Raw genomic sequence first — 57,671 nt, 5'->3', positions numbered from 1 at the left:
CACCTCCAGGATGGTCGTACCGAGCCGGGCGGCCGTCCGGGGCCGGTAGGACGGGAGCAGCAGGCCAGGACCGGCAGGCCCGGGCCAAAAGGACGGCGGCCACCGCGTGATCACCCGCGGGTGTGCGGACTCCCGCAGACCGCGCGGTGACCCCGGGCCGGGGCGGAAGGGCTCAGGCCCCCGTCACTGCCCCACCCTGCCGTCGACGCACTCGCGCAACAGGTCGGCGTGCCCGCAGTGCCGGGCGTACTCCTCGATCCGGTGCACCAGCAGCTCCCTGATGGCGATCCCGTCCTTCCCCACGCGCTCGCCCAGGTCCGGATGCGCCGCGAGCGCCGCGTCGGTCGCGGCCTGCTCGCGTTCCAGATCGCGGTACGCGGCATCGACCACGGCCTGGTCGGCGACGGCGTCGTCGAAGTCCGCGTCCCGCCTGCCGTACAGCTTCGGCAGCGGTTCGCCGTCGCTGATCCAGTTGCGCCAGTCCCGTTCCACCTCGGCGAGGTGCCGGACGAGGCCGAGCAGCGACATCGTCGACGGCGGGACCGAACGACGGGCCAGTTGCCGCGGGTCCAGGTCCTGGCACTTCATCCGCAGGGTCATGCGGTAGCTCGTCAGGTAGTCCTGAAGGGTGGCGAGCTCACCCTCCGGACCGGGGCCTTCGCTGTCGCGGGGGTCGTCGTCCGGGTCGACCCACATGTCGGGGTAGACGGTTGCCCGGGTCCATCGTGGCGCTTGGTCGCTCATGCCCCGCATGGTGGTCCGTGACGGCCCGCTTCCGCCACCGAGTTTGTGCCGCCGGACGCCGGACGCCGGCACTCAGCCGAGGTGCTCGGCGACGCTTTCGAACTGGACGGCCATGCCCGAGAGGGAGGCGGAGTCGACGTGGTCCATGACGCGCCTGCGCGGCACTGGCCAGGAGCGACGGATAGGCGGCTTCCAGCCGTTCCAGGCCGCCGGACGTCAACGTCGCCACGCTCCCCCGCGCGTCCACCTCATGCCGTCGCTTGGCCACCCAGCCGCGGGCCGTGAGGGAGTCGACGACCCGTGAGATACGGCTGGCCGACAGGCGGGTGAGCTCGGCCAGGTCGATCATCCGCGGTTCGCGGTCCCTGGCCGCCGACAGGAACATCAGCACCGAGTACTCGGACAGCGTCAGCCCGGTCGACTTCAGAAGGTCGTCATCCAGAGCCTTCGGAAACGCGGTCATCACGCGCTGCAGGGCACGTCAGAGGCGCTCTTCGTCTGCGTCCAGGGGAGCATCCGCCGTCATGGCGCCAGCTTGACCCGCCGGTATACCGCCTACAGCCTCCCGTCACCAGGGCAGCGCGCCGTTGCGGTCGAAGTAGCCGCCGGTCGGGCCGTCGGAGCCGACGAGCGCCATGCGGACGATGACCTCGGCGCCCTCCTCGACCGTCTGGAACCCGGTGTTGCCGTTCAGGTCGGTCTTGGTGAAGCCCGGCTCCACCGAGTTGATCCGGAAGTCCGGCAGCGCCTTCGCGTACTGGACGGTGATCATGTTCACGGCCAGCTTCGACGCCGGGTAGTCCAGGCCCGGGAACATGTGGGCGGGCTGGTCGGGGTCCGTGACGTGGTGCAGCGAGGCCAGGCCGCTGCTGACGTTGACCACGACCGGGGCTGGAGACTTCCGGAGCAGCGGCACGAACGCGTGGAGGACCCGCACGACGCCGAAGACGTTGGTGTCGAAGGTCGTCCTCATCGCGTCGGCGGTGGTCTCCACGGTGGGCACGACGCTGTTGTCCGGCCGGCGCAACTCGATGCCGGCGTTGTTGATCAGCACGTCCAGGCCGCCGCCGGCCTCGATCGTCCGCGCGGCGGCGGCGACCGACTCGTCGTCCGTCACGTCGAGCCGGACGAAGGACGCCCCCAGCCGCTCGGCGGCCAGTCGGCCCCGCTCGGCGTCGCGGGCGCCGATCCACACGGTGTGGCCCTCCCCGATCAGGCGCCGCGCCGTCTCGTACCCCAGCCCCTTGTTGGCTCCGGTGATCAGTGTCGTCGTCATGGTGTCGCTCCCGTCTCGGTGTTCGTTCTCCGACGCCTCCAGATTGCGGCGGAGCGGGGCGGGCAGGGAGTCGTCTCGTTTTCCTGGGACTCGCGGTACCGGGTTGCTCGCCGCTTGCGCCGCGGTCCGCGGGCTGTGACGAGGTCCACAGGCCACCGGACGCCGTACCGGACCCTGGAGTCCGGTACGGTCGGATGCATCCGGACCCAAAGGTCCACATAACCCCTCCCCCGAAGGAGCACCTGGGATGACACGCGCCCGCATCAGCGAAGCCCTCCGGGCACTGGTCTTCGAGCCCGAGCCCGGCGTCGCACTGGACGAGGTCCTCGACCGGTACTACGCGCCCGACTACACCCACCGCAGCGACGGCGACGTCCTGACCCGCGAGGAGTTCGCGGCCATGGTCGCCGGCATCCGCCCCCGGATCACCGGCGGCACGGTGACCGTCATCGACGAGGTCGGCGACGGCACGACGTACGCCGAACGGCACGTCTTCCACCTCACCCTGGCCGACGGCTCCACCCAGCACCGCGAGATCGCGATCTTCGGCACCCACGCCGAGGACGGCCGCTTCTCGCACCTGAGCGAGACCGGCTTCGACCTCCCCGCCGACGCCCGCTGACGCCCCCGACCACGCACTCCAGGAGCACACCATGCCCCGCCTGACCGACCCGGACCCGGCGTCCTTCCCCCACGACGTCCGTCAGTACCTGACGGCGCTGCCGCCGGACCCCATGGTCAAGATGATGTCCCACTCGGCCGGCACCGTGAAACCGTTCGTGGAGCTCGCCCGGGCCCAGTTCACCTCCCTGCGCCTCCCGGCCCGTTCACGCGAACTCGTGATCCTCACGGTCGCCGAGTACACCGACTGCGCCTTCGTCGCGGCCCAGCACGAACCCATGGCGCAGGCCGCAGGAGTCGACGAGCCGACCCGCCGGCTCATCCGGGCCCGGGACCTGGACAACCCCGCCATCCCCCTCCCCGACCGCGCCCTGCTCCGCCTCACCGCCGAAGTCGTGCGGCAGCCCCGCGTCAGCGACGAGGTGTTCGACCTGGCGCGGTCCTTCCTCAGTGAGCGCGAGTTGGTCGAGGTCGTTCAAGTGGCGGGCTACTACTGGTCGTTCGGCCGGATCGCCACCGTTCTGGACGTCGAGGTGACCAAGGTCTACGGCGACGAGGTCCTGGGCGCCCCGACGGACGCCGACAGCGCCTGAGACGTCGATTCCCCGTGCACGCCCGGGGATACTTGCGGCGTGCTGCTGACATCGATCGCCGAGATGGCCGACGAGCCGCTCCTGCTGGAGCCGGCCGACCGCCGGGTCGAGTGGGAGACCAACACCTGGTGCCTGTCCGCGGAGGTGGACGACCGGCGGTCGGTCTCGGTGGCCGAGGTGGTCGACGCCTTCGAGCGGACCGCCGAAGGCATCCGGCGACGCGTCCACGCCACGGGTTTCGCCGGGGCGGTCACGTTCTACGTGTGGCACGACGAACAGGCCGGGCAACTCCGCTGCTCCACCGGGTCGGTGGCCGCGGACGAGCTGCCGTTCGGCGGTGCCTACGCGCCCTCCAGCGACCTCGAATCCATCGTCAAGGACTTCCTCGACGACCCGGAACCCGGCCTGGTCGCCTGGCCGGACCCTGACGTCGTGGGCGACCGGTCCGAACCGCCGTCGTGCGAGGGGGAGGCGGCGCCTCTTCCCGTATGGGTGAGCAGTGTCGGAACGGTCGCGCGATGATCCTCGCACGCCGCCCCAACGTTTCGACCTGACCTCGGGAAAGGCCGGGTGCGGTACGATCACGCATGGCGTCATGGAAGTCAGCGCCTGTGCAACACCGTGCGGATTCCGGTCTGTCGTGCCTTCGCCGTCAATTCGGCCGCGCGTGTGTGCACCGACCCGCCGGGTGCGCCCGCTCCCAGGATCTCCAGAGCGCATTCTTCCGACCGTGCGCTACCGGCCGGCGTCGATCCGCACTGCCGGCGCGAGCCTCGCCCATCGGTCGTCGACCGGTGCGCAGGCCCTTTTTGGAGACGACGTGAAAATCCTCCCCGAGATTTCCCGCACCCTGAGTGAGTACCTCCTCATTCCGGGCCTGACCACGGAAGACTGCACGCCGGACAACGTGGACCTCGGGGCGCCCCTGGTGCGTCACCGGGTCGGCGAGGAGCCGGGGATCCGGGTCGCCACCCCCATGGTGAGCGCCATCATGCAGGCGGTGTCGTCACCGACGCTGGCGGTGGCGCTGGCGCAGGTCGGCGGGTTGTCGTTCATCCACCAGAACCAGCAGGTCGAGGACCAGGCCGCGGACGTGCGCACGGTGAAGTGGCACAAGGCCGGCTTCCGGACCAGCGACGTCACCGTGGCGTCGCAGACGCCTCTCGGCGAGGTGGCACGGCAGTTGGCCGACACCGAACAGGGCGTGGCCGTGGTGACGGAGAACGGGGAACCGGACGGCGAGTTCCTGGGGATCATCAGCCTCGACGACTTCCACCTGGAACGTCACGGAACCTCCGAGGCCGCCGGCAACCGGATGCGGGGCCGTGACGATCTGGTCACCGCGCCGGCCTCGGTTTCGCTGTCCGAGGCGAACGAGCTGATCTGGCATCACCACCTGGACGTGCTGCCGCTGCTCGAGGACGGCCGGGTCGTCTCCTTGGTGCTCAAGAGGGACTACCAGGCCCACAAGACGTACCACCGCGCGAGCGTGGACGGCGAGAAGCGTCTGCGGGTGGGCGCCGGCATCAATTCCCGTGACTTCAAGGACCGTATTCCCGCCCTGCTGGAAGCCGGCGCGGATGTCCTGTGCCTGGACTCCTCCGACGGCTATTCCGTGTACCAGGCGAGGACCCTCGAATTCGCGCGGGAGACGTACGGTGACGAGGTTTTCGTCGGTGCGGGGAACGTCGTCGACGGCCGGGCCTTCCGTTACCTGGCCGATGCGGGCGCGGCATTCGTGAAGGTCGGGATCGGCGGCGGGGCCATCTGCACCACCCGCGCGCAGAAGGGCATCGGCCGCGGGCAGGCCTCCGCACTGCTCGACGTGGTCGAGGCGCGCGACGCCTACGCCCAGGAGACCGGGGTGTACGTGCCGCTGTGCTGCGACGGGGGCCTGCTCAACGACTCGCACATGGCGATGGCGCTGGCGATGGGGGCGGACTTCATCATGCTCGGCCGCTACTTCGCCCGGCTCGACGAGAGCCCGTCGCCGAAGCTGCAGATCGGCGGTCAGTGGTACAAGGAGTACTGGGGTGAGGGCTCGCGGCGCGCGCAGAACGCGGCCCGCTACGGCCAGCGCGGCCAGATGGTCTTCGAAGAGGGCGTCGACGGCTACGTGCCCTATGCCGGCAGCCTGTACGACAACGTGGAACGGACCCGGGCCAAGCTCACCTCGACGATGATCAGCTGCGGGTCGACGAACCTGCGGGACTTCCACCGCGACGCGGTGCTCGTCCCGGTGTCCGCGGAGTCCTTCAAGCAGACCGGCGCCGAGGTGCAGTTGCGCCGGCCCGCCGTCCACTCCGGGGAGTGATCCGGCCGGCCCGTGCCCCGGCCCTCCCCCGGGCCGGGGCACGGGCCGCTCTCACGCGGGCAGGGTGAAGAGCCGGTACGCGGACACCGTCGTGAAGCCGAGGCGCCGGTAGAGGGGCTCACCGGCCGGGCTGGCCATGAGGGCGGCGGAATGCATCCCGCGGTCGCGCCCCACGCGGAGGGCCGCGGCCGTGAGGGCGCCGCCGATTCCACGACGGCGGTGGGTCCCGGCGACGTGGACGAGGAAGATCCCCGCGTGGCCGTGGGCCGTGATCACCACGGTCGTGCCGACGACACGACCGCCGAGCACCGCGGCGATCCGGACGATGTCCGCGTTGTCGGGGCGCTGCGCCTCGATGCGCACCATGTCGGCCTCGAGGCCCGGCGGGACGCCCATGGAGGCGCTGTAGGTGCGGACGAACTCCGTGAGTCGGGCGGGCTCCTCGACCGTCTCGATCCGCAGGCCGTCCGGCCGTTCCCCGGCTTCGACGAGCCGGTCGAGCGACCGGACCATCACCGGGACCGAGCCGATTTCAGCGAGTCCGTGGCGGGCGAGCGCGGCCGCCGTTCCCTCGGGGTCGGGGCTGTCGGGGCCCACCCACCACCACCAGGGGACGTCGGCGAGCCGGGTCCGGACCGTGGCGGCCGCCCGCCCGGCCTCGTCCGGGGAGTGGGTCCGGACCACGCCGTTGAACTGGGGGGTCGCGAGTCCGCTGCGGTAGTAGTCGAGGTCCCCCTCGCCGCGTTCCGCCTCGCCCCATCCGAGCAGGTACTGGCGGAAGTTGGCGGTCACCCGAGTGAGGTCCACACCGTCCCCGGGCACGGGCGTCTCCGCCGGAATTCGTCTGTCTGTCATCCTCGTTGCTTTCACCGTCAGGGTGCCGTGTCTTCCCGTCGCAGACCCTCGACCCGACGCGTCCCTTGGGTGCCGATGCCGACGTCCTCCGGCCGGACCCGGCGCCTGCGGGCCCGCAGGAACTCACCCGTCGCATTCGAAGCGTCCATACCGAGGACCGTAACCCCGTTCGGCGCGCACGTGCCTGGCCCCCTTGGTACCAGGCATGACGGGCCGAACGGCCCGCACGAGGCGTTCACTCCGGGGCAGCGGTGCCGTCACCGTCCGTAGCAGGATCACGTCCGCAGCAGGTCGGGCGCGTGTCGGTGGGTCTCGGTAGCCTGAGTTGTGGTGCGGCCGTGAGCCGGCAGGCGTCTCGCGGGCGCCCGGGGCGTCCCGGGACAGCCGGGATCGTCACCTTGCGTGACAGGACAATGAGAATGGGCAATCCCTCCGAGGCTCCATACGGACGCCGCCCCTCAGGATCGTCCGGCGACGAGGACGTCGCCGGATTCGTCCTCGATGACGACGGCGTCGTCTCCGCGTGGAGCGCCGCCGCCGAACGGCTCTTCGGCTGCCGCGCCGCGGACGTCGTCGGACGCCCGGCAGCCGAGTTGTGGCCGGAGGCGTTCGCCGGGCCCTCGGGGCCTGCCGACGGAGCACCCGGGCGGGCGTCCTCCTCGGGCCGTCGCGCCGTGCTCACGCGCCGCCGTGACGGCGGCCCCCCCGACGTCGTCCTCCACATGTCCCCCTTGCTCGAACCGGGAGGGCGCGACGGCGGGGGCACCGCGGTCGTCGCGGTCCCGGCAATCTCTTCGGCCCTCGCGGAGGGAGAGGCGATCCTGGAGGCCCTCTTCACCCAGGCGCCCATCGGCATCGCCGTGTACGACCGGAACCTGCGCTTCGTTCGGGTCAACGCCGCCCTGGAACGCATCCACGGGTTCCCCGCGGAGAAGGCCCTGGGCCGGCCCGTCAGCGAGGTCCTCCCCGGACTCGACGCCGCGGCGATCGAGCGCAGGCTCAAGGGGGTCCTGGAGAGCGGCCGGCCGGTCGTCAACGCCGTCCACCAAGGGCGCACCTCCGCCGACCCGCACCGGGACCACGTCTGGCACGTCTCCTCCGTCGTCCTGACGGCACCGGACGGCGACGTCCTCGGGGTCACCGATCTGATCATCGACATCACGGACCGCCACCGGACCCGGGAGCGTCTGGCGCTCCTCGACGAGGCCGCGATGCGCATCGGCACGACGCTGGACGTGCGGCGCACGGCGGAGGAACTCGTGGACGTGCTCGTTCCGAGGCTCGCCGACGTGGCGACGATCGACCTCCTCGACGACGTCATGGAGGGTGCGGAACCGGAGCCGATGGGCTCCGGGCCCGTCGCGCTGCGTTCCCTCGCCCGCACGGCCGTCGACCCGGACGTCATCAGCGGGCTCCGGAAACCCGGGGAACTGCAGGACTATCCCCCCGACTCGCCGCACGTGCAGAGCCTCGCCGACGGCCGGCCGCGGCTGATCCCCGTCGTCGACCCCGGCGCCCCCTGGCTGCGGGACACCGCCGACCAGCGGGTCGAGGCGATGCTCAGGTACGGGATCGACTCCTTGATCCTCGCGCCGCTGCGCGCGCGGGACGCGACCCTGGGCCTGGTGCACCTGTACCGGGGGCGCGGCACGGAAGCCTTCGAACCCGACGACCTCGTCCTCGCCCAGGACATCGTCGCGCGCGCCGCCGTCTGCCTGGACAACGCCCGCCGCTACACCAACGAGCACACCGCCGCCCTCACCCTCCACGCGAGCATGCTGCCGCGCAGCGTCCCGGACCAGAGCGCGGTCGAGGTGGCGCAGCACTACCGGCCGTCGCGGGTGCACGCAGGCGTGAGCGGCGACTGGTTCGACGTGATCCCGCTGTCCGGTGCCAGGGTCGCCCTGGTCGTGGGCGCGGTGCCGGGCACGGGGTTCCAGGCGGCCGCGTGCATGGGGCACATCTGCTCCGCGATCCGCACGCTGGCCCAAGTGGACCTCACACCGGACGAGTTGCTCGGCCAGATCGACGACATGGTGCCGCGACTCCTGGAGCGCGAACACGCCACCGGGTCCGCGCCCGTGGTGGAGGGACTCAAGGGCTCGACCTGCCTGTACGCCGTCTACGACCCCGTCTCACGGCGGTGCGTGATGGCCAGTGCCGGACATCCCCCGCCGGCCGTCGTCGGCCGGAGCGGGGACGTGGTGATCCCCGATGTGCCGGTCAACAACCCCCTCGGCCAGGGGGACCCGGTGTTCGAGCCGCTGGACCTGGAACTCGCCGAAGGCAGCACCCTGGTGTTCTCCAGCCACAGCCTCCAGCGCGCCGCGGACACGTCCGAGACGCTCGCCGCCCGCCTCAGCACCGTCGTCGCCGACCGGGCCCGCCCGATCGAGGAGACGTGCCGTGCCATCTCCGACCTGGTCGCCGCCCAGCTCACGATGGAGGACGGCCTGGCCCTGCTGCTGGCCCGGACCCGCCCCCTCGACCCGGGGAAGCTGGCCACGTGGACCGTGCCCCCCGTCCCGGCGGCCGTCGGCGACATGCGGTCGCTGGTGCTGCGGCAGCTCGACCTGTGGGGGCTGGAACACCTGGCCTTCGCCACCGAACTCATCGTCAGCGAACTCATCACCAACGCCATCCGGCACGGGCACGACCCGATCCGGCTGCGCCTGATCCTCGACCGGACGCTCATCTGCGAGGTCAGCGACGCGGCGAGCACGTCGCCCCACATCCGCCGGGCGGCCACCACCGACGAGGGCGGACGCGGGCTCTTCCTGGTGGCGCAGTGCTCCCATCGCTGGGGCACCCGGTACGCGCTGGTCGGCAAGACCATCTGGGCCGAGCAGACCCTGGAGCCCGTTCCGGCCGCCTGAACACCGGGGCCACAGCGCCCCGCGGTGCGGCCGGTCAGCCGGCGCCGACGTGCGACGCGGGCGGCAGCTCGGTGGCGAAGCGCAGGAACTGCAGCAGCGGCGCACCCGCGGTGAGCAGGCTCGCCGGCCGGTGCGGGAGCCCGTCCGGTCCCTCCTCGCAGCAGGCCGCGTAGACCTCGCGCACGAGGTGGGCGGCCCTGTCGACCCGCTCCGCCAGGTTCCCGTCCCCACCCACGGCCACCGGCGCGTCCCGCAAGCGGGCGTGCAACGCGCCGCGTTCCCGTTCCAGCAGCGCCGCGAGGTGCGCCGTCGCCCCCTCCGCGAGCAGCCGCCGGGCGGAGCCGAAGGCCGTCCCCGTCGCCGCGATCCACGCGTAGAGCGCGTCCGCGCTGCGCAACGGGGTGCCCGTGGCCGCGCTCGTCAACCCGGCGGGGACGGACAGCTCGTGCAGCCGGTGCCACCGGCGTCTTCGGCGCCTTGTCCGCGGCGTACGACGAACACCTGCCGGCCCCGCTCCACCAGGGCCGGCAGCGCGACCCAGCGCGCTTCCCGGGCGGACGGCGCGAGACGCCGCACCCCCGAGAGCACGTGGCCTCCTTCGGTCGCCCGGACCCAGGGCACCGTCCGCGGGTCGCCCTCGGCGGGATCGGCCTCCGGGAGCGGCGCGGCCCAGTGGAAACCGCGCACGAAGTCGGCCCACGCCGTGCCCGGTTGGGCGTGCCCCCGTGCCTCGTAGGTCGCGAAGACCTCGTCCAGGGCGGTAGCGGGCCCCGGGAGGTGCGCCGTCCCGGCGCGGCCCCCAGGGTCCGCGCCCCCTCTGGGCGCCGGCGAGCACGAGTTGTCCCCGCGACTGCAGGGGGGAGAGTCCTTCCGCATCACGTTCCCGGGAGGCCGCGTGGAAGCGCGCGGCCTCCCGGGGGCGGCTGTTCCCTGGGGGAACCCCACTGTGCACGCCCCCGGCCCCCGGTGGCAGTGCCCCGGCGGTCCCGGGAGCGGGGGGACCAGTCGCCTCGTCATGACGGTGCCGGGTGGTCCCGGCACTCCCAGGAACACCAGTGCCTTCACCCCCGGACGGCGGGACAGCAGGCTGGGCACGGCCTACGGCTTCGTCGCGGGCTCCTGACGTGGGCAACGGCCGTCCGGCATGCCCCCCGAGGCGAACGAAGGGTTTCCATGAAGATCGGGTTTGCGCTTCCGTACCTGCACAACGTGGCCCACCAGGTCGACCGGGCGGCCGAGTTCGCCCGGGAGGCGGAGAAGGCCGGTGCGGCGAGCCTGTGGGCGGGCGACCGGCACTTCGCCGCCGTGAACCCCACGATCGGGGCCACCGGCCCCGGCACCACGGTCCCGGTGGAGTACCGGACCGCGGCCGACCCCTTCGTTCTGCTCGGTGTCGCGGCGGCCGCGACCGCGCAGGTGCAGTTGGGCACCAACGTCCTCATCGCGCCGGTCTACGCACCCGCACAGCTCGCCCGCAGTCTGACCACGATCGACCGGATCAGCGGCGGGCGGCTCATCCCCGGCTTCGGCGTCGGCTGGTCGCCCGAGGAATTCACGGCGGCGAACGTGGACTTCACCAGGCGCGGCGCCCGGACCGACGAGATGCTGGACGCACTCGAGCTGCTCTGGACCCGGGACCCGGTAGAGTACCACGGCCGCCACCTGGAGCTTCCGCTGCAGTACGCGCCGTTGAAGCCCGCGCAGAAGCCCCGCCCTCCCTTCTACCTCGGTGCGCCGAGCGGGGCCCCCGCCGCGCTCAAGCGCATCGGTGAACGTGCGGACGGCTGGCTGCCGGCATGCGTCGTGCCCGTCTTCGTGGACTCCGACACGGTGCTGGCGCAGCGCGCCCTGATCAACGAGTTCGCCGGTGCGGCGGGACGTGACCCTTCGCTGCTGGACACGGTCATGCGGGTCAACGTCGTGGAGGGGACCCCGCTGACCCGGGTCGCCGACGCCATCAAGTCGCTCGCCGACCGGACGGGCATCCAGCACTTCATGGTGGAGTCCATGTCCCTCCCCCACGTCGACGCCTCGCTCGAACTCGTCACGGATCTGCTGGCGCTGGTCCGGCGCGGCTGATCCCACGCCCGTCCCGTCACCCTGCGCGATTCACCCGTTCGGCGGCCTCTCGGTCGCGGCTTCGGGGCGGGCGGCGTCTCATGAGCGTGACCGCATACGCGTTCGAGTGGGAGGTCGCCGATGTACGACATGCGCGCCGAACCCATAGCGACGGAAACCGGATCCGCCCAGTTGTGGCACGTACTCCGGCTTGACGGAAGCACCCTGTGCGGCCGTGCGCTCGCCGGCAGGCCCATTCCGGCACCCGACGACGACTACCGCGACGAGTACTGCACCCCCTGCATGACGGCGGTCGCCACAGCGGCGTCCCGCAGCGGCAGGGTCCGCCCCATGGTCTGAATCCCCCCACACCCCCCGGCCGACAGGATTGGACCTGTCGGCCGGCCCACCTTCCCTTTGATTGCGTACGCACGCATGACGCTTCGGTTAGACAACGTTGTCAGGCGCTCCCGGTGCACGGCGCTCCCCGGAAGAGATTCACATGCCCGAGACAGATGACGCCCTCTGCGTCGAAGACAGCGTGTACAGGATGCCGGTCACGGCCGGACCGGTCTCGCGGGACCGCGTCGCGGCCCCGGTGGGCCTCTCGACGGAGGTGTCCAAGCGAGCGCTCATGCCAGAAGGCACCAAGGTGGCCCTTGCCGTCAGGGGAAGTCCGGGCACTCCTCGGCGAAGCCTTGCGAGACGGGCTGCCATGCGCCGTGGTCCTCACGCACGCTCAGTCGATCCGCCTCCTCCGCGGTCTTGATCAGCTGAGCGGTGGTCAGGGGGACGGCCGCCGCGAAGACCCGCCCGAGGTGGTGGCAGTGCAGCAGCGGGCGGAGTTCCTCCGAGTACGGCTCATCGGCGACCGCGAAGAGATCGGGCAGGGTCCAGCCCAGCGGACCCGCTACGGCAGACAGCTGCTGCCGGCGGTGCGGACTCGGTTCCCAGCGCGACACCATCCGGTACAGCGTGCTGAGGGACAGGCCCATGAACGGCAGTTCGCGGATGCCGAAGCCGCGATTGCGGATCAGCGCGCCGAGCACGGCGGCGAACCTGGTCTCGGCGGGACGGCGGCCCGGCCACGCCGGCTGAACGAAGGGTCCTGGAGCGGTGACGCGGGGCAGTGAGCGGACGAATGCCTCCAGCGCGGCGAGCTGGGAGTGGTCGCAGTAACTGACGCGGTATGCGAACTGCCTCATGACCCTGGCGTCGCGCTCCGGGGGCAGGAGTTCCGCCGGCACCGGCCGGCCTGCGACAACGAGAAGGTCGGCGGCCGGTAGGTCGAGTTCGGCGGCAAGTTCGGCGAGTCGCTGCGGGACGGTGTCGGTTCCGCCCGCGGCGAGGCTGCCCAGGATGATGGCCCGTTCCATGTGAGGAAGGTAGCGGGTGGGCTGCCAGGACAGTCGGGGCCGCGGGAGTTCACGGTGGGGACTCGCCTTCGGTGATCGCCTGGGGCGTATCGACGCCCGCCAGGGCGACCCGGCCCGGCACCGGGAGCCGTCCGGGATGGCGGTGCCGCCGTGGGCGCACCGGCGACGGTGCCGTGACCGCGCACGATCAGCGGCGTGGTGCGACGGCCGGGTGGCGACCGCGGTGGATGTCGCCCAGGCGAGCTGAAGGTCGTGCCATGGTCTGTCAGTTGCCTGGTCTAGGGTCGCCCGCATGGCCGAGCCCTCCTTCCTGACCGCCGTCCGCGAGTCGTACGACACGGTCGCCGCCGATTACGTCGAACGCGTCCCGCCTCCAGACGCGATGGACCCGCTGTCACGCGCGATGCTGGCGGGATTTGCCGAACTGGTGCGGACGGCCGGTCTGGGGCCGGTCGCGGACCTGGGGTGCGGCCCCGGACGCGTGACGGCGCACCTGGCCGGGCTGGGGGTGTCCGCCTTCGGCGTCGATCTGTCGCCGAAGATGGTCGGGCTGGCCCGGCACGCCTACCCGGACCTGCGGTTCACCGAGGGCTCGATGACCGCGCTGGAGATGGGGGACGACGAGCTCGGCGGCATCCTGGCCTGGTACTCCACCCATCACACGCCCCCGCAGTGGCTGCCGGATGTGTTCGCCGAGTTCCACCGCACGCTCGCGCCCGGCGGCTGCCTGCTTTGGGGAGACTACGTCGGCGATGAGCGGCTGCAGCCGACCCACCGCTATGGCCGTCCGGTGTCCTACGAGTCCTACCTCCTGCCCCTGGACCGCATGGTCGACCTGCTGGAGCAGGCCGGACTCGTCGTCACCGCGAAACTGGAACAGCAGCCCGGCGGACGTGTGAACCGACCGCACGCCTGCCTCCTGGCCCGCAAGCCCGAAACGCCCTGACGGGGCCCGTCCGGGATGTGGGAACTCGGCGGCGCCAAGCACCTGATGGCCTTCCGGGACGACCGCTGCACGCGATCACCGACGCGTTCACCGCGGCCGGCTTCCGGATCGACGTCATCAGCGAACCGGCCCCATCGAGGCCGAGCGGCGCGGCTTGCCTGCACGGTCGTTCCCCACCGGGCCGGCGAACCCGGCACCACCCGCATCCGTCGGCGGGTCGGCGCGCGCCATGGAGGCACCCAGTACTTGCGTACGCACACACTCACTGCAAGGAAACGGACTCCCGGGTCCGATACCATGGCCACCGGACCCAGGGGGCCGAGCCCCTCATCGAACCCAGACAGGCCAGCCGTCCCATGAGCCCTGCGCACCCGCCCGACCCGGAACGGCAGACGTCCACGTCACCGCGACGGGCGGACGCCCGCCGCAACCACGAACGCGTGGTCGCCGCCGCGGTCGACGTCTTCCGCGAACGGGGCACCCTGGCCACCGTCCCCCAGATCGCGGCGCGGGCCCAGGTCGGCAAGGCGACCGTCTACCGGAGCTTCCCCACCAAGGAGGACCTGCTGGAGACGATCACCCGGCTGAGCCTGGAGGAGCTCGAGCGGCGCACCGCGGCGGCCCGGGACGAGCCCGGCCCCGACGAGGTCTTCCGCCGCCACGTGTGCGCACTCTTCGACGTCCTGGCCCACGACCGTCTGCTCGCCGAGCGCCTGGCGGACGGAGCGTCCCCGGCCGCCGTGTCGGTCCTGGAGTCGCTGACCGAGGCCATGGAGACCGCGCGTGCGGCGGGGACGGTGCGCGAGGACACCACGCCGCTGGATCTGCGGGTGCTCCTGTGCGGCGCGGCCCTGCAGCTGGTGCGGCTCGAGGAACGCGAACCGTCGGTCTGGCACCGCTACGCGGACATGGTGCTGCGGGCACTCTGCCGCTGACCGCCGCGGGACGCCCCAACGACCGTCCGGGGTACGGAGGCTGCCGCGGACCTGCTCGAGGAAGCGACGGGCGGCCGGGCCGGCCGCGTGTGCCCCGGCAGAGACGAGTCGACGCGGCGCCGCAACGGGAGCGCGGCCGCGGAGCATGAACTCGACGGGAAGTGCCGGCCCTCGGGTGCCAACGCGATCCCCGCACCCGCGGCGACCAGGCCGATGACCGGGGACCATTCGCCGCAGCTTCAGCCGGTCCGGGTCCGGCGGTTCGAGGTCGAACAGGTCGAACGGGTCGAACGGGTCGAACAGGTCAAACTCCGCCTCGTGCACGAACCGCAGGGCATCCAGGGCCCGGCCGACCCTGCTCACGGTGTGGCCGCGCTGGGCGAGGGCCGTGCCGGGGGCGTGGGCCACACGGTCGGCGTCCTCGACCGGTAGCGCGTGCATCCGTGGATGTCCCCCTGTCCATGCAGTGGCGGTTCCGACGCGGCAGGTGGCGCACCACCACCGACGACCCGGAAAGTCTGCGCGTTCTGTCAACCGATCTTCGCCGAACCGTGGTCTGAGAGGTGGAGGGGGCATGTGAGCCCCCCGTGCGTTCGTTTGACAGTCTGCAAGGAGTCTCATCCATGACCCGGATGAAGAAGTTATCGGCGGCCACGATGACGGCGGCCCTTCTGGCAGGGGTGCCGACAGTGGCCTACGCGGTGGCGCCGTCCACGGCGTCCACCGCGCCCACGGGAACGTCACAGGCCACCGCGGCCGCCGGCGCCCCCGCCACGAAGGGCGGGTGGGCGCGGGTCGTGTCGCCCGGTGAGCGCGTCAACGCGGCTCCCGGGGTGGTCCTGTGGCTCACCGAGGAGGGCAAGCACTGGTCCACGCCCGACCAGCCGGACCAGTTCCGCAGCGTGGTCGACGGCAACATCGATCCCACGCGGCCCAGCGTGAGCCTGCAAGCCGAGAGGGTGGGCGACCGGTACTTCCTGTCCGGGGTGTACGTCACCCCGGACGACGCCGCCGACGCGGCCACCGTCAGGGTCGTCACCGGCCTCGGCACGGTCACCGGCACCGTCGTCCGGCTGCCCGGACACCCCCGCTGGGGCGCCTGGTACGCCACCAGCCCGCTCCCTTCGTCCTTCCCGCAGCAGGGGAGCCCCTTCATACGCAGCGTCACCGTCTTCGACGCGGGCCACCGCCCCCTCGCCACCCTGGCCGTCGGCTGACGCCTGGCCACCGGCGGGGGACCCGGCACGATCCGGGTCCCCGCGTTCCCGGGCCCGCAGTCGCCGCGTAAGGCGACGCCCCCCACCGGTCACCTGTTCCCCGACCAGAAAGTCCACCATGCGCATCAAGAACGCGGGCATCGTGCTCGCAGGCTGCACCGCGACGGCCGTCCTGGCCGCCTCCCCCGCCGGCGCCGCCACCTCACCCCTGCCCGCCCCTTCCGTCAGCGCCGTCCTGGCCGTGCAGAAGCAGGCGATGGCCAACGGCGCCCCGGGGGCGCTGACCCGTATCGACTCTGGCAGCACGAGCTACCGCATCTCGTCCGGGCAGGCCGACACCGTCGCCCGCACCGCGATGGACGCCGACCGCCGGTTCCGGGTGGGCAGCGTCAGCAAGTCCTTCACCACGGTGGTGCTGATGCAACTGGTCGCCGAGGGGCGTATCGACCTCGACGCACCGGCGAACACCTACCTGGCCCAGCCGCTGCCGGACGACCGGATCACCGTGCGGCATCTGCTCAGCCACCGCAGCGGCCTGTGGGACTACACCAACGACATGTTCTACTTCACCGTCCCGGGCTTCGAATCGGTACGGAACAAGGTGTTCACCTACCAGGAACTCATCGACCTGTCGACGGCCCACCAGCCGACCAACGAGCCCGGCGCGGCCTACAGCTACTCCAACACCAACTTCGTCGTCCTGGGGCAACTCATCGAGCACGTCACCGGCGTGCCCATGGCCACCCAGTACCAGCAGCGCATCTTCGAGCCCCTGAACCTGAAGAACACCACCTACGTCCACCCGCAGACCAGCATCTCCGGCTCCTACGCCCACGGTTACCTGCGCCCCGACGACACCACGCTGCCGCTGGTGGACTCCACCGAACAGACCGTCTCCTGGGCGCAGTCCGCCGGCGCGGTCATCTCCAACGCCAACGACCTCAACCGGTTCTTCTCCGCGCTGGTCTCCGGCACGCTCGTGCCCGCCGCCCAACTGCAGCAGATGATGACCATGGTCCCGGTCAACGCCGACGGCACCCAGTCCTACGGGCTGGGCCTGCGCGCCAGGAAGCTGTCCTGCGGCGTCACCGTGTACGGCCACACCGGCACCGTCCAGGGCTTCTACACCTACGCGTTCACCACCGCCGACGGCAAGCGCAGCATGACGTCCATGGCCAACACCTCCAACAACGGAACCGTCAACACCATCCTCGGCGGCACGCTGGAAGCCGCCTTCTGCGGCACCACCCCCGCCAAGGTCCTCACCGCCAAGTCCTCCGAGGGCGGGACGTTCACCGAGGACATAGCCCCGCAGGTCGCCCGCCGCTGACCGACCGCCGCGCTCCCGATCCCGGCGCCGTGTCCGGGATCGGGAGCCGCCACCTCGGTGGGGGCGGTACTACGCCTGCGGCACCACACCCTCGGCCGGCGACCGCGCGGCCCGCGGCGCCGGGTCGCCGGCCGCCTCCTCGGCACGGCTGAGCGCGGCGTTCCTGGTGTCGGGCATGAGGACGTAGGTGACGAGGGAGACCAGCGCACACGCCGAGACGTACCAGAAGAAGGCCGTCTCGTGACCGGCGTCCTTGAACCACAGCGCCACGTACTCCGCGGTGCCGCCGAACAGGGCGTTGGCGATCGCGTACGGCAACGCCACGCCCAGCGCCCGTACCCGGGTGGGGAACAGTTCGGCCTTCACGGCGGCGTTGATCGAGGTGTAGCCGGTGACGATCACCAGCGCGAGCAGCGAGAGGCCGAGCGCGGGCCAGTACGAGGAGGCCGAGCCGAGCGCCGTCATGATCGGGTAGGTGCCGAAGGTGCATCCCACGGCGAAGGTGATCAGCAGCGGCCGGCGGCCGATCCGGTCCGACAGCGCACCAGCCAGGGGCTGGAGCAGCGCGAAGACGAAGAGCGCGGTGAAACTGACCAGCGTCGCGGTGTTCTTGGCCATGCCGGCGCTGCCGATGAGGTACTTGGTGAGGTAGGTGGTGTAGGTGTAGTACGCGACGGTGCCGCCCAGGGTGAGCGCCATGACCAGCAACGCCTGACGCCGGTGCTGCCACAACAGCCGGAGCGAGCCGCGGGCGTCGTCCTGGGTGCCGGCCTCCTCGGCGAAGGCGTCGGTCTCCTGGAGCCTGCGCCGGATCCAGAAGACGACGAGGGCGAAGACCGCGCCCAGCAGGAAGGGCACGCGCCAGCCCCAGTCGTGCAACTGGTCCGTGGTCAGCACGTGCTGCAGGGTGATCAGGATCGCCAGGCCCAGGAGCTGTCCCGCCGTCATCGACACGTACTGGAAGGACGAGCCGAGCCCGCGCCGGTTGCGGGCCGACGCCTCGGTGAGGTAGGTCGCGCTGGCCGCGTACTCGCCGCCGATGCTCATGCCCTGCAGCAGCCGGGCGAGCAGCAGCACGAGTGCGCCGGCGTAGCCGGCCTGACCGTACGTCGGGGCGATCGCGATCAGCAGGGCGGCGACGGACATCATGGTGACGGTGAGGGTCAGCGCGCTCTTGCGGCCGTGCCGGTCGGCGGCGCGCCCCAGTACCCAGCCCCCGACGGGACGCATGAGGAAGCCGACCGCGAAGATGCCGGCGGTGTTCATCAGCTGGGTGGTCGGGTTGTCACCGGGGAAGAAGGAGTCGGCGAAGTAGAGGGCGAAGCTGGCGTAGACGAACCAGTCGTACCACTCGACGAGATTGCCCAGCGACCCTCCCACGAGGGCGAGGCGGCGCTTGCCGCGCTGCTCGGCGGACGGGGACGCGGGCATGGCGGAAGTCGGCGACATCGGCGGCTCCAGAGGGAAAGGCCCTGATGGGGGACGGGGCGAGGTGCCCAGAGCACGGGGTTCCGCGCCTCGCCCGGACAAGGTCCGGCGCCCAGATCTAACGTCCCGCCGAGAATCCGGGTCACGGATGCCGGGCCGCCCGGCTGCCCGGGAGCCCGTCGACGCGGTCGTGCTCGCGTACGTGGTGGTCGCCGCCGGGCTCGGGCGAGGGCTGGATCACCACCGTGGCCGCAGGCTACGGAACGCCCGGCTCGAAGAGCACGTATCCGGCGTACGAGCCGGAGGCCAGCGCGGCGAAGCCCAGCAGCGTGACCCGCGCGGCGGGCCGGGTGCGGGTGGGGGTCGGCGCGGGCGGCACGAACAGCGGGAAGGCGGGCAGCAGGTAGCGCGAGACGTTGCCGAAGATCTGCTGCGTGCGGGGCACATGCAGTTGGCGGTCGGCGAGCCGGCGCCGCACGGCCGGGCGCCGGCAGCGCGGGGCGCGGCGCCCGATCCCGAGTGCGCGCCCGCGTCGAGGCCGTTCGGCGGGAGGGCATGGCGCGCCGGCCAGGCCATGGCCTCCGGGTCGGGCAGCCGGTCCGCGGAGTGCCGGATGGGCACCTTTCAGACCGGCAGCCCCTTGCGGGCGCGACGTTCCGAAGTACGGCGGCGGCGTTCGGCCGCGACGGCCCGCAGCCCCTCCTCGCGGCGCTTGTTGTACCCGGGGGGTTCCACCGTGAACAGGCACAGGCCGCACACGTAGCCGCCCTCGGGGCCCTCGATCACGGGTTCCAGGCAACGCTCGCAGTCCATCGTGCAGTCGTACCCCATCGCTACGGTCGCGGGCCAGCGGTTCCGGCGAGGTCGCGGACACCGGTGGACACCGCGCACGCCGTCAGAGCCTGACGCTGCGCCGGCTGACGGGGACGCCGTCACCGTCGACCCAGCCGAGGACCAGCCGGCGGAACTCCGTGTGGCTGATCATGCGGGTGGTGGTGTCGGCGGAGCCGCACTGGGCGCCGATCTCCCGGCCCTGGCCGCCGTCCTCGCCGTCGTCGGTGGCGAGGTAGATGCAGCCCGGGTCGTCGACCTCCTTGGTGACGAGGGCGTCGACCTCCCAGCCGCGCCCGACCCGGTGGACGGTGATCAGGGCGTGGCCGACGCGCCCGGAGTCGTACACGGCGAGCCGTACGCTCCGGCCGCCGTCGCGGTGCGGCGTCCAGCCGTCCGCGGCCTGTACGGAGGGCGCCGCGGCCACGAGCATCGCCGTGGACAGGACGGACACAGCGACAGGGCGGACACGCACGACGGCCTCCAGGTCGGATGCGACGGCCACCGGTCGGCGGCCGCCCCCATCCAAACCCCCGGACCCCGCCCGGGCCCTGGCGCGGCACGCCGGGCGGGCCTGTGATCACTCCGCTGGCGGGTCCCCCGCCGAACGGGCCAGCAGCACGAGCGCGGCCGCTCCGGCCAGGGCGGCTGCCGTGCCCGCGGAGCGGAAACCGTGCGAGGAGCGCCAGGACAGGACCGACCAGCGCGACCCGGCGGACAGCAGTGAGCCCATGCTCAGCCACGAACCGGTCGACAGCAGCGACAGAGCGGAACCGATGGACCCCGCGGACAGGGCGCTGCCGACCGAGCCGACGGACAGCACCGAGCCGACGGAACCGATGGAGAGCACGGAGCCCACCGAGCCGATGGAGAGCACCGAGTCCTTGGACCACAGGGACAGGGCGGAGCCCCGGCAGGACGAGCCCGGCTGCGGCGTGGAGGTTGTCTTCATGGTCCCCATCCTGCCGAACGCATCACCGTCCGGCAGGATCTGATGTCACGTCAGGAGAGTGATCGCGCGTGAGCCGGTGCGGACCGGGAAGGCGCGTGGTGAGGGGACGAACGGAAGACGGACCGCGGAACAGACGGAGGCAGGTGACGGCCCGTGAGCGGGACCGAGCACCGCGGCGGCGGTGACGAACGGGTGGGCGAACTGGTGTCCCGCGCGTCGGAGCAACTGTCGCGACTGGTACGCGAGGAGATGCGGCTGGCCCAGGTGGAGATGACCCGGAAGGGCCGGCGCTTCGGCCTGGGCGGCGGACTCTTCGGCGGGGCGGGCCTCTTCGCGGTCCTGGCGCTGCAGGGGCTCGGCGCCGCCGCCGTCGCGACCCTGGCGCTCGCGCTGCCGGTGTGGGCGGCGGCGCTGGTCGTCACGGGGGTCCTGGCCCTGGTCGCGGCGGTACTTGCCGCGGCGGGCCGCAGGCAGTTCGGCCGGGCGGCCCCGCCCGCGCCGGAGGCCACCATCGACAGCGTCAAGGCCGACATCGCGGAACTCAAGGAAAGGGCACACCGATGACGAGCGACAAGTCACCGACGACCGACGAACTGCGTGAGCGCGTCGAGGCGACGCGCGAGGAACTGGGCCGCACCGTCGCGGCGCTGTCGGCGAAGACCGACGTCAAGGGCCGGCTGGCGGGCCGGGCCGGCCAGGCGGGCGCCAAGGCCCACGAGGCGGCGTCACGGATAGGCGAGCTGGTCCGGGAGAAGACCCCGGAACCGGCCCGGGACAAGGCCGTCGAGGCGGCCCGGCGGATGCGGCTCCAGGCCGTGCACGCCGGGCGGCTGGCCCGCACGAAGGCCCCGGCGGTACGAGCACGTGCCGGCCGGACCGCACGCGCCGCGCGGTCCCATCGCGCGCCCCTGCTGGGCGCCGGCGCGGCGATGGGGGTGTTGCTGTTGGTGCGCCGCGCCAGGAGGAGGCGCGGGTGAAGGCGTCGAAAATCGTCTACAAGCCCGTGGGCCTTACCCTGGGCGCGGTCTCCGGGCTGATCGCCGGCGCGCTGTTCAAGCAGGCCTGGAAGACCCTCGGCCACGAACAGGACGCGCCCGACGCCACCGACGAGGACCGCTCCTGGGCCGAGGTGCTCACCGCGGCGGCGCTCCAGGGCGCGATCTTCGCCTTCGTCAAGGCGGCGGTCGACCGCGCGGGCGCGACCGCCACCCGGCGTCTCACCGGTGTCTGGCCCGGCTGAGGTTCACGTCGCGCCGGCGGACTCCCGCTGAGCCGGGCACCCTACCGGGAACTCCCCTCGGCCCCTCACCCCGTTGGCTGCCACCGCCCATGGGGAGGACGTTGCCGCACGGGAGGACGTCGCCGCACGCGCCGGTTGTCAGTGGTGGCACATAGCGTAGTGGGCGTCCCGATCCGTGTGGCTTCTCGGAACCGGACTCCCGGAGGGCCGGCTCTGTGGCGGGGCCGGCCTCCCACCGACAGGCGGCACGGCGCCCGCCGTGACGGGGCAGCGCCACGCTGCCGCCCGCTCCGGTCCCTGAGCCCCGCCCCCGTACGGCCCGCGCACGACCGCCGACCAGGCGTGCGGGCGGCCCCGCCACGACGCGCGGACGGACGCGCCCGGCACACCGGGCGCCAACCCGCCCTCCAGCACATATCATGCCGATGTCACCCCTTTGCCCGGAAATGTTCATGCGGGCCTCCGGGTGTCGTTCACGTTTTCCGATCACTCCACGCCGAGATGGTGCACGCACCGGCGAGCAGCGAAAGTGCAGGAGGTACGGCATGTCGGACCGGTTTCCCGATCTGCGGGTGCACTCCGTCCCCGCGGGACCCGAACTCGCCGGGCAGCACGAGTCCCATACGCGCCTGACCATCCTGCTCGGTCCCCACGACACCGCACGCACCGAGGCCGTCCTGATCGGCGAGCTCGACGCCGCGACCGCGCCGGAAGTGCGCCGCGCCCTGTAGGCGGGGGACGGCCTCGACCTGGACCTGCGCGACGTCACCGGCTGCGACGGGGCGGGACTGAACGCCCTGCTGGAGCTGCGCAACCGCGCCATGGCCGCGCACCGGACGCTGACCGTGACCGCCGCGAGCGACACCGTCCTGCGGCTGCTCGACCTCACCGGCAACCGCGGCGCGCTCACCCCGTCCCGCCCGTCGGCCCACCGGCTCGGCGCGGACGTCCGGCGCCTGTACACGGCGGTGTGCCTGGCCCTGCTGGACGCGGGCCTGCCGCTCGCACGGCACGCGGGCGGCGAGGACCGTCCCGTCGTGGAGGCGGGGCCGCGGGGCGTGGTCGTGCGCTGGGGCACCCTCCTCGGCACCGATGTGACGGCGCGGCATCCGGCCGGGGCGCACCGCCGCCCGCTCCACAGGGCGGTGCTGGACGCGCTGGCCCTCGCCGGGTTCCGCACGGTCGAGGACAGCACGGCGACCCGCGAGATCATCGTCACCGCCCTGCCGGAGCGGACCCGCCGCTGATCCCGCACCGCGCTCCTCCTGCGTGCCCGGCCGAAGCCGGGGTAGGCGGCAGCCAGGTACGCGGCTTGATCCCATGAACCACCCCGCAGGAGGACGATGTGCTGCTGGCCCACCCCGCCGTGCTGAACGACCTGGTCGACCGTTACGAGACGCTGAGGATGCTCGACGCAGGGGACCCCGAGGTGCGCCGCCGGATGGCGGACGTCTCGTACACGCTGTGCGTGGCGACCGGCACGCGGGACGTCGACACGGCCCTGATCGCGGCGCGGCTGCGGCTGCCGGGGGCCCGCCCGGAGGACGATTCGGTGCTTGCCTGAGGCGCGTCCGCGTCCCCTGCGGCTGCCGGGAAGGAGAAGCGTTGCGCACGGTCGGTGTGGAGGAGGAACTCCTGCTGCTGGACGCGGAGTCCGGGGAGCCGCGGGCGTTGTCGACGGCGGTGCTGGCGTCGGCCCGTCGTGACGGCACGGCGGGCGGCCAGGTGTTCGAGGCGGAACTGCAGCGTCAGCAGGTGGAGTTCGCCACCCGGCCGCAGTCGCGGATGGAGGACCTGGCGGCGGAGATCGTGCGGTGGCGGGCGGAGGCGGCACGGCACGCCGAGGAGTCCGGTGGCGCGGTCGCGGCGCTGGCGACGTCGCCGTTGCCGGTGAGCCCGCAGCTGAGCACCGGGGAGCGGTACGGGTGGCTGCGGGAGCGGTACGGGCTGACCGCGCAGGAGACGCTGACCTGTGGCTGCCACGTCCATGTGTCGGTGGAGTCCGACGAGGAGGGCGTCGCGGTCCTGGACCGGATCCGCTGCTGGCTGCCGGTGCTGCTGGCGCTCAGCGGGAACTCGCCGTTCTGGCAGGGCCGGGACAGCGGCTACGCGAGCTACCGCAGCCGGGTGTGGGGCAGGTGGCCGTCGGCAGGGCCGGTGGAACCGTTCGGTTCCGCCGCCGCCTACCACGAACAGGTGCGGGCCATGATCGCCACCGGCGCCCTCCGCGATGAGGGCATGGTGTACTTCGACGCCCGGCTGTCGCACGCTTACCCGACCGTCGAGGTCCGCGTCGCGGACGTGTGCCTGGACGCGTCCGGTACCGCGTTGCTGGCGACGTTGGTGCGGGCGCTGGTGGAGACCGCGGCCCGCGCGTGGCGGGCCGGTGAGCCGCCGTCACCGCACGGCGTGGCCCTGCTGCGGCTGGCGACCTGGAGGGCGGCCCGCGAGGGCATCGACGGCCGCCTGGTCCACCCGGTGACCATGGAGCCCGCCCCGGCCGAGGCCGTGGTCCGCGCGCTGTTCGACCTCGTACGCGACGCCCTGGAGGACAACGGCGACCTGGTCCCCGCGCAGGACGCCCTCGCCGGGCTCCTCAAGACCGGCAACGGCGCCCGCGTCCAGCGTGACCTGCTGCGCCGCACCGGCGACCTCCGTGAAGTCGCCGCGGCCTGCGTCCGCCTGACCCACACCTGACAGGGGTGCCCGGCCCCGGCCGGGCCAGGCACCCCTCACGCGGCGTCCTAGAAGAAGCCGAGCTTCTTCGGGGAGTAGCTGACCAGCAGGTTCTTGGTCTGCTGGTAGTGGTCGAGCATCATCTTGTGCGTCTCGCGGCCGATGCCCGACTGCTTGTAGCCGCCGAAGGCGGCGTGCGCCGGGTAGGCGTGGTAGCAGTTGGTCCAGACGCGGCCCGCCTGGATCGCGCGCCCGGCGCGGTAGGCGGTGCTGCCGTCGCGGGTCCACACGCCGGCGCCGAGGCCGTAGAGGGTGTCGTTGGCGGTGGCGATGGCGTCGTCGAAGTCGCCGAAGGAGGTGACGGCGACGACGGGGCCGAAGATCTCCTCCTGGAAGACGCGCATGCGGTTGTCGCCCTCGAGGATGGTCGGCCGGACGTAGTAGCCGCCGGCCAGTTCGCCGCCCAGGTCGGCGCGTTCGCCGCCGGTGAGGACCTTGGCGCCTTCCTGCTGGCCGATGTCGAAGTAGGAGAGGATCTTCTCCAGCTGGTCGTTGGAGGCCTGGGCGCCGATCATGGTGGAGATGTCCAGCGGGTGGCCCTGGACGATCTTCTCGGTGCGGGTGACGGCCGCCTCGAGGAAGGCGTTGTAGTGGCCGCCCTGGATCAGCGCGCGGGACGGGCAGGTGCAGACCTCGCCCTGGTTGAGGGCGAACATCGTGAAGCCCTCGAGCGCCTTGTCGTAGAAGTCGTCGTCGGCGCTGGAGACGTCGTCGAAGAAGATGTTGGGGCTCTTGCCGCCCAGCTCCAGGGTGACGGGCCTCAGGTTCTGCGAGGCGTACTGCATGATGAGCCGGCCCGTGGTCGTCTCACCGGTGAAGGCGACCTTGGCCACGCGCGGGCTGGAGGCGAGCGGCTTGCCGGCCTCGACGCCGAAGCCGTTGACGATGTTGACCACGCCGGGCGGCAGCAGGTCGGCGATCAGGCTCATCCAGAAGTGGATGGAGGCCGGGGTCTGTTCGGCCGGCTTGATGACGACGGCGTTGCCCGCGGCGAGGGCCGGGGCGAGCTTCCACGTCGCCATCAGGATCGGGAAGTTCCAGGGGATGATCTGCGCGACGACGCCCAGGGGCTCGTGGAAGTGGTAGGCGACGGTGTCGTCGTCGATCTCGGCGAGGCTGCCCTCCTGGGCGCGGATGGCGCCCGCGAAGTAGCGGAAGTGGTCGATGGCCAGCGGGATGTCCGCGGCGAGGGTCTCCCTGACCGGCTTGCCGTTCTCCCAGCTCTCGGCGACGGCCAGTTCCTCCAGGTGCGCCTCCATGCGGTCCGCGATCTTGTTCAGGATGTTCGCCCGCTCGGTCACCGACGTACGGCCCCACGCCGGCGCGGCCGCGTGGGCGGCGTCGAGGGCCCGGTCGACGTCCTCGGCGGTGCCGCGGGCGACCTCGGTGAAGGTCTCCCCGGTGACCGGGGTCGGGTTCTCGAAGTACTCGCCGCGGGCGGGCGGCACGTACTCGCCGCCGATCCAGTGGTCGTAGCGGGGCTGGTACTTCATGATCGCGTCGTCGGAGCCGGGGTTGGCGTACCGGGTCATGGGGCGGCCTCCCATTGCGTGCCACCCGCTCCGTTGCGGACGGCGTTCGGCACGACCGTAGGACACGCAAGGTTGCAACAGGGTTGCGGCGGAGCGCCACCGCGGAACTACACTCGGCAGCACCCCACCCGGTGCCGCCGGGCACCGGTCCGTGCCTACTTCCGGGGACGGCCATGACTGTCTCGTACGCGGCGTCCTACGCGGCCTGGCCGCCGGGAACCGATCCGGACCTCCTGCGGCGGGACGTGGCGCGCGCCCACGAGGAGTTCCTGACGACGGGTCGCCCCCCGCGGCCGGTGCGCGACGTCGTCCGCGACTCCTGGCAGCGCTCGCTCAGCCGCGGCGTGGACCCGGAGGCCGACGGCCCCCGCTCCCCCGGGCTCGGCGCCGCGGAGCTGCGGGACTACCGACGGCAGCACCCGATGGCGGCGGTGCTGCCCGTCGTACGCAGCCTGCTCGTCGAACCGGCGCAGGACAGCGCCCAGTTGGTGGCGGTCGGCGACGAGCACGCCCGGTTGCTGTGGGTCGAGGGGACCCCGGGGCTGGCGGCGCGGGCCGAGCGGATCGGCTTCGTCGAGGGCGCGGAGTGGGCCGAGGACGCGGCCGGCACCAACGCACCCGGCACCGCGGTCGCGCTCGGGCGGCCCCTGCAGATCTACGCGGGCGAACACTTCATCCGTCCGGTGCACCCGTGGAGCTGCTCGGCGGCCCCGGTCCGCGACCCGGACACCGGCGCGGTCATCGGCGTCATCGACCTGACCGGCGGCGACCACATCGCGGCGCCGCACGCCCTGGCCCTGGTGCGCGCCACCGTGGCGGCGGCGGAGGCCGAACTGCGGCTGCTGCGGCTGCGCGGCGTGCTGCCGGCCGCCCCGGGATCGGCACCGGCCGCGGGGACCGCGACGGCCCGGCTGGAGGTGCTGGCCCGTGACCGGGCACAGCTGACCTCCCCGTACGGCACGGTCGAACTGAGCCCCCGCCATTCGGAGATCGTCTTCCTGCTGGCCCGGCATCCGCGGGGGCTGGGCGCCGACGCGCTGGCGGTCCGGCTGCACGAGCACGAATCGGCCCGGGTCACCATGCGGGCCGAGATGTCGCGGCTGCGCCGGCTGCTCGGCCCGCAGGTGCTGGGCTCGCGCCCGTACCGGCTGCTGCTGCCGGCCACCACGGATGCGGACGAGGTCCGGGCCCTCCTCGCGCGCGGCGCCCACCGCCGGGCCCTGGCCCGCTACCCCGGGGCGCTGCTGCCCGCTTCGGACGCCCCGGCCATCGTCGACGCGCGCGAGGAACTCCACTGTGGGCTGCGTCGCGCCCTGCGTGACCGGGGCGACGCCAGGCTGCTGCTCGACTGGCTGGACCGGCCCGGCAACCACGGCGACGTCGACCTGCTGCAGGCGACGCTGCGCGCCCTGCCCCACGAGTCGCCGCGGCGTCCGGTGCTGCGGGCGCTGCTCGACCGTGCCCGGCACTGACCTGCCGGGGCACACTGGTGGGGTGGATGATCCGAACATCGCGCACGTGAGCGCCGCGTCCCGGCTGGCCGACCCGGCCGAGGGCATCGGCATGGACGAACTGGGCCTGGCGGCCCGCAACCACGCGCTCCCCCTGGAGGCCCTGCGCTACGACGTCACGCCGCCCGGCCTGCACTACGTACTGGTCCACTTCGACATCCCGCCGGCCGACGCCAGGACCTGGCGGCTCACCGTCGGCGGCAGGGTCCGCACCCCGCTGGAACTGTCCGTGGACGACCTGCGCCGGTATCCGGCCGTCACGCACCGGGTCACCATGGAGTGCGCGGGCAACGGCCGCGCCGGACTGACCCCGCGCCCGGTCAGCCAGCCCTGGCTGACCGAGGCGGTCGGTACGGCCGACTGGACGGGCGTGCCGCTGCGCACGCTGCTGCGGGAGGCGGGCGTGGAGCCCGACGCCGTCGAGGCGGTCTTCACCGGCGCCGACCACGGCGTGGAGCGCGGGGTCGAACAGGACTACCAGCGCTCGCTCACGGTCGCGGCCGCCACCGCCGAGGACCCCGAGGTCCTGGTGGCGTACGCCATGAACGGCGCGCCCCTGCCGCCGCAGCACGGCCACCCCGTCCGCCTGGTCGTCCCCGGCTGGTACGGCATGGCGCACGTGAAGTGGCTGCACGACATCACGCTCACGGACACGCCGTTCACCGGTTTCCAGCAGTCCGTCGCGTACCGCTTCCGGCAGGAGCCCGACGAGCCGGGCGAGCCGGTGACCCGCATCGCACCGCGCGCCCTCATGGTGCCGCCCGGCTTCCCCGACTTCATGACGCGCACCCGTGTCGTCCGGCCGGGCCCGCAGCGCCTGGAGGGCCGGGCGTGGTCCGGCCGCGCGCCGGTCGTCGGCGTCGAGACGAGCACGGACGGCGGCCACACCTGGCAGGCGGCCGCACTCGGCGACGAGGGCCACCCCTGGGCCTGGCGGCACTGGCACACCACCTGGGAGGCGACGCCCGGCCACCACGTGCTCAGCGTCCGCGCCACCGACGCGCAGGGCCACACCCAACCGCTGGAACAGCCCTGGAACCGCGGCGGCTTCGCCAACAACCTCGTCCAGCGCGTACCGGTGCTGTGCCTGGAGGCCGGCGCCTGATCTCCGCACGGCGCGGGGTCACCCGTCGAAGTGCAGCCAGTCGACGGCGTCGTGGGCCAGGGGCCCCAGAGCGCCGCGGTCGGTGGCTCCGGCCCGAACGTCGTACGTGTTCTCCCTCCACCTTTTCGAGACGCTCAGGACGAGCCCGGGTGCCACGTGGAAACGCCTGGCCGCCCGGGGCTCGAAGGGCCGGAGGGGAACCGGGCGCAGTTCCGGGGTGAGCGGCTCGACCTGTGCTCCGGTGATGCCGTGCGCCATCGCCACGTAGTCGGCGCCCATCGCGGCCTCGTCGAGGGCGAACTGGAGGAGGAAGCCGCTGAGCGGTTCGAGTTCGGCGACCGGCGGTTCGTCGTGCACCCGGTGCCAGACGGTGGGGTCGTCCTCGGGCTCGCCGGGCGTCCACAGCGTGGACCAGCGGAACCCTCCTTGGTTCTCGACGCCGATGACGCGCATGTCGCCGCAGCGGTCGGTCTCGCGACGGGGGTCCTCGACGATGCGGTTCTGGACGCCCAGGACTCCGGGGCGCCGTACGGCCAGCCGGTAGAGCTGCGCGAGCGCGGTGGGCAGGTCGGTGGAACCGCCCGGCAGGAACGGCGGCTTCGCGGCGCCGTCGGTGGCCGGGTACCAGCCCGTGACGAACCGCTCCAGCGCGAGGGCACGGTCGCCGTTCACCTCGTCCAGCCACTCCAGCCCGGGGCGGGCCGCGACGGGGCGCGGCGGGCGGACCCGGTCGAGCAGCGCCCTGCTGAGGGACGTCTGCAGCCGTACCGTGCAGTCGTCGAGTTCGTACACGGTGCCGCCGTGCGGGAGGTGCGAACTGATCACTTCGGCGTGGCCCGTGCCGAGGTGGAGCAGGCCCTCGTCGACGCGGACCATCAGATGGAACCCGGGCCACTCCCAGAGCCGCTCCAGCACCGGAGCCGGCGCGGGGCCGAGCAGACGGATCTCCTGGGCGTTCCACACACCGCTGCGCCCCGGTACGTCCCCCGCGTCCACGATGATCAGCGTCCCGGCGGAGCCGATGGTCATCGTCGCGCCGCCGACCGGAAGGTCCTCGGCGCCGGAGGTGGCGCCGATCAGCGCCCGTGCCTGCCCGTCGTCGAGCACGTCCCCAAGGGCGGGACCCGGGTTCTCGTCAACCATGCGCCATGGTCCCAGACGGTCACGGCCGGGCCGTTCCTGGGGGCGGCAGGGCCAGGCACGGGGGCGGGGGGCGAACTAGCGTGGGGCCCATGGACGCCTCGAATGTGATCGGTGACTTCCTGCGGGCCCGGCGGGAACTCGTACGGCCCGAGGACGTCGGCCTCAACGGCGGTGGGCTGCGGCGCGTGCCGGGGCTGCGGCGCGAGGAGGTCGCCATGCTCGCGGGCATCAGCTCGGACTACTACCTCCGGCTGGAGCAGGGGCGGGACCGCAATCCGTCCGTGCAGGTCCTGGAGGCGCTCGCGGGTGTGCTGCGGCTGGACGCCGACGCGACGGCGTACCTGATCGGGCTGGTGGGACCCAAGCCGCGCAGGGCCAGGCGCCCCGCGCAGGAGAAGGTGCCGGGCCACGTCCTCCAGTTGCTCGGGCAGTTGCCGATGCCGGCGCTCGTGCAGGGGAAGTACCTCGACGTCCTGGCCGCGAACGCCCTGGCGCGGGCGCTGTCGCCGAACAACGTGCCGGGGGTGAACCGGCTCCGCGCGGCGTTCCTGGACCCGGAGGAGCGGGAGCTGCACCGGGACTGGCAGACCGCGACGGTGAACGCGGTGGCGAGTCTGCGCGCGGTGGCCGGGCCCGATCCCGACGACCCCCGGCTGGCCGCGCTCGTGGGCGAGCTCTCGCTGAAGAGTGACCGTTTCCGGCAGCTGTGGGCGCGCCACGACGTGCACCGGCGCGAGGGCGCGCTCGCCCGGATGCGGCACCCGCAGGTCGGCGACATGGACCTGTACCGGGAGAAGCTGAGCGTCAACGGCGCCGAGGGCCAGGTCCTGGTGATCTACCACGCCGAGCCGGGATCGGCGGCGGCTCGCTCGCTGGCCCTGCTCGGCTCGCTGGCCGCCGGCACCGCCGACGCGACCGTCCGCCCCGCGGCCCCCGCCCGGGCGGGCGAGCACCAGAAGCGGACCGACCCGGGTTAGGCCCGGGCTCCCGGTGCGCGGACCAGCAGGAACAGGGTGCGGCGGCGGTGGCTGAAGCCGATCGACTCGTAGAGCCGTACCGCGTTGGTGTTGCTCGCGGCGGCGTGCAGCAGCGGGGTGTCCCCGCGCTCCTTGATGCCCGCCGCGACGGCGCTCATCAGCCGGGTCGCCAGGCCGCGGCCACGGTGGTCCGGGTGGGTGCAGACGGCGCTGATCTCCGTCCAGCCGGGCGGCTGGATGCGCTCCCCGGCCATGGCGATCAGCCGGCCGTCCTCCCGGACGCCCAGGTACGTGCCGAGTTCGAGGGTCTTCGGCAGGAAGGGGCCGGGCCGCGTGCGGGCGATCAGGTCCATGACGTCGTCGACGTCGGCGGGGCCGAGGCGTACGGCCTCCGGGGCGTGCTCGGCGTGGAGCGCGGTGTCGACCATCTGCATGCCCTCGCCGCCCTCCACGACCTCCCAGCCCTCGGGGATCACCGGTGAGCCGGTCACCAGGGCGGTACCGCCTGGGCCGAGCAGCTGGGCCAGGTCCTCCCAGGCGGCGGGGTCGGCCGGGTCGGCGAGGCCCGCGAAGACGGACACGTCGGACCGGTAGCGGGCGGCTCGGCCGCGGACCTCGGCGAAGCCGGCGTGCGGGCCGGTGAGGGCGGCCCACACCGGGTTGTCCAGGGCGGGTGCGGCGTCGGCCCGGGCGGGCTCGCCGTCGGACTCCGCGGGGTGGGCGTGATCAACGGTGGTGGACATGGGTGGTGCTGGTCTCCGTCCATCGAGGGGCCGGCGGCTGTCGGGTGGGTCAACACCGTCGTGCCCGCCCGCAATCCCGGCCGGGGCCGGGATCCCCACCCTAGGCGGTGGTGATCGCGGGGCACCGCCCGCCCCGGGACGCCGGGGACCGTCCCCTCGGCCGGGTTGCGCGGCACGACGGGCGTAATACGGTGGCCGGGAGGCGGGGGCTCGCGCTACGAGGGAGATGGCGCATGGCCACACTGGTCGCCGTGAGCGTCGGTATGCCCAAGAACGTGCCGTGGCAGGGCCGGACGACGTACACGGGCGTCTGGAAGGAGCCGGTCTCCGGGCCGCGCATGGTCCGGCGGCTCAACATCGACGGCGACGGGCAGGGCGACCTCGGCGGGCACGGCGGCGAGCAGCGGGCGGTGCTGGTGTACCAGCTGGACTCGTACCGCCACTGGCAGAAGGAGCTCGGGCGGGACGACCTCACCTTCGGCAACTTCGGCGAGAACTTCACCGTGGACGGGCTGCCCGACGACGAGGTGTGCATCGGGGACCGGTACCGCATCGGCGGCGCGGTCTTCGAGGTCACGCAGCCGCGCGTGACCTGCTACCGGGTCGGGATGCGCATGGCGGAGCCCAGGATGGCCGCGCTGCTGGTGGCCCACCGGCGCCCGGGCTTCTACTTGCGGGTGCTGGAGGAGGGCGAGGTCGCCGCGGGCGACGACATCGTCAAGCTCGGGACCGGCCCGGAGGCGATGACCGTCGCCGACATCGACGCGCTGCTGTACCTGCCCGGGCATCCCCGGGACGAGGTCGAGCGCGCCCTGCGCATCCCGGCGCTGAGCCCGGGGTGGCAGGCCTCGATGCGGGCGCTGCTCGACGCCCCGGCGGGGGACGGTGGCGGCGCGGCGGGCAACCCCGGGCTGACCGGCACGGCGGCCCCTCCCCCGGCGTGGCCGGGCTTCCGCCCGCTACGGGTGGCCCGGGTCCGGGACGAGAGCAGCAGCATCTTCTCGCTGACGCTGGCCGCTCAGGACGGCAGTCCGCTGCCGGCCGGGATGCCGGGCCAGTTCCTCACCGTCCGTATGCGGCCGGACCCCGACGGGCCGCCGCTGATCCGCACGTACTCCCTGTCGGGGCGGCCCGGCGCGGCGGAGTACCGGATCAGCGTCAAGCAGGAGCCGCACGGCGCGGGCAGCGGCTTCCTGCGGCGGCACGTGCGGGAGGGCGACCTGCTGGACGTCGCCGCGCCGCGCGGCACGTTCGTCCTCGGGGACGGCGACACGCCGGTGGTGCTGCTGTCCGCGGGGGTGGGCGCGACACCGGTGATGGCGATGCTGTACGCGCTGGCCGACGCGTGCGGCCGGCGCGAGGTGTGGTGGCTGCACGTGGCACGCGACGGCGAGAGCCATCCGTTCGCCGCGGAGTCCCGGGCCCTGGTGGGGAGGATGGCGGGCGCGCACGCCTACATCGCGTACAGCAGGCCGCGCGAGAGCGACCGTGCGGGCGCCGACTATACCGGGGCGGGCCGGCTCGACACGGCGCGGATCGCCGCGCTGGACCTGCCGCCGGACGCGGACGCCTACATCTGCGGACCGCAGGGCTTCATGGACGACATGGCGGAGGCGCTGGCAGCGGGGGGACTGGCCGCGGACCGCATCCACCGGGAGACCTTCGGCGCGCTGTCCTCGATCAACCCCGGCGTGGTCGACGCGACGGCCCGCACCCCGCACCCGCCCGCTGCCCCTCCCGGCGAACCGACGGGACCATCGGTGTCCTTCGCCCGCAGCGGCCTGAGCGTGCCGTGGCACCCGGCGTACGGCACGCTCCTCGAACTCGCGGAGGCGTGCGACGTGCCGACCCGCTGGTCGTGCCGCACCGGGGTCTGCCACACCTGCGAGACCCAGGTCCTGACGGGCGGTGTCTCGTACGCGCCGGAGCCCGTCGACGAACCCGCCGAGGGCAACGCCCTCATCTGCTGCTCACAGCCGCGCACAGACGTGGTGCTCGACCTGTAGGACGCCCCGCCCCGAAGCCCCGAATCCGCGTTGACGTGCGCGTTCGCATGCCACAGGCCGCGCGAGGTCGTTGGGCCGCCAGGACCACGAGCGGCCCGCGGCCCGGACACGCGCGCCCGACCGCCACGCGGCCCCGGGCGGTCAGCCGCGGTTCGCGGGCTGGGGGAGGTCCTGGTCCTGCAGGGCCATGAGCTGGTCCGGGGTCGGGTCGTCCAGCTCGGCGACGCGCTGTGCCTGCCGTTCGGTCATCTCCTGGAACATCTGGCGCGCGGAACGGCCGTTGCCGAAGCCCTCGCCGCGCGGGAGGAGCTCGAAGAGGCGGGTGAGCTCCTCGCGGGCGGCGGGGGTGAGTTCGTACTGGTGCTCCGCGGCCTGGTACTCGACGATCGAGACCAGTTCGTCCGCGGCGTAGTCCTCGAAGAGGAGCGTGCGGCCGAACCGGGAGGACAGGCCCGGGTTGGAGCTGATGAAGCGGTCCATGTCGCCGGGGTAGCCGGCCGCGATGACGACGACGTCGTCGCGGTGGTCCTCCATGAGCTTGACCAGGGTGCCGACGGCCTCCGTGCCGAAGTCGTTCCCGGCCCCGACCGGGGCGAGGGTGTAGGCCTCGTCGATGAAGAGCACGCCGCCCAGCGCGCGGTTGAAGGCGGCGGTGGTCTTGGGGCCGGTGTGGCCGACGTACTCGCCGACCAGGGCCGTACGGTCGACCTCCACGAGGTGGCCCTCGCGCAGCAGTCCGAGCGCCTTCAGGAGCCGGCCGTACAGGCGCGCCACGGTGGTCTTGCCGGTGCCGGGGTTGCCCGCGAAGATCAGGTGCCGGCTGAGCGGCGGGGCGGGCAGCCCGGCCTCCTCGCGGCGCCGGACCGTCTGCATCAGCTTCACCAGCGAGCCGACGTCGCGCTTGACCCGGTCGAGGCCGACGAGGGCGTTCAGCTCGCCCAGCAGGTCCTCCAGGGTCTCCTCGGGCGCTTCCTCCTCGTCGGCGGTGGCCGGCGGGCGCGTCCCTGCCGGCGGGGCGCCGGGTACGCCCGGGGCGGCGGGCACCGCCGGGGCGGCCGCGGGTTCCCCGAACGTCAGAGGGACGCCGTCCGCGGTGCAGTCGTCGAGCTGCGGGGCCGCGCCCTCGTCCGTGCCGAGCGCGTCCGCGCAGTCGCGGATCCGGCAGTGCCGGAGTACGGGGTCCGCCCCCGCGCCCACGTGGAGCGCGGGGAACCCGGAGCCGGACACGTCGAGGGAGGTGAAGGTGCCGCCCGCACCCTCGGCGAGGAAGACGCCGTTCTTGGCGGGCCGGTCGATGCGCAGGTCCGCGACCGTGGGCCGGGCCCCGGTCCACACGACGACGCCGGAGCCCGCGCAGTCCTCCACCGAGCCGCCGTTGACGGTGGCTTCGGCTCCCTTGTCGACGACGACGCCCGCCGCGCCCGCCCCGGTGACCCGTATGCCGGTGAGGACCGCGGTACCACCGGTCGCGACCCGCACGCCGATGTCCTTGGTGCCGGTGACCGTGGTGTGCTCGACCCTGCTCTCGGAGGCCGAGCCGACGCCGATGCCCGTCGCGACGTCGTCGATGCGGCAGCCGGTGACCGTCGCCACGGCCTGCTCGTCCACGGCGACGCCGGTCATGCCCACGTTCCTGATCCCGCAGTCCGCGAGTTCTAGGCGGGCCTCGCCCGCCGCGTGGACGCCGTGCTCGGCGCAGTCGCGGACGAGGCAGTCGGTCAGCTGCCCGGTGGCCGTGCCGGACAGGTGGACGGCGCTGAAGGCGCTGCGGTCGATCCGGCAGTCCGCGAGGCGGGCCTGCGCGGCGCCCGTGACCAGCAGCCCGTTGGCACCGGCGTCGGCGACGGCGCAGCCCTGCGCGTTGAGCACGCCGTTGTCCTGGACGACCACCCCGCTGGCGGAGGCGCCGCGGATCCGGCAGTCGGTGAGCTCGGCGCGCGCCGTTCCGGTCACGTGCACACCGGCCGCGCCGGGCGACTCGATCCGCAGTTCGCCGGCCGTGGCCTCGGCGGCCTCCTCCAGCAGCAGCCCAGCCCGGCCGGTGCCGGTCAGCGTGGAGTCGGCGAGCCGCAGGCGTGCGCTGCCGCGCAGCCGGACGCCCGATCCGGTCGTACGGTCCAGGCGCAGCCGGGCCGCGTCCAGCCGGGCCGTGCCCGACAGCACGACGCCCGTGCCGTCCACGCCCGTGACGCTGGTGTCCTCCACCCGGGCGCGGACCGCCCCGGCCAGGTGCAGGCCGGCCAGCCGGGCGCGTTCGAGGCGGCAGCGCCGCAGGATCAGGGCGGTCGTCCCGCTCTCCTCGTCCTCCGGGCCGCGTGCCTGGATACGGCCGCCCTCGACGGCGCAGTCCTCCAGGACCAGCCCGGCGCCCGGCGAGACGGCGATCGCGGGGGCGCCGTCGTCGGCGCCCCACACGGTGACGCCGTGCACGGCGCAGTCCGGGCCGTCGACGGTCAGCGCGGGCCGGTCCCCGGGAGGCGCGGCCAGCACGACGCTGCCGCGGCCGTGCTCGGCCGTGAGCACGACGGCGCGGTCCAGCACCACGGCCTCGGTCCAGGTGCCCGGGGCGATCACCACCACGTCGCCGGGGGCGGCGGCGCGCACCGCGTCGACGATCCGGTGGAAGGCGCCGCGGCCGCCTTGTCCTTTGGGGGCCACGGTGTGACGGGTCATGTTCCGGATCCTCTACTGCTGCTGCGTGCCGGGCGGCGGTACCTGGTACCAGGACGGGTTGATGCTCGCACGGTACGCACCGGTCAGGTAAACCGACTGGATCGACTTCTCGAAGATCTTGAAGGGTAGCTGGATCCAGAAGTCCGCGAAGCCCTGCCGGTGGAAGAGCCGGCTGCCGCCGCCCAGCACGAGCACGTTCTTGACCAGGGCGGTGGAGGCCGACGTGGTGAGGGCCGCCGCGGCGTTGATGCCGCCGTCCAGGAAGGCGTCCGCGCCGCTGAGCTTGACCGTGCTCCCGTTGGCGTCGCTGACGCCCCACACCGCGGCGTTCATGGCGCCGTTGACCCATCCCGAGATCACGCTGGTGCCCGCGCTGAAGGTGAAGTCGTAGATGCCTCCGCGCCAGCGGGTGGGGGTCTCGTTCCCGGCCCACTCGTTGGACCAGGTCTTGTCGTGGTTGAACGGCCTGCGCTGCGGGTGCTTGCCGCCGTCGATGTTGGCCAGGGTCGTCTTGAGGTTGCCGAGCTCGCGGAACCCGGCGGCCCGGTTCTCGTGCACGGCGATGCCGACCCCGGTCTTGACGCCCGAGGACACGGCGGCGTTGGCGAACGCCTTCAGCACGTCCTTGCCGGTGAACGGCTTGTCCTGGGCCGCGGCCACGATGCCGTTCACGGCCAGGTTGGCACCGAACTCCAGGACGAACTCCTGGCCGAACTCCACGGCGGCCTTGTACGCCACCGTCCGCCAGTACGGTTCGTACCGCGCCTCGCGCAGCGCCGCACCCGCACCGTCGGGGAGCATCGTCCCGGACCAGGGCATGCGCTGGGACTCGCGGATCCGGCGCCCCCAGCCGCGGATCTCGGTCAGCGGCCCGCGGTAGTCGTACTCGTTGCCGACCAGCTTCATCTGGCCGAGCGGACCGCGGCGCTCCCAGACCAGGCCGCTGTCCGTGCGCTGGGCGACGAGCTGGCCCCGGGCGTCGTAACGGTTCCACTGGCCGCGCCAGGCGTCGGTCTCCAGGTATCCGGTGACGGTGCCGCCGGGGCCCGTCTCGGCCGTGCGCTCGCGGACGACGGAGCCGTGGTCGAACTCCTTCCAGACCGCGCCGGGCTCGCCGGCCGTGCGGCCGTACTCGCGGACGCGGGCCGGGCCGTCCAGATGCAGCGGCGTGTCGCGCAGGACGACCCTGGTGCCGTCGGCGGACCGCAGTTCGTCGCGGAAGTGGCGGGCGCCGGGCCTCCACTGGTCGTCCCAGGTGCCCGTGGCCCGGTTCCACCAGGTGCGGACCTGGCCGCCCTGGCCGGGTGCGGTCGCCGGTGAGCCGTCGCGCTGGAACTCGGCGGTCAGCCAGCGCTCGTTGCGGGCCGGGTCGCGCCAGGCGTCCACGAAGCGGCCCTTGTCGAGCATGCGGCGCTCGCGGACCAGGTTGCGGTTCGCGTCGAGGTCGCGGAAGGAGTCGTCCCAGGACAGCTTCGGGTCGTTGGAGCCGCGGAAGAACTCCCTGGAGCCGGAGCGGCCGAGGTGGTTGCCCTGGGCGTCCGTCTCCCGCCACGTCCACTTCGCGGAGTCCGCCCGCCCCGTGCCTTCGATGAAGCTGTTCGCGGCGCCGTTGGGGTTCGGGTGCCGCATCCCGGTCAGGTTGCCGTGGGCGTCACGGGTGACCCAGCTGCCGCGGCCGGAGGGATGCCCGACGACCGGCGCATCGACGTACTCGCGCACGACTCCGTCCGGCAGGCCCTCGCGCGCGACCCTCAGGCGCCCGTCCGGCCCCTGGAAGCGGTCCTGCCACAGCGGGCCGTCGGGAGCGCCTTGTTGCGGGACGCGGTAGCCGTGCCTGCCGCCGGAGTCCTCCCAGGGCACGTACGAGGCGTCGGCCGGGGGGTAGCCGGGGCCGCCGGCGTGGTCGCCGACCTTCAGCGTCGTGCCGTCGTGCAGCTTGGTCGTCAGGCGCGCGAAGTCGCCGTTCGCCGCCAGATCCAGGGTGCCGCCGTCGAGACCGACGTACCGCACGCCCGAGGTTCCGGAACCGGCGCCGTCCCCGACGGGCCGCTTCTCCCAGGTGAACAACTGGTACGCGTTGTCGCCGAGCACATGGGCGTAGGCGCCTTCCGCGTGCCCTGCACCCGGCAGCAAGCCCTTGCGGACCCAGACGGGCGGGCGCTGCTCACGCCACCGCTCGGTGACCAGCAGGTGGCCGTCGACGACCTCGGCCTTGCCGACCTCCTTGCCGTGCGGCGACTGGCGCTGCCAGGTCCCGTCGGTCTTCCACCCGCCGGGTGCGGCGGCGTCCTGCACGAGCGTGTGCTCCTCGTACTGCCCGGCGTGTTCGGGCAGGTGGCCCATGCCCCACTTGCGCTGGACGAGGGTCCGCCCGTCGTCGGCGAGGTCGGTCCAGCCGGAGTCGTACCGGTCCGGGGTCCGCGGGCCCGCGGTCAGTTCCCTCGACGCCCCGTCGTAGCGGTGCCAGCGCAGCCGGCCGTCCTCGTTCCCGAGCGCCAGCGTGTGGCCGGTGCCGTTGCCGTGCTTCTGTAGACCGGCCTGGTACTCGTGGACGACGTTGCCGCGCGCGTCGAGGTCGCGCCAGCCGGTGCCCGCGGTGTCGTACTCGCGGATGCCCGCGCCGGACAGGGTGGCCTCGTCACCCCAGCGCGCCCAGCTCGTACGGGGGTTCGTACGGCCGAAGTCGATGGTGTCGGTGCGGCGGAACGAGTCGAGGAGGCCGCCGCCCGGCAGCGGCCGGCGCTCGAAGACCGGTACCGGTGCGCCGGTGTCGCTGAGCAGCACCACGCGGCCGTTCGCGGCACCCGTCAGGTCCGCCTTGCCGTGGTGGAACACCCCAGCGCCGGCGCCGTCGGGCCCGGTCCGCTCCCACACGCCGTTCGGGTGGTCGAGGACGTACTGATAGGCGGTGGGCCTGCCCTTGTCGAGGACGTTGAAGCCCTGCTTGACCAGGGTGCCGTCGGTGCCCATCTGGATGAACTCCCCGTCCCGCGGCCCGCCGGTGTGCACGTGGGTCACCCGCAGACCGTCGGCCGTGGCGGTGACCTCCTGCCCGCGGAAGTGGGCGATGCGCGTACCGGTCGCGTCCTCCAGCCAGGCGGCACCCTGCGCCGGGGTGACCAGGTTCAGGCCGTCCGGCACGCCCGGCAGCGCCGGGAGGGGCCGGCCGGTGGCGACGGGAGCGCCGTGCTCGTCGTACCGGGTGAAGGTCCCGTCGACCTCGTCGATCTGGCGCGGATGGGGCTCGGTGAGCTCCGAGAAGTATCCGTGTGCTGTGGGGAACGTCTCCGTGCCGGACAGCGAGTCCGTGTCCCGCAGCGACGAGGCCGGGCCCGAACCGGGGGTCCCGTCATGCGCGTGCGGTACGGGCGGCACGGGTGGCACCGGCGGGACGGACGGCACGGGCGCGGGCGACGCGTGTTCGGCCGCCGCCACCCTCAGCTCGGCGGCCTCCGCCTCGGCGAGCCGGACCTCCGCGGTCACGACCTGCTCGCGCGCCGCGTCCAGCCCGGTCCTGTTCGAGGACCCCCTCCCGACCAGGTCGAGCGCCTCGAGCCGCCGGAACTCCGCGTGCGCCCGGTTGAGATCGCGACGGGCGTCCTGTACGGCCGCCTCCGCGTCCGCCGTCGTCAGCGGGTCGTCGGCGCGCGGGGTCAGGTCCGGCCCCTCGTCCAGTGACCCGGCGTCCTCGTCGGCACGCCCCTTGCCCTTGCCGGGCGCGGGGGGTGCGACCGCGTCGTCCGTGACGGCACGGGTGTGCGGCACGTGAACGTGGTCGTGGCCGTGGTTGCGGACCTGGGCGTGGATGAGTTCGAGGTAGCGGGAACGCAGTCCGCCCTGGGTCAGGCCCTCCGGGGCGGCGTTGTGGTAGTTGCCCATGAGGCTGCCGTCGACCTCGGGCCGGTGGCCCGCCGTCGAGTCCCGGTACTCGTCCCGCAGACCCAGCTGGTGACCGAGTTCGTGCGCGAGGTCCTGCTCGGTGGCGTCGATGCGCCACTGGTGCTGGTTCATCGCACCGTCCGGGCCGCCCACGTTCACGTTCAGGTGGGCGTCGGCGGCGTTGCCCGTGACGCGCTCCAGCGTGACGTGCAGGACACTGCCGTCGCCGAGCACCTCACCGGGACGGTTGAAGACCCTCTCCACACCGCCCAGCGCTCGCTCCCACAGTGCGTCCACCTGAGCCGGCGACAGACCGTCGGCGGCCAGCCGGACCCGCACGGTCAGATCCGTGACGGAACGCTCGCCCAACGGGAACGTACGCACGTCGAAGCCGGCACGCACCTCGTACCGCGGCGCGTGGGCGCCACCGCCCCGCGGCGTCGACACCGGGTCCACCCACGAGTGCTTCACCGTGTTCGGCGCCGCCGCACCGCGCGCCGCGTTCCAGCCCGGGTCCAGCGTCAGGTCAACATGGCCGTCACCAGCACCGTGGAGGAAGTCGTCCGCCGCACCCGCCGGCGCGGAAACCGCCCGCGCGGAGACCCCAGCGGGGTCGTCCAGCACCGGGAAGGACCTGTCCCCGCTCTCCCAGCGCACCGTCACGTTCTCCGTGGCCGAGCCGTGGACGACGGTGTGCCGCACGTCCCGCTGAAGCCGCTCCAGCGTGTCCAGCAGACCATCCGGCGGGAAACGCCTGTCGAGCGCATCGAGCAAGCTGTCCTTCGAGACGCCGAGCTCGTCCGCCAGGTTCTGCAGGTGACCGGGATTGTTCCGCCACCCGCGCGTGGCGTTGTTCGGGCCCACATGAATGGAGTTGTCCGCCGTCAGAATCGACGGCCCGTGCGCGTCGATCAGATCCTGGGCAGCCCTCGAACGCGCGGTCAGATGGAAGTCGCTCCCACTGATCGTGACCGACGAACCGCCGGCCACCCGCGTCTCATGACTCGAAGTGAGGACCACGTTCAGGTGGACCGCCACCTCCGCCTGCGTCCCACCGTCCGTGACCGTGATGACGATCGGGCGCGAGATGAGGTTGTTGCCCCCGTTGTTACGGGTCTTCACGCCGAACTCGAAGCCACCGAGCACTCGACGCTCGTCCCCCGGCCTCCCGCCGCCCCTGCCGACGATGGCGTCCAGGACCCCGTCCCCGGTCAGCCGCGCGGAGCCAGAAGCAGCCGGCGCCGCCGCCGAGACGGACTGCGGCAGGTGCTTGTTGATGGCGTCGACCAGGGCGTTCCGGGTGTTGGCCGCGAGACCCACCAACTGGAGGGCCGTCTCTTTGCTGCCCGCATCGGTGACGAGTTGGGCACGGGCCGTCTCGTCGAGCACATCGGAGACCCTGCCCTTCACCATGCGGGTACCGTCCGTGGTGATCCCATGGAAGGCGATCTTCGCCAGGGCATCCGAGGTGCGCTTCACCTCCGTGATCCCCGGATGGTGCTGGACAAGGTAGTGCTGGATCTGCTTCGTCCATGTGTCGGGGTCCGCGTGACTCTGGGTCAGTCCGGTGAGGAGCGTCTCCGGCTTGTCCGACAACACCTTCTTGGCGATGCGCTCGCCATCCGTGACCACGGCAAGAGTCGAGTCGAACGCGACCATCTTGGACTTGTCCGACCAGTCGAAGTGGCGGTTCTTGATGAGGCTGTCGAGAAGGTGCTTCCCCTCTTCGGCTTCGTAGACGATCCTTCCGGCCTTGCCGAAACGGATGTCGCCCTCAAGGCCTTGCAGAATATTGGGTTTGACACGGATGAACGTATTGGGCTCAGGGAAATAGATCGCCCGTGCGTCGCTCTTCGCCATTGCGTCGCGGACGGCCAGATCGATGTCCGCCGCCTTCTTCTCGGCGATGCCCTTGGGCGTGACGCCTTCAGGAAGTGTGTATCCACCGCTCACCATCTCGGGAGCAGATCCGTTCTGGTCGGTCAGCGTCTGGATCTTCGCGGCGGCGCGGTCGAAGAGCGGCTTCCCGCCGACGACCATGCTCTCCACGTCGGCATCACCGACGTGCAGGTACACCTCGCCGCCGTCACTCCGCCTTACCTGGGTGAGCATGTCGCGCGTGAATTCGTCGCGGACGACGGCCTCTCGGAGGGCGCCGTAGGGGATCATCTTCTGGCCGCCGTCCCTCAGCAACTGGGCGCTGGGTTGCTCCCAGCTGAAGCCGGTGACCCTGACCGAGAAGTCGCCTTCCTTTTCCCATTGCTGAGCGAACTTCCTCACCGCACTGGTGATCTCAGCTTCCTTGCCCGCGCCGTTGACACCGATGACGAGGCCCAGCCGCTCGCCTAGGGACTCCTTGCCGAACGCCTTGCCGTACGTCTGCGCCAGCTTCAGCAGATCGGTGTCCGCGGTGGCGATGACGGTCGCGACGAAGCGGACGTCCTTGCCGGCCCGGAGCGAGCCCTTGGCCATGCCGTCGTACTGGGCCACCGGCGTCAACCGGTAGTGACCAGCGATGTTCTGGTAGCCGTCGGTGAACCGCATGGCGTCCGTCTGCCGCGTGAACGTGGGCGGGACGGCCGCCGACTGGGAGGTGCCTGCCCTGCCGCCGCTCTTGCTGGGCGCGTGGGGCGCGATCCCGTCGACCGCGTCGACGTCGACGTGCGGCACATGGACGTGGTCGTGACTGACGACCTGGGCGTGGATGAGGTCCAGGTAGCGGGGCCGCAGTCCGCCCTGCGACAGGCCCTCGGGCGCGGCGTTGTGGTAGTTGCCCATCAGGCTGCCGTCCACCTCCGGGCGATGCCCGGCGGTGGTGTCCCGGTACTCGTCCCGCAGGCCCAGCTGGTGGCCCAGCTCGTGCGCGAGGTCCTGCTCAGTGGCGTCGATCCGCCACTGGTGCTGGTTCATCGCACTCTGCGCACGCCCCACGTTCACGTTCAGGTGCGCGTCGGAGGCATTGCCCGTGACCCGCTCCAGCGTCACGTGCAGGACGCTGCCGTCACGCAGCACCTCACCAGGCCGGTTGAAGACCCGCTCCACACCCGACACCGCACGGTCCCACAGGGCATCCACTTCCGGCTGCAACAAGCCTTCGTCGGCCAGCCGCACCTTCACCGTCAGATCCGTGACCGAGCGATCTCCCAGCTCGAACCTGCGCACGTCATAACCCGCACGCACCTCGTACCGCGGCGCATGCGCACCACCACCCCGCGGCGTCGACACCGGGTCCACCCACGAATTCTTCACCGTGTTCGGCGCCGCCGCACCACGCGCCGCATCCCAACCCGCGTCCAGCGTCAGATCCACCCGCCCCGCACCCGCACCATGGAAGAAGTCATCCATGACGTCCGCAGGCGCGGAAACCGCCCGCGCCGACACACGATTCCTCTTCTCCGGGACCGGGAACGACTTGTCACCCCGGAACTCCACCGTGATGACCTCGGAGGTGGAGGCGTGGACGATGGCGCGCTCCACATCCTGCTGGAACCGGTCAAGCGTGCCCAGCACACCATCCGGCGGGAAGCGCTTCTCCAGGGCCTGCTTGAGGCTGCTCTCCGAGACACCCAGCTCCCGCGCCAGATTCCGGAACTGGTCGGGCCGGTTGTTCCAGCCGGACTTGTGGTTGTTCGGCCCCACGTGAACAGAGTTGTCAGCGGTCAGGACGGACGGCCCATAGTCGTCGATCTTGACCTGGGCGGCCTGCGACCGCGCGGTCAGATGGAAGTCGCTCCCCTTGATCGTGACCGACGACCCGTCAAGCCTCCCGCTCGGGGTGACCATCACATTGAGGTGGACGGCCACCTGAGCGGTCTTCTCCCCCTCGGTGACCGTCATCAGCACAGGCCGCGAGATGAGGTTCGTGCTCCCCTCGTCGCGGACCTTTCCGAACTCGAAGCCACCGAGCGTACGGCGGGAGCCGTCGACCGTGCCCGATCCCGTGATGCTGTCCAGGATCCGGACGGCATCCGGGGTCAGCCGCCCGCCCGTACCGGCACCCGCATGAGCGGCCGTGGACGTACCCGCACTCGGGGCGGACGGGGAGACGGACTGCGGCAGGCGCTTGTTGATGCCGTCGACCAGTGCGTTGCGGGTGTCAACGGCCATGTCGAGCAATTGCCTGACGGCCGCCGGGAAATCGTCCGACACCTTGTTGAGCGCGCCCGCCGCCGCCGGAACGGCCTTTCCGAGCTCCCTACGGGTCAACGTCTTGAGGGTCGTGATGCCATCCGCCCGGATGTCGTGGAAGGCGATGGCCGCCAGGCTCTTCCCGATGTTCGCGTCCTTCGCGAGCACGGCCGGGTGGTGCAGCTCGATGTAACGGTCGATCTGCTCGGTCCAGGTCTTCTCATTCGCATGGCTCTGCGTGAGACCGGTGAGCATCGACCGCGGATCGTCGCCCACTTCCAGGGCGATGCGCTCGCCGTCGGTGACAAGGGCCAGGCCCGAGTCGAACACGACGGCCTGGTTCTCCCGTCCCTGCCACAAGTGGCGGCGGTTCTTGACCAGGCTGTCGAGGAGACGCTCGCCCTCCCTGGCCTCGTAACTGATGGTCCTCCCGGAGACCTCGCCGAACCTGATGTCCTTCTCCAGGCCGAGGGAGTTGGCCGGGTCGACACGGATGAAGGTGTTGGGCTCGGGGAAGTAGATCGTCCGTGCATCGGTCTTCGCCATCGCGTCGCGCACGGCCAGGTCGAGGTCCGCGGCGTTCTTCGCGCCACCCTCGGGGAGGGTGTAGCCGCCGCTGACCATCTCGGGAGCAGATCCGTTCTGGTCGGCCAGCGATTCGATCTTCGCGGCGGCGCGGTCGAAGAGCGGCTTGCCGCCGACGACCATGCCCTTGACGTCTGCGTCGCCGACGTGAAGGTACACGTCTCCCTCGGCGTTCAGCTTGACCTTGTTGATCATCGCATGGGTGAGGTCGTCCCGGATCACCGCCTCACGCAGCGCGCCGTAGGGGATCTCCTTCTGGGCGCCGGCCGCGACGAGCCTGGGATCGGGCTGGCGCCAGGTGAAGCCGGTGACGGAAACCTCGAAGTCGCCCTCCTGCGCCCACTGCCGGGCGAACTTCCGCACCGTGTCTGCGATCCGGGTTTCCGTGCCGGCGCGCCCGTTCACACCGATGACCAGGCCGAGCCGCTCGCCCAGGACCGACTTGTCGGTGAACGCCGTCCCGTACGTCTTCGCCAGCGTGAGCAGATCGGTGTCCGGGGTCGCGATGACCGTGGCGACGAAGCGGGTACCTTCACCGCCCTGAAGCGCGCCCTTGGCCGCACCGTCGTACTGGGCCACCGGCGTCAACCGGTAATGGCTTGCGATGTCGCCGTATCCCTCGCTGAAGCGCACGGCGTCCGTCCGCTCCGTGAACGTGGGCGGCACAGGCCCCAACTGCGAGCTACCTGCGCTGGTGTTGCCCTTAGGTGCGTGGGGGGCGATCCCGTCGACCGCGTCAACGTCGACGTGCGGCACATGGACGTGGTCGTGACTGACGACCTGGGCGTGGATGAGGTCCAGGTAGCGGGGGCGCAGTCCGCCCTGGGACAGGCCCTCGGGCGCGGCGTTGTGGTAATTGCCCATCAGGCTGCCGTCCACCTCCGGGCGATGCCCGGCGGTGGTGTCCCGGTACTCGTCCCGCAGACCCAGCTGATGACCCAGCTCGTGCGCGAGATCCTGCTCGGTGGCGTCGATCCGCCACTGATGCTGGTTCATCGCACCATGCGAGCCACCCACGTTCACGTTCAGGTGAGCATCGGAGGCATTGCCGGTGACACGCTCCAGCGTGACGTGCAGAACACTGCCGTCGCCCAGCACCTCACCAGGCCTGTTGAAGACCCGCTCCACACCCGACACCGCACGGTCCCAGAGCGCATCCACCTCTGTCGACGACAGGCCCTCGTCGGCCAGACGCACCTTCACCGTCAGATCCGTGACCGAGCGATCTCCGAGCTCGAACCTGCGCACGTCGTAGCCCGCACGGACCTCGTACCGCGGCGCATGCGCACCACCACCCCGCGGCGTCGACACCGGGTCCACCCACGAATGCTTCACCGTGTTCGGCGCCGCCGCACCACGCGCCGCATCCCAACCCGCGTCCAGCGTCAGATCCACCCGCCCCGCACCAGGACCCGCACCGTGGAGGATGTCGTCCACCGCACCCGCCGGCGCGGAAACCGCCCGCGCCGACACCCCAGCGGGGTCGTCCAGCACCGGGAAGGACCTGTCCCCGCTCTCCCAGCGCACCGTCACGTTCTCCGTGGCCGAGCCGTGGACGACGGTGTGCCGCACGTCCCGCTGAAGCCGCTCAAGCGTGTCCAGCAGACCATCCGGCGGGAAACGCCTGTCGAGCGCATCGAGCAAGCTGTCCTTCGAGACGCCGAGCTCGTCCGCCAGGTTCTGCAGGTGACCGGAATTGTTCTTCCAGCCCCGCGTGGCGTTGCTCGGCCCCACATGAACGGAGTTGTCCGCCGTCAGAATCGACGGCCCGTGCGCGTCGATCAGATCCTGGGCAGCCCTCGAACGCGCGGTCAAGTGGAAGTCGCTCCCACTGATCGTGACCGACGAACCACCCGCCACCCGCGTCTCATGACTCGAAGTGAGGACCACGTTCAGGTGGACCGCCACCTCCGCCTGCGTCCCACCGTCCGTGACCGTGATGACGATCGGGCGCGAGATGAGGTTGTTGCCCCCGTTGTTACGGGTCTTCACGCCGAACTCGAAGCCACCGAGCACTCGACGCTCGTCCCCCGGCCTCCCGCCGCCCCTGCCGACGATGGCGTCCAGGACCCCGTCCCCGGTCAGCCGCGCGGAGCCAGAAGCAGCCGGCGCCGCCGCCGAGACGGACTGCGGCAGGTGCTTGTTGATGCCGTCGACCAGCGCGTTCCGGGTGTCGACGGCCATGTCGATCAGCTGCTTGAACGTAGCCTTGTCGTCCCCGGTGGCCTTGATCAGCGCCTTCCATTCCGCCTTCCGGTTGGTGCCGAGGTCCTTCACCTCCAGCTTCGTGAGGGTGGTGGCGCCGTCCGCCTCGATCTTGTGGAAGGCGATGGCCGCCAGGCTCTTCCCGGCGTTCGCGTCCTTCACCAGCACGTCCGGGTGGTGCAGCTTGAGGTAGTGCTCGATCTGCTCGGTCCAGGTCTTGGCGTTCGCGTGGCTCTGGGTCAGCCCGTTGAGGATCGACCGCGGGTCGTTCCCCACTTCCTTGGCGATCCGGTCCCCGTCCGTGACGAGGGCGAGACCAGAGTCGAACACCACGGCCTGGTTCTCCCGCCCCTGCCACAGGTGGCGGCGGTTCTTGACCAGGCTGTCGAGGAGACGTTCCCCCTCCCTGGCCTCGTAACTGATGGTGTCCCCGGAGATCTCGCCGAACCTGATGTCCTTCTCGAGGCCGAGGGAGTTGGCCGTGTCGACACGGATGAACGTGTTCGGCTCGGGGAAGTAGATCGTCCGCGCGTCGGTCTTCGCCATCGCGTCGCGCACGGCCAGATCGAGGTCCGCGGCGTTCTTCGCGACGCCCTCGGGGAGGGTGTAACCGCCGCTCACCATCTCGGGAGCGAGCCCGTTCTCGGTACTCAGCGATTCGATCTTCGCGGCGGCACGCTCGAAGAGCGGCTTCCCCCCGACGACCAAGCTCTTCACGTCGGCGTCACCGACGTGCAGGTACACCTCTCCCCCGGCGTTGAGCCGGACCTTGTCGAGCATGCCACGGGTCAGGTCGTCCCGGATCACCGCCTCACGCAGCGCGCCGTAGGGGATCTCCTTCTGGGCGCCGGCCGCGACGAGCTTGGGATCGGGCTGGTGCCAGGTGTAGCCGGTGACGGAAACCGCGAAGTCGCCCTCCTTCTCCCATGCCTGGGCGAACTTGCGCACCGTGTCGGCGATCGCGGTTTCCGTGCCGGCGCGGCCGTTGACACCGATGACCAGGCCCAGCCGCTCGCCGAGGGACTCCTTGCCGAACGCCTTGCCGTACGTCTTCGCCAGCTTCAGCAGATCGGTGTCCGCGGTCGCGATGACCGTGGCGACGAAACGGGTCCCGTCGCCGGCCTGAAGCGCGCCCTTGGCCATGCCGTCGTACTGGGCGAGGGGCTTCAACTGGTAGTGACCGGCGATCTTCTGGTAGCCCTCGGTGAATCGCGTGGCGTCCGTCTGCCGCGTGAAGGTGGGCGGGACGGCCGTCGGCTGCGAGGGATTCGGCTTGGCCTTCTTCGGTGCGTGGGGCGCGATCCCGTCGACCGCGTCGACGTCGACGTGCGGCACATGGGCGTGGTCGTGACTGACGACCTGGGCGTGGATGAGGTCCAGGTAGCGGGGGCGCAGTCCGCCCTGGGACAGGCCCTCGGGTGCGGCGTTGTGGTAGTTGCCCATCAGGCTGCCGTCCACCTCCGGACGGTGCCCGGCGGTGGTGTCCCGGTACTCGTCCCGCAGGCCCAACTGGTGGCCCAGCTCGTGCGCGAGGTCCTGCTCGGTGGCGTCGATCCGCCACTGGTGCTGGTTCATCGCACCATGCGAGCCACCCACGTTCACGTTCAGGTGCGCGTCGGAGACCTTTCCGGTGACCCGCTCCAGCGTCACGTGCAGGACGCTGCCGTCACGCAGCACCTCACCAGGCCGGTTGAAGACCTTCTCCGCACCCGACACCGCACGATCCCACAACGCGTCCACCTGCGTCGGCGACAGACCCTCTCCGGACAGACGCACCTTCACCGTCAGATCCGTGACCGGACGCCCACCGAGCTCGAATCTGCGCACGTCATAACCCGCACGCACCTCGTACCGCGGCGCATGCGCACCACCACCCCGCGGCGTCGACACCGGGTCCACCCACGAATGCTTCACCGTGTTCGGCGCCGCCGCACCACGCGCCGCATCCCAACCCGCGTCCAACGTGAGATCCACCCGGCCGGCGCCAGAACCCGCACCGTGCAGGACGTCATCCATCACACCGGCGGGCACCGAGACGGCAGACGCCGACACACCCCCGGAGTCACCTCGGACGGGGAACGACTTGTCGCCCTGGAAGTGGACCCGCACGTCCTCCGCGCCGGAGCCGTGGACGACGGCGTGCCGCACGTCGTCCTGGAACCGGTGGAGCGTGTCCAGCAGTTCGCCCGGCGGGAAGCGGTTGTCGAGGGCTTCGATGAGCTTCTGTTCCGAGACGCCGAGGGCCTGCGCGAGGTTCCTGGTGTTGCCCGGCCTGCTGTTCCAGCCGGTCTTGGCGTTGCTCGGCCCGACGTGGATGGACTTCGACGCGGTATCGCTGGACGGACCGTGCAGGTCGATCAGGTTCTGGTCGGTGTGCGGTCGCGCGGTGAGGTGGAACTTGCTCCCGGTGATCGTGACTTCCGTCGTGTTCGCGAGCTTCCTGCCCGCCACCGTGACGTCTGCCTCGTTGCCCGAGCTGAGCATCACGTTGAGGTGGACGGCCACCTTGGCTTCCGTCCCGCCGTCCTTGACGGTGACCACGAGCGGCCGTGACACGAGGTTCTTGCCGTCGTTGCTGCGGGTGCCCGCGCCGAACTCGAACCCGCCGAGCGTACGGCGTTCGTCGCCGTTGCGCCCGCCCGTGCCGACGACGACGTTCAGGATCTGATCATCGGACAGCTTCGCGGAGCCCCCCGAGGCGGCCGGTGCCGCCGGGGAGACGAACGAGGCACCGCCGGACTGGTCGACCCGCGCGGCCGTACCCGTGAACAGGCCGTCGCGGGGCACGCCGTCGCGGTCGAGGAGCGAGGCGGTGAAGACGAGGTCGTCGTAGCTGTCGTGCACGCCGTCGACGGCCGCTCCGGCAGCGCCGTCGCCGGGTGCCGAGGCCGGTGCCGGGCCGTGCGCCGGGGACGGACCCGGACCCGGGAGGTGACCACCGCCGGCTCCGGAGGACGACGGGCCGGGGCCGCCCGAGTGGGCTCCGCCGGTCCCGGGCGGCGCCGGGTGCACGCCAGGGGCGCGGCCCGCCCCCGGTCGCGCGTTGTGTATCTCGACGGTGAAGGAGTGCCCGTTGGCCTGGGCGAACTGCTCGAGTTGCAGCTTCTGTGCCTGCAGGGCCGGGTCGAACCCGTCGTCCACGAGTACGACGCGGTTGAGGTCGTCCCACTTCACGCCGCCGTGGATCTGCGCCTCGAAGTACCTGCCGAGGTTGCGCTCCAGCGTTCCGGCGTCACGGAATCCGCGGAACGCGCTGTCGTACCGGAAGTCGGTCGCCTCGGCGAAGGCCAGCCGGACCAGGGGTTCGGGGCCGTGGTTGAGCAGCGGCAGCATGTTGCCGCGGCCGGTGACGCTCCGAGCGCCCTCGAGGCCCTCGATGAAGCTGTCCGCCGGCGTGAACGTGGCGCGCTGCATCACGTCGGGATTCAGGTGGAAGACCGCCCGCCCGTACATCTTCACGCCGCTCGGCCGGTACTTGGACGTGAGGGCCGCGTAGTTGGGCAGGTCCACGAGGTCGTCGGCGGTCGGGGCGAACGGCCGTCCTTGCGCGCCCGGGTAGATCCCGGACGCCTCGGTCGTCCGCTTCACGGACGCCGGCAGGCCGAGAGCCTCCTCCGTCTTGCCGCGGGTGACGTAGTACCCCGCGTTGGCGTTGTTTGCCTCCCACGCGTTGCGGAGCAGCTGGGTGTCCGAGGTCAGTGCGTCCAGGAGCGTCCCTCCGGCCGGCGTGATGTCGCCGAGCTTGAGGTTCACCGTGAGGGAGAGGTCCTCCTGGAGGTGCCGGTGGACCTTGGCGATGAGCTCGTGGGCCTGCGCCCCGTCGAGCGGGTAGCCCTCCGCCCACTTCCAGTCGCCGCTGTTCAACTTCTGCGTCAGCAGGTCCGTGTCCGCCGTCAGCGTGCGCAGGGCCCGCCGCTCGGCCATGACGATCGCGGAGAGCTGCGGCATCCGCAGGTTCGCCAGCTCCGGGCGGCCTTCGAGGGCGTGGAACAGCTGCACGTTCTCCTCGAACGACTTCTGCTGCTGCACCAGCACCGACTTCAGCGCGTCGTCGTGCTCCGCGCCCGCCAGCCCCTTGGCCAGGATGTCCTGGTGCGCCGTGAGGTCTCCCTCGTACGCCTCCCTGCCGTTGCCCCCGGGCCATCCCTTGGCGGACTCCGGCTCGCTGATCCAGCGGGCCACCGTCAGGTCCTGGCCGCTGGGCACCAGTGCGTGGCTGGTCTTCCCGCCTTCCAGCGGGGTGACGACGTGCGTCGCGGAAGGGACGTGGTCGACGGACTGCACGACACCTTCGGGGGCGGGCGGAACGACATCGGCCCGGCCCCTGCCGCGGAACAGCGACCGCAGCCCCTCGGGCAGGTGCGGAGCCGCGCCGCCGAGCCCGTACCCGCGGTACGCCTGCACCTCGGGGAACGGCGCGCCGCCGGTCACGTCGGACCAGTGGGCCTCCGCCTGGGCCAGCGCGGCGTCGGCCTGCCTGACGTGCTGCCACGACTCGAGGTACCGGAAGCCGTCGGCCTCGGCCGAGGTGCCGAAGCCTTCCACGTAGCGCGTCTGCAGGTCGTCGCGGATGGTCCGGGCGTTGATCAGCTCGCGGCGGGCGTCGGTGATGGCCGCCGACGCGTCGATGTCCGACAGGTCGTCCCCGAGGTCCGCGCGCAGACCGTCGTGGTTCGACCCGGTGCCGGTGGTGTCCAGGGTGCCGGTGCCGGTGGGCGACTTGCCCTTCCCCTTGTCCCCCACCGCGGGGGGCGTGTCCGGGACGTCGTGGACCGCCGCGCCCACCGAACCCTCGGGCGCCGCAGGCCGCGCGTCGAGCACGGCGTCCATGAAACCGTCGGTGAACCGGCCCGCGTCGGTGTGCCACAGCGGCAGGTTCCGCGCCGCGTACAGGTAGGCGTTCTCCAGCTGCGCCGCGGTGATCCGGTGTTCCTCCAGGACGTGCGTCCCGCCCCCTGGGGCCCCGTCGACGGTGCCGCGGACGGCACCGAACTCGCCCGGCGCACCCGGGCCCAGGGGCACCGGCGCGTCCCGGCCCGGCAGCCAGACCGTCAGCGATCGGGCGCCCGTCGAGCCGTCGGTCCCCAGTACCAGCCGGATGTCGGCGGCGGGGTCGGCGATCGCGTGCTCCAGGTGCTGCCGCACCGGCCGCGTGTCGTCCATGAACCGTACGACGTCGTCCCCGCCGGCCCCGTGGACGACCGGCGGCGAACCGGCCGGCAGGTCGTCCACCGAGTGGCGGAACACGCCCATGTCGTCGAGCATGTCGTCGATCTCGTCGAACATGTGCTGCACGTCGGACGGGTACTGCACGGAGGACGGCGGCAGGTGCCCGGTGGAGTCCCCCGCGGCCGACGTGCCGGGACTCGGGGCCGGTTCCGGGACGCTGTCCACGGAGCCCCTCCCGATCCCCGAGAGCGAGTCGCCGGCGGCGGGCGCCGTCACCGACGGTCCCGGCAGATCGGACAGCCCCGGACGGAGCGTGCCGTACGTCTCGCCGAGCTGACGCGACAGCTGGCGTCCGGCGTCGTCACCCGAGGTGAGGATGGTGTGGGTGATCATCTTCTCGAACTGGTCGAGGATCAGGAGACGTTCCTTCTGCGGAGCCGTCGCGAGATTGCCGTCGATCAGGGGACGCTGGTGGTCGAAGAGCACGAAGGTCTTGGCCTGGTCGGTGGCGGCCTGGAACCGGCCCTGGTCGTGGAGCCGCCAGTCCTCCACCTCGCCGAAGGCGTCCTGGTACCGGATCGTGTCTTCGGCGGTCAGCTTGGCCACGGGCGACGTGCCGTCCGCCCAGTGCCAGGCGCCGTCGCGGCGCAGCATCGTGTCGACGAGCCGGTACGGGGCCGCCACCCACAGGTCCGCCACGGACTTCCCGAGCGCGGCGGAGACGAAGCCCTCGGCGAACCTCACGCAGTTGTAGCGGAACAGGTCGTACACGGCACCGGAGTTGGCCATCGCGTACCGGTACCCGTCGAACAGCTGCGCCGCGGTGATCCGGTAGGTGCCCAGTACGCGGACGTGCCCGGAGAGGAGGTATTCGGCGTCGTTGACGATGGCACCCGGGTTGCCGAAGAGGTTTCCGTCCTCGGGGTAGAAGCCGATCGTGAGCGGCTTGCGCTCGCCCGGCAGCATCACGGACACCATGGCGTGGCCCACGTCGTCGGAGAACTCGCGCCAGGTCCGGCCTCCGGGGCTCGCCACGAGGGCCACCTCGATGTCCGCGGCGGGGTTGTCGAAGGCCCGTTCCACGTGCTGCCGCAGCGGGCGGATCAGGTCCACGAACTCCGAGAAGCCGTCCAGGTCCTCGGTGCCGTGCTCGCCGACCGGGGAACCGGGCAGCGAGTCGTCGTCCATGTCGAAGTGCGAGCGCATCGGTGCGCCGGTGTCGTCCAGGACCAGGTCGTCGAGCCCGTCGAGCAGGCCGCTCTCCGGCCTCGGCGGGACAGGCGGTGCGTGGTGCCCGCCCGGCCCCGGGGTGACGGGCGCGTCGTCGGCGAAGTCCGTGTCCCTGACGCCGCCGGGGAGCTTCCCGCGTTCCGGGCCCGCGAGGTGCACGGCCAGCTGGTCGGCCTGCGCCCGGACGTCGACCTTGGTGAAGGCGGCGCCGCGCAGGTCCTCCAGCACCTGGCGGGCGGCGGTCACGGTCTCCACCGTCACCGCGTCCGCGCCCATCTTGCCCAGCTTCAGGTTGACCTCGTGGAACAGTTCCGCCTGGTGCGAGTGCACGCGCCCACCGCCCGACGTCGCGGGCGGCACCGGGGCGGGGTCCTGACGCAGCGGCACCGCCACGTGCCCGTCGCCGGTGACGGCCACCTTGTCGTGCGGGGCCGGGGTGACGACCGCGTCGTCGGTGCTCCGCGCGGGTGCGCCGGCGAACGCGTGGCCCGCGTCGACGTCCGCCGTCTTCCCGGCCCCGGTCCCGGGCGCGCCGGCGAAGGCCGGGCCGTCGACGGGACGGACGCCCCGGCCGTCGTCGAGGAGGTCGAATGCGGAGCGGGCCACGTCCTTGGGGGGCGTTCCGTGCACGCCGCCCTTGGGGAGGCCGGGAGCAGGTGCGCCGTGGGCGGCGGAACCGGGCGCGGTGTCGGTGACCACGGAGCCGGGACGGCCGCTGCCGGCGGGGCGCACGATCTCGTCCAGGCTCAGATGGGCCTGGTGGGCGCGTGCGGCACCGGCAACGTTGTCGCCGAGGGTGGACCCGATGTGCGTGGGCACCGGGTTGCTCGGCGTGGCCTTCGGGCCCGCCGCCAGCAGGTCGAACGCCGACCCCCCGGTGCCGGCGCCGTTCTGGTGCCCGGGGGCCCCGTTGAGCGGGCCGTGTGCGCCGCCCGTGCCGCCGGGTGCCGCCAGGAGGTCGTGGGTTCCGGCCCCGCTCGGCGGGGCCTGGACCGCGGTGTGCGCGGCACCGGTTCCCGCACCCGGGGTGCCGGGGGCGGCGAGCAGGTCGTGGAGCGCCGTGGTGCCCGGGGCGGGCGCGGGCACCCCGGTGAGGGCGGTGTGCAGCGCGCCGGTCCCGCCGTGCGGTGCCGTCAGCAGGCCGATCGGGCCCTGGGAGAGCAGGCTCCCGTTGCCCTTGGCGGCCAGGGCGGTGATGTCGACGCCCTCCTGCACGGCCGGGGCGCCCGCGGAGCCGGGCACGTACAGGCCCGAGGAGTGCGCCACGTGGCCGCCCGGGGCCGCCGCGCTCACGCCGAGTCCCTCGGTCATCTGTCCGGGTGTGACGTCGAAGGCGTCGATCTTCATCCGGTTCAGCTGCGTACCGGCGATGTCGACCACGTCGTCCATGTGCCGGACGGCCCGGAAGCCCGACGTCGAGCCGTCGACCAGCGAGGTCGCCCCGTGCACCGAGACCGGGTTCATCGTGCCGACCCGCAGCCCGCTCAGGTCGACGGTGTCGATGGGCGCCACGGAGAAGGAGGCCGGGCGGATGGACGTGTGCGTGTCCGCGAAGTTGCCGAACCGAACGTCGGACAGGTCCATCCGGGCCATGTTGATGTTGGCGTGCGCGACGTCGAAGTGCGGGGTCGCGCCGTGCGGGCCGATCGGCACGGCACTCGCGGTGTGCGCCGCCGTGCCGCCGACCGGCAGGTCCCACACGCCACGGCCCATGACGCCGCGGTCCCAGAAGCCCATGCGCAGGGCGCCCTTCAGCCCGTACTCCGCGATGTCGGTGTGCGTCACGGGCAGGATCAGGCGCGTCCACTTGCCGCCGGCCATCTGGCTGCTCCAGGTCTCCTGCGCGAAGAGCTGGAAGTTCTTCCACGCGCCCGGGGCGCCGGCCCGTACCGCGGTGGTCCAACCGCGGACGACAACGGGGATGGAGCGGACGCCCTGGACGACGACGAGCCCGTTCTTGACGAACACCGAGCCGGCGAGCGCGGGCAGGTTGTGGAAGTTCTGCATGACCCACAGGCCGCCCTGGCGCACCCAGGTGAGGCTGATGCGCGCGACGTCCCGGAGGCCGGTGATGACGGTGGCGAACCGGAACCCGCTGATGATGTCCCGCAGGGACAGGATGCTGCCGCGGCCCCACTGGATGCCGGCGGTGACACCGCTCTTGATGAGCTTGCCGATGCTGAAGATCGGCAGCGCCTTGGTGGTGGGGGCGATGATGCCGAGCCCGGCTAGGAACAGGTCGAGGAAGCCGATGTCACCGCGGGCGAAGTCGATGGCGGCCTTCACGAACAGCGTCATGTTGACGCCGAAGGCGAGCAGGGCGATCGGACCGCCGAAGATCAGCGCCGGGACGATGAGGATGATCGCCAGGATCTGGAACATCTCCCAGAAGACCTGGCACTCCGAGATCGGCAGCCGGATGTCGGAGGCCTTGTTGATGATGCCGGCGACGGCGTCGCCCTGCTCGCCGAGTTCCGCGCCCGCGCTCTCGGCGGTGTGCCGGTGCACCTCGATCTGAGGGTCGTCCTGCGGCAGACCGCGGGCGGCCGAAAGGGCCCCGTCGGCCTTGCCCTGGGCCTCCTCGACCCGGTTCGCCCAGTCGCCCAGGGCGCGGGAGACCTCCTCGAAGGAGTTGGCCACGTCGTTGATGTGGTTGCGCAACCGGTCGTCGATCTTGCCGCGCAGGGCGTCCGCGGTCTGTCCGGCGAAGACACTGCTGTCGGCGGTGTTCATCACCTGGTCGATGGCCTGCGCGATGAACCTCGCCTGCGAACCGATCGTGGACAGGTCCGTGACCAGCTGACGGATCTGGACCGGGTCTCCGGGCGTCGGGTCCCCGTGGAGACCGACCACGTTCCAGTCGCTCGGGCGAGGCATGCGGGGGATCCCTCCCAGTTCGGAGCAGGGAGCTCGGCGGAACTCTCCACGTGGACCACGCGCGAGGCCCACGCGTGGTTCATGTGACGTGCGTCAAACCTGCGCGCGGCGGTGAACCGGCGGGGGGCGTGGTGCGTGGTCGAGGTGACCGGATTCTCCAAGGGCCGTCCGGAGGTCCCCCGTGCCCGAGATCAAAATCGACTACGACGTCCTCAACGACGCCAAGCAGCGCCTGGAAGCCCTGGCGGGCGAGATCGACCCGCTCATCAAGAAGGGCATCTTCGGGCGGCTGAGCTCGGGCTACGGCGAGGCGCAGGCGGTCCTCGGCCATGAGGGCGTGGCCACCGCGATGTCCACCTTCCACACCAACGCCACCAGCACGATGGGGCGCGCGGACAAGGGCATCAAGGAGCTCGCCGGGGCCTTCGGCTCCGTGGGCGAGGCCTTCCGGGAGTTCGACTCCGAGCTGGGCGCCCAGATCGGTGTGATGAGCGCCAACCTGCACGTGCAGAACTGGAAGCAGCAGAAGGCCCAGTGGGAGTACAAGCAGCAGCACCTGAAGGAGTGCGAGGGGCCGGGTGAGCTGCCGGACTTCTGCTCCGCCACGGACCCCGGTGACACGCCTCCCGACTTCCACCTGGACACCAACCGCGGTCACATCGACTCGCACGTGGAGGTCGACAAGGACGGCAACGTCACCAAGGAGGTGACCACCGTCGAGTACGACGGCAAGAAGTACACCTCCACCACGACGTACACCGGTCCGAGCTACACGACGGACACCACGTACCCGGACGGCAGCACCGCCCACACGGTGGCCAACATCAACGGCGACGGCAGCGGGACCATGACCGTCACCAACAGCGACGGCGGCCACACCGAGTACACCCGCGGCCCGAAGGGCTCCGACGGCAAGACGCCGGAGTGGACGTACTCCGGCGGCGACAAGCCGGGCGGCGACCCCGACGACCCGAAGAACCCCAACAACCCGGACACCCACCCGCAGAGCCCGGGTACCCACGGCGGAACCAACCCCAAGATCGCCTGATCGGGAGCACCCCCCACAGGCCCGTCATCAGAACAGAAAGGCGATGCAATGCCTGCGATTCACATCGTTCCCGAGGACGTCCGGCAGCGGGCGTCGGCGCACGCGTCCACCTGCACCGAGTGGATGGCCCGGCTCGAGGGCCTGAAGGGCCAGGTCGAGAGCATGCTGAACGACGAGCTGGTGCTGCCCCAGGCCAGCGGTGCCATCCGTGACGCCTACCAGCAGTTCACCGGCAGCCTCACCCAGGCCATCCACGGCCTGGAGAACTTCGGCGAGGCGTTCACCTCGATCGCCAAGGGCGCGGAGGACTTCGACACCCAGGTCGCGAGCAACTTCAAGAAGTAGCGGCCGCACGCGAAGGGCCGGGCGGGGCATCGTTCCCCGCCCGGCCCTTCGTCGTGTCCGGGCCCGTGGCGGGGGGGGCCCCCCCCCCCCGGCCCCCCCCCCCCCCCCCCCCCCCGGGCGGCCCCGGGACCGCCACCACCCGCGCCACCACCACCCAGCCCCCACCCCCCCGCCCCCCCCGCCCCCC

41 protein-coding genes are annotated in these 57,671 nt (G+C 72.1%); 25 read left to right on the top strand and 16 right to left on the bottom strand.

The window, feature by feature from the left end; genetic code table 11:
* Positions 1 to 183: 183 nt before the first annotated feature.
* The 3 genes from ACFYYN_RS40105 to ACFYYN_RS40095 form a co-directional block, all read right to left on the bottom strand.
* A complete protein-coding gene (locus tag ACFYYN_RS40105) occupies positions 184 to 744 on the bottom strand; it encodes a mycothiol transferase (RefSeq protein WP_500549723.1) in 561 nt (186 codons plus the stop codon).
* A complete protein-coding gene (locus tag ACFYYN_RS40100) occupies positions 638 to 1,129 on the bottom strand; it encodes a MarR family winged helix-turn-helix transcriptional regulator (protein ID WP_500549733.1) in 492 nt (163 codons plus the stop codon). The genes ACFYYN_RS40105 and ACFYYN_RS40100 overlap by 107 nt, the downstream gene beginning before the upstream one ends.
* Positions 1,130 to 1,312: 183 nt before the next feature.
* A complete protein-coding gene (locus tag ACFYYN_RS40095) occupies positions 1,313 to 2,020 on the bottom strand; it encodes an SDR family oxidoreductase (protein ID WP_500549722.1) in 708 nt (235 codons plus the stop codon).
* Positions 2,021 to 2,267: 247 nt separating this feature from the next.
* Here ACFYYN_RS40095 and ACFYYN_RS40090 point away from each other — a divergent pair, with 247 nt between their 5' ends.
* The 4 genes from ACFYYN_RS40090 to ACFYYN_RS40075 all read left to right on the top strand — a co-directional run bounded on the left by ACFYYN_RS40090 (position 2,268) and on the right by ACFYYN_RS40075 (position 5,548).
* Entirely contained in the window at positions 2,268 to 2,642 is a 375-nt protein-coding gene (locus ACFYYN_RS40090) for a nuclear transport factor 2 family protein (RefSeq protein ID WP_500549721.1), read from the top strand.
* Between the two features lie 31 nt (positions 2,643 to 2,673).
* Positions 2,674 to 3,234, top strand: a complete 561-nt coding sequence (locus ACFYYN_RS40085) for a carboxymuconolactone decarboxylase family protein (RefSeq protein ID WP_500549720.1) — start codon at positions 2,674 to 2,676, stop codon at positions 3,232 to 3,234.
* Between the two features lie 39 nt (positions 3,235 to 3,273).
* Positions 3,274 to 3,756, top strand: coding sequence for a hypothetical protein (locus tag ACFYYN_RS40080; protein ID WP_500549719.1), 483 nt, complete (start codon positions 3,274 to 3,276; stop codon positions 3,754 to 3,756).
* A 298-nt stretch (positions 3,757 to 4,054) separates the two neighbouring features.
* Positions 4,055 to 5,548 carry an IMP dehydrogenase gene (locus ACFYYN_RS40075; RefSeq protein ID WP_500549718.1) on the top strand — a complete coding sequence of 498 codons (1,494 nt, stop codon included), beginning with the start codon at positions 4,055 to 4,057 and terminating at the stop codon, positions 5,546 to 5,548.
* Between the two features lie 51 nt (positions 5,549 to 5,599).
* Here the strand turns inward: ACFYYN_RS40075 and ACFYYN_RS40070 are convergent, their stop codons facing one another.
* Positions 5,600 to 6,403: a GNAT family N-acetyltransferase gene (locus ACFYYN_RS40070; RefSeq protein ID WP_500549717.1), complete on the bottom strand. Its 804-nt coding sequence runs from the start codon at positions 6,401 to 6,403 to the stop codon at positions 5,600 to 5,602.
* Positions 6,404 to 6,822: 419 nt separating this feature from the next.
* On the opposite strand from ACFYYN_RS40070, the gene ACFYYN_RS40065 reads away from it, so the two are divergent.
* Entirely contained in the window at positions 6,823 to 9,279 is a 2,457-nt protein-coding gene (locus ACFYYN_RS40065; protein WP_500549716.1) for a SpoIIE family protein phosphatase, read from the top strand.
* Between the two features lie 34 nt (positions 9,280 to 9,313).
* Here the strand turns inward: ACFYYN_RS40065 and ACFYYN_RS40060 are convergent, their stop codons facing one another.
* Positions 9,314 to 9,703 carry a hypothetical protein gene (locus ACFYYN_RS40060; protein WP_500549715.1) on the bottom strand — a complete coding sequence of 130 codons (390 nt, stop codon included), beginning with the start codon at positions 9,701 to 9,703 and terminating at the stop codon, positions 9,314 to 9,316.
* Positions 9,704 to 10,452: 749 nt separating this feature from the next.
* Here ACFYYN_RS40060 and ACFYYN_RS40055 point away from each other — a divergent pair.
* Positions 10,453 to 11,358 carry a TIGR03619 family F420-dependent LLM class oxidoreductase gene (locus ACFYYN_RS40055; protein WP_500549714.1) on the top strand — a complete coding sequence of 302 codons (906 nt, stop codon included), beginning with the start codon at positions 10,453 to 10,455 and terminating at the stop codon, positions 11,356 to 11,358.
* Positions 11,359 to 11,478: 120 nt separating this feature from the next.
* Positions 11,479 to 11,697: a hypothetical protein gene (locus ACFYYN_RS40050; protein WP_500549713.1), complete on the top strand. Its 219-nt coding sequence runs from the start codon at positions 11,479 to 11,481 to the stop codon at positions 11,695 to 11,697.
* 305 nt (positions 11,698 to 12,002) lie between these two features.
* On the opposite strand, the gene ACFYYN_RS40045 is transcribed toward ACFYYN_RS40050, so the two are convergent.
* Positions 12,003 to 12,713, bottom strand: coding sequence for a hypothetical protein (locus tag ACFYYN_RS40045; RefSeq protein ID WP_500549712.1), 711 nt, complete (start codon positions 12,711 to 12,713; stop codon positions 12,003 to 12,005).
* A 292-nt stretch (positions 12,714 to 13,005) separates the two neighbouring features.
* Between ACFYYN_RS40045 and ACFYYN_RS40040 the strand changes: the two genes are divergently transcribed.
* The 5 genes from ACFYYN_RS40040 to ACFYYN_RS40020 all read left to right on the top strand — a co-directional run bounded on the left by ACFYYN_RS40040 (position 13,006) and on the right by ACFYYN_RS40020 (position 17,141).
* Entirely contained in the window at positions 13,006 to 13,659 is a 654-nt protein-coding gene (locus tag ACFYYN_RS40040) for a class I SAM-dependent methyltransferase (protein WP_500549711.1), read from the top strand.
* 356 nt (positions 13,660 to 14,015) lie between these two features.
* A complete protein-coding gene (locus ACFYYN_RS40035; protein WP_500549710.1) occupies positions 14,016 to 14,594 on the top strand; it encodes a TetR/AcrR family transcriptional regulator in 579 nt (192 codons plus the stop codon).
* A 213-nt stretch (positions 14,595 to 14,807) separates the two neighbouring features.
* Positions 14,808 to 15,026: a hypothetical protein gene (locus ACFYYN_RS40030; RefSeq protein ID WP_500549709.1), complete on the top strand. Its 219-nt coding sequence runs from the start codon at positions 14,808 to 14,810 to the stop codon at positions 15,024 to 15,026.
* Positions 15,027 to 15,226: 200 nt separating this feature from the next.
* Complete coding sequence (locus ACFYYN_RS40025; protein WP_500549708.1) at positions 15,227 to 15,811, top strand: hypothetical protein; 585 nt, start codon at positions 15,227 to 15,229, stop codon at positions 15,809 to 15,811.
* Positions 15,812 to 15,929: 118 nt separating this feature from the next.
* Positions 15,930 to 17,141 carry a serine hydrolase domain-containing protein gene (locus tag ACFYYN_RS40020; protein ID WP_500549707.1) on the top strand — a complete coding sequence of 404 codons (1,212 nt, stop codon included), beginning with the start codon at positions 15,930 to 15,932 and terminating at the stop codon, positions 17,139 to 17,141.
* Positions 17,142 to 17,210: 69 nt separating this feature from the next.
* Here ACFYYN_RS40020 and ACFYYN_RS40015 read toward each other — a convergent pair whose 3' ends face one another.
* From ACFYYN_RS40015 to ACFYYN_RS39995, 5 genes are all read right to left on the bottom strand, one after another.
* Positions 17,211 to 18,572: an MFS transporter gene (locus ACFYYN_RS40015; protein WP_500549732.1), complete on the bottom strand. Its 1,362-nt coding sequence runs from the start codon at positions 18,570 to 18,572 to the stop codon at positions 17,211 to 17,213.
* A gap of 253 nt (positions 18,573 to 18,825) precedes the next feature.
* Positions 18,826 to 19,014, bottom strand: a complete 189-nt coding sequence (locus tag ACFYYN_RS40010; protein ID WP_500549706.1) for a hypothetical protein — start codon at positions 19,012 to 19,014, stop codon at positions 18,826 to 18,828.
* Positions 19,015 to 19,193: 179 nt separating this feature from the next.
* Entirely contained in the window at positions 19,194 to 19,382 is a 189-nt protein-coding gene (locus tag ACFYYN_RS40005; protein WP_500329383.1) for a hypothetical protein, read from the bottom strand.
* Positions 19,383 to 19,464: 82 nt separating this feature from the next.
* Complete coding sequence (locus ACFYYN_RS40000) at positions 19,465 to 19,875, bottom strand: hypothetical protein (RefSeq protein WP_500549705.1); 411 nt, start codon at positions 19,873 to 19,875, stop codon at positions 19,465 to 19,467.
* Positions 19,876 to 19,980: 105 nt separating this feature from the next.
* On the bottom strand, positions 19,981 to 20,352 hold the full coding sequence (locus ACFYYN_RS39995) for a hypothetical protein (RefSeq protein WP_500549704.1): 372 nt from the start codon (positions 20,350 to 20,352) through the stop codon (positions 19,981 to 19,983).
* A 153-nt stretch (positions 20,353 to 20,505) separates the two neighbouring features.
* Here ACFYYN_RS39995 and ACFYYN_RS39990 point away from each other — a divergent pair, with 153 nt between their 5' ends.
* The 7 genes from ACFYYN_RS39990 to ACFYYN_RS39960 all read left to right on the top strand — a co-directional run bounded on the left by ACFYYN_RS39990 (position 20,506) and on the right by ACFYYN_RS39960 (position 24,289).
* The gene (locus ACFYYN_RS39990; RefSeq protein ID WP_500549703.1) at positions 20,506 to 20,916 is read left to right on the top strand and encodes a phage holin family protein; all 411 of its coding nucleotides are present in this window, start codon (positions 20,506 to 20,508) and stop codon (positions 20,914 to 20,916) included.
* A complete protein-coding gene (locus ACFYYN_RS39985) occupies positions 20,913 to 21,329 on the top strand; it encodes a DUF3618 domain-containing protein (RefSeq protein WP_500549702.1) in 417 nt (138 codons plus the stop codon). Before ACFYYN_RS39990 ends, ACFYYN_RS39985 begins: the two co-directional genes overlap by 4 nt.
* Positions 21,326 to 21,592 (top strand): DUF4235 domain-containing protein, encoded by a 267-nt coding sequence (locus ACFYYN_RS39980; RefSeq protein ID WP_500329378.1) that lies wholly within the window; start codon positions 21,326 to 21,328, stop codon positions 21,590 to 21,592. Before ACFYYN_RS39985 ends, ACFYYN_RS39980 begins: the two co-directional genes overlap by 4 nt.
* A 545-nt stretch (positions 21,593 to 22,137) precedes the next feature.
* Positions 22,138 to 22,323 (top strand): hypothetical protein, encoded by a 186-nt coding sequence (locus tag ACFYYN_RS39975; RefSeq protein ID WP_500549701.1) that lies wholly within the window; start codon positions 22,138 to 22,140, stop codon positions 22,321 to 22,323.
* A gap of 18 nt (positions 22,324 to 22,341) precedes the next feature.
* Complete coding sequence (locus ACFYYN_RS39970; RefSeq protein WP_500549731.1) at positions 22,342 to 22,839, top strand: STAS domain-containing protein; 498 nt, start codon at positions 22,342 to 22,344, stop codon at positions 22,837 to 22,839.
* 98 nt (positions 22,840 to 22,937) lie between these two features.
* Positions 22,938 to 23,156 carry a DUF5133 domain-containing protein gene (locus ACFYYN_RS39965; protein ID WP_500549700.1) on the top strand — a complete coding sequence of 73 codons (219 nt, stop codon included), beginning with the start codon at positions 22,938 to 22,940 and terminating at the stop codon, positions 23,154 to 23,156.
* Between the two features lie 41 nt (positions 23,157 to 23,197).
* Positions 23,198 to 24,289 (top strand): glutamate--cysteine ligase, encoded by a 1,092-nt coding sequence (locus ACFYYN_RS39960; RefSeq protein WP_500549699.1) that lies wholly within the window; start codon positions 23,198 to 23,200, stop codon positions 24,287 to 24,289.
* A gap of 47 nt (positions 24,290 to 24,336) precedes the next feature.
* On the opposite strand, the gene exaC is transcribed toward ACFYYN_RS39960, so the two are convergent.
* The gene (gene exaC, locus ACFYYN_RS39955) at positions 24,337 to 25,860 is read right to left on the bottom strand and encodes an acetaldehyde dehydrogenase ExaC (protein WP_499509404.1); all 1,524 of its coding nucleotides are present in this window, start codon (positions 25,858 to 25,860) and stop codon (positions 24,337 to 24,339) included.
* A 173-nt stretch (positions 25,861 to 26,033) separates the two neighbouring features.
* Between exaC and ACFYYN_RS39950 the strand changes: the two genes are divergently transcribed.
* Both ACFYYN_RS39950 and ACFYYN_RS39945 read left to right on the top strand, forming a co-directional pair.
* Positions 26,034 to 27,332, top strand: coding sequence for a GAF domain-containing protein (locus ACFYYN_RS39950; protein ID WP_500549698.1), 1,299 nt, complete (start codon positions 26,034 to 26,036; stop codon positions 27,330 to 27,332).
* A gap of 91 nt (positions 27,333 to 27,423) precedes the next feature.
* Complete coding sequence (locus tag ACFYYN_RS39945) at positions 27,424 to 28,476, top strand: sulfite oxidase (RefSeq protein ID WP_500549730.1); 1,053 nt, start codon at positions 27,424 to 27,426, stop codon at positions 28,474 to 28,476.
* An 18-nt stretch (positions 28,477 to 28,494) separates the two neighbouring features.
* Here ACFYYN_RS39945 and ACFYYN_RS39940 read toward each other — a convergent pair whose 3' ends face one another.
* Positions 28,495 to 29,619, bottom strand: a complete 1,125-nt coding sequence (locus tag ACFYYN_RS39940) for a hypothetical protein (protein WP_500549697.1) — start codon at positions 29,617 to 29,619, stop codon at positions 28,495 to 28,497.
* 89 nt (positions 29,620 to 29,708) lie between these two features.
* Here ACFYYN_RS39940 and ACFYYN_RS39935 point away from each other — a divergent pair, with 89 nt between their 5' ends.
* Positions 29,709 to 30,596, top strand: coding sequence for a helix-turn-helix domain-containing protein (locus ACFYYN_RS39935; RefSeq protein WP_500549696.1), 888 nt, complete (start codon positions 29,709 to 29,711; stop codon positions 30,594 to 30,596).
* On the opposite strand, the gene ACFYYN_RS39930 is transcribed toward ACFYYN_RS39935, so the two are convergent.
* The gene (locus tag ACFYYN_RS39930) at positions 30,593 to 31,339 is read right to left on the bottom strand and encodes a GNAT family N-acetyltransferase (RefSeq protein WP_500549695.1); all 747 of its coding nucleotides are present in this window, start codon (positions 31,337 to 31,339) and stop codon (positions 30,593 to 30,595) included. The genes ACFYYN_RS39935 and ACFYYN_RS39930 overlap by 4 nt on opposite strands.
* A 233-nt stretch (positions 31,340 to 31,572) precedes the next feature.
* Here ACFYYN_RS39930 and ACFYYN_RS39925 point away from each other — a divergent pair, with 233 nt between their 5' ends.
* On the top strand, positions 31,573 to 33,345 hold the full coding sequence (locus ACFYYN_RS39925) for an MOSC domain-containing protein (RefSeq protein WP_500549694.1): 1,773 nt from the start codon (positions 31,573 to 31,575) through the stop codon (positions 33,343 to 33,345).
* A 141-nt stretch (positions 33,346 to 33,486) separates the two neighbouring features.
* On the opposite strand, the gene ACFYYN_RS39920 is transcribed toward ACFYYN_RS39925, so the two are convergent.
* Together ACFYYN_RS39920 and ACFYYN_RS39915 are read right to left on the bottom strand one after the other, a co-directional pair.
* Positions 33,487 to 36,018, bottom strand: coding sequence for a right-handed parallel beta-helix repeat-containing protein (locus ACFYYN_RS39920; protein WP_500549693.1), 2,532 nt, complete (start codon positions 36,016 to 36,018; stop codon positions 33,487 to 33,489).
* A gap of 12 nt (positions 36,019 to 36,030) precedes the next feature.
* Entirely contained in the window at positions 36,031 to 56,091 is a 20,061-nt protein-coding gene (locus ACFYYN_RS39915) for a hypothetical protein (protein ID WP_500549692.1), read from the bottom strand.
* Between the two features lie 181 nt (positions 56,092 to 56,272).
* Between ACFYYN_RS39915 and ACFYYN_RS39910 the strand changes: the two genes are divergently transcribed.
* Together ACFYYN_RS39910 and ACFYYN_RS39905 are read left to right on the top strand one after the other, a co-directional pair.
* Complete coding sequence (locus ACFYYN_RS39910; RefSeq protein WP_500549691.1) at positions 56,273 to 57,139, top strand: hypothetical protein; 867 nt, start codon at positions 56,273 to 56,275, stop codon at positions 57,137 to 57,139.
* Between the two features lie 48 nt (positions 57,140 to 57,187).
* Entirely contained in the window at positions 57,188 to 57,484 is a 297-nt protein-coding gene (locus tag ACFYYN_RS39905; protein ID WP_500549690.1) for a hypothetical protein, read from the top strand.
* Positions 57,485 to 57,671: the final 187 nt, after the last annotated feature.

Origin of the sequence: Streptomyces sp. NPDC001902 (assembly GCF_042891295.1) — a bacterium.
GTDB lineage: Bacteria > Actinomycetota > Actinomycetes > Streptomycetales > Streptomycetaceae > Actinacidiphila.
Note: the sequence above shows the minus strand (reverse complement) of the source record. Positions and strands in the feature narration are given on the sequence as shown.

Excerpts from the sequence above, each read along its gene's own strand:
- ACFYYN_RS40025 (WP_500549708.1), top strand. The coding sequence starts at position 15,227 with ATGAAGAAGTTATCGGCGGCCACGATGACGGCGGCCCTTCTGGCAGGG.
- ACFYYN_RS40050 (WP_500549713.1), top strand. The coding sequence starts at position 11,479 with ATGTACGACATGCGCGCCGAACCCATAGCGACGGAAACCGGATCCGCC.
- ACFYYN_RS40040 (WP_500549711.1), top strand. The coding sequence starts at position 13,006 with ATGGCCGAGCCCTCCTTCCTGACCGCCGTCCGCGAGTCGTACGACACG.
- ACFYYN_RS40020 (WP_500549707.1), top strand. The coding sequence starts at position 15,930 with ATGCGCATCAAGAACGCGGGCATCGTGCTCGCAGGCTGCACCGCGACG.
- ACFYYN_RS40005 (WP_500329383.1), bottom strand. The coding sequence starts at position 19,382 with ATGGACTGCGAGCGTTGCCTGGAACCCGTGATCGAGGGCCCCGAGGGC.
- ACFYYN_RS39925 (WP_500549694.1), top strand. The coding sequence starts at position 31,573 with ATGGCCACACTGGTCGCCGTGAGCGTCGGTATGCCCAAGAACGTGCCG.
- ACFYYN_RS40085 (WP_500549720.1), top strand. The coding sequence starts at position 2,674 with ATGCCCCGCCTGACCGACCCGGACCCGGCGTCCTTCCCCCACGACGTC.
- ACFYYN_RS39905 (WP_500549690.1), top strand. The coding sequence starts at position 57,188 with ATGCCTGCGATTCACATCGTTCCCGAGGACGTCCGGCAGCGGGCGTCG.
- ACFYYN_RS39945 (WP_500549730.1), top strand. The coding sequence starts at position 27,424 with ATGGACGAACTGGGCCTGGCGGCCCGCAACCACGCGCTCCCCCTGGAG.
- ACFYYN_RS40055 (WP_500549714.1), top strand. The coding sequence starts at position 10,453 with ATGAAGATCGGGTTTGCGCTTCCGTACCTGCACAACGTGGCCCACCAG.
- ACFYYN_RS39975 (WP_500549701.1), top strand. The coding sequence starts at position 22,138 with ATGTCGGACCGGTTTCCCGATCTGCGGGTGCACTCCGTCCCCGCGGGA.
- ACFYYN_RS40035 (WP_500549710.1), top strand. The coding sequence starts at position 14,016 with ATGAGCCCTGCGCACCCGCCCGACCCGGAACGGCAGACGTCCACGTCA.
- ACFYYN_RS39935 (WP_500549696.1), top strand. The coding sequence starts at position 29,709 with ATGGACGCCTCGAATGTGATCGGTGACTTCCTGCGGGCCCGGCGGGAA.
- ACFYYN_RS40045 (WP_500549712.1), bottom strand. The coding sequence starts at position 12,713 with ATGGAACGGGCCATCATCCTGGGCAGCCTCGCCGCGGGCGGAACCGAC.
- ACFYYN_RS40015 (WP_500549732.1), bottom strand. The coding sequence starts at position 18,572 with ATGCCCGCGTCCCCGTCCGCCGAGCAGCGCGGCAAGCGCCGCCTCGCC.
- ACFYYN_RS40095 (WP_500549722.1), bottom strand. The coding sequence starts at position 2,020 with ATGACGACGACACTGATCACCGGAGCCAACAAGGGGCTGGGGTACGAG.
- ACFYYN_RS40100 (WP_500549733.1), bottom strand. The coding sequence starts at position 1,129 with ATGTTCCTGTCGGCGGCCAGGGACCGCGAACCGCGGATGATCGACCTG.
- ACFYYN_RS39940 (WP_500549697.1), bottom strand. The coding sequence starts at position 29,619 with ATGGTTGACGAGAACCCGGGTCCCGCCCTTGGGGACGTGCTCGACGAC.
- ACFYYN_RS40030 (WP_500549709.1), top strand. The coding sequence starts at position 14,808 with ATGACCGGGGACCATTCGCCGCAGCTTCAGCCGGTCCGGGTCCGGCGG.
- ACFYYN_RS39995 (WP_500549704.1), bottom strand. The coding sequence starts at position 20,352 with ATGAAGACAACCTCCACGCCGCAGCCGGGCTCGTCCTGCCGGGGCTCC.
- ACFYYN_RS40090 (WP_500549721.1), top strand. The coding sequence starts at position 2,268 with ATGACACGCGCCCGCATCAGCGAAGCCCTCCGGGCACTGGTCTTCGAG.
- ACFYYN_RS39920 (WP_500549693.1), bottom strand. The coding sequence starts at position 36,018 with ATGACCCGTCACACCGTGGCCCCCAAAGGACAAGGCGGCCGCGGCGCC.
- ACFYYN_RS40070 (WP_500549717.1), bottom strand. The coding sequence starts at position 6,403 with ATGACAGACAGACGAATTCCGGCGGAGACGCCCGTGCCCGGGGACGGT.
- ACFYYN_RS39930 (WP_500549695.1), bottom strand. The coding sequence starts at position 31,339 with ATGTCCACCACCGTTGATCACGCCCACCCCGCGGAGTCCGACGGCGAG.
- ACFYYN_RS40105 (WP_500549723.1), bottom strand. The coding sequence starts at position 744 with ATGAGCGACCAAGCGCCACGATGGACCCGGGCAACCGTCTACCCCGAC.
- ACFYYN_RS39985 (WP_500549702.1), top strand. The coding sequence starts at position 20,913 with ATGACGAGCGACAAGTCACCGACGACCGACGAACTGCGTGAGCGCGTC.
- ACFYYN_RS40065 (WP_500549716.1), top strand. The coding sequence starts at position 6,823 with ATGGGCAATCCCTCCGAGGCTCCATACGGACGCCGCCCCTCAGGATCG.
- ACFYYN_RS39950 (WP_500549698.1), top strand. The coding sequence starts at position 26,034 with ATGACTGTCTCGTACGCGGCGTCCTACGCGGCCTGGCCGCCGGGAACC.
- exaC (WP_499509404.1), bottom strand. The coding sequence starts at position 25,860 with ATGACCCGGTACGCCAACCCCGGCTCCGACGACGCGATCATGAAGTAC.
- ACFYYN_RS39915 (WP_500549692.1), bottom strand. The coding sequence starts at position 56,091 with ATGCCTCGCCCGAGCGACTGGAACGTGGTCGGTCTCCACGGGGACCCG.